Source organism: Komagataeibacter ossonobensis, from assembly GCF_057359305.1.
Genome location: NZ_JBXAYQ010000009.1, coordinates 1 through 57477, shown reverse-complemented (window position 1 = coordinate 57477; position 57477 = coordinate 1). Strand labels below are relative to the sequence as shown.

General features: G+C 61.0%; 52 protein-coding genes and 1 riboswitch (1 of these 53 only partly in view). Of the genes, 25 read left to right on the top strand and 27 right to left on the bottom strand.

The window, feature by feature from the left end; genetic code table 11:
• From AC1RQ9_RS07950 to AC1RQ9_RS07930, 5 genes are all read right to left on the bottom strand, one after another.
• Positions 1–530: the start of a GMC family oxidoreductase gene (locus AC1RQ9_RS07950; RefSeq protein ID WP_485986332.1), read on the bottom strand. Its footprint begins 1246 nt before the window's first position; the window shows 530 of its 1776 coding nt (coding positions 1–530); its start codon is at positions 528–530; the stop codon falls past the left edge of the window.
• 62 nt (positions 531–592) lie between these two features.
• A complete protein-coding gene (locus tag AC1RQ9_RS07945) occupies positions 593–1318 on the bottom strand; it encodes a gluconate 2-dehydrogenase subunit 3 family protein (protein WP_485986331.1) in 726 nt (241 codons plus the stop codon).
• A 211-nt stretch (positions 1319–1529) separates the two neighbouring features.
• Positions 1530–2717, bottom strand: coding sequence for an SMP-30/gluconolactonase/LRE family protein (locus AC1RQ9_RS07940; protein WP_485986329.1), 1188 nt, complete (start codon positions 2715–2717; stop codon positions 1530–1532).
• 96 nt (positions 2718–2813) lie between these two features.
• A complete protein-coding gene (locus tag AC1RQ9_RS07935; RefSeq protein WP_227672422.1) occupies positions 2814–4184 on the bottom strand; it encodes an MFS transporter in 1371 nt (456 codons plus the stop codon).
• Positions 4185–4350: 166 nt separating this feature from the next.
• The gene (locus AC1RQ9_RS07930) at positions 4351–5259 is read right to left on the bottom strand and encodes a LysR family transcriptional regulator (protein WP_485986328.1); all 909 of its coding nucleotides are present in this window, start codon (positions 5257–5259) and stop codon (positions 4351–4353) included.
• Between the two features lie 134 nt (positions 5260–5393).
• Between AC1RQ9_RS07930 and araD the strand changes: the two genes are divergently transcribed.
• From araD to AC1RQ9_RS07910, 4 genes are all read left to right on the top strand, one after another.
• Entirely contained in the window at positions 5394–7175 is a 1782-nt protein-coding gene (gene araD / locus AC1RQ9_RS07925; protein WP_193731688.1) for an L-arabinonate dehydratase, read from the top strand.
• A gap of 166 nt (positions 7176–7341) precedes the next feature.
• Positions 7342–8211 carry a DoxX family protein gene (locus AC1RQ9_RS07920; protein WP_485986326.1) on the top strand — a complete coding sequence of 290 codons (870 nt, stop codon included), beginning with the start codon at positions 7342–7344 and terminating at the stop codon, positions 8209–8211.
• A 291-nt stretch (positions 8212–8502) separates the two neighbouring features.
• Positions 8503–8982: a GlcG/HbpS family heme-binding protein gene (locus AC1RQ9_RS07915; RefSeq protein ID WP_232272556.1), complete on the top strand. Its 480-nt coding sequence runs from the start codon at positions 8503–8505 to the stop codon at positions 8980–8982.
• A gap of 56 nt (positions 8983–9038) precedes the next feature.
• On the top strand, positions 9039–9524 hold the full coding sequence (locus AC1RQ9_RS07910) for a GlcG/HbpS family heme-binding protein (RefSeq protein WP_193731690.1): 486 nt from the start codon (positions 9039–9041) through the stop codon (positions 9522–9524).
• A 242-nt stretch (positions 9525–9766) separates the two neighbouring features.
• Here AC1RQ9_RS07910 and AC1RQ9_RS07905 read toward each other — a convergent pair whose 3' ends face one another.
• Positions 9767–11140 (bottom strand): carbohydrate porin, encoded by a 1374-nt coding sequence (locus tag AC1RQ9_RS07905; protein WP_485986325.1) that lies wholly within the window; start codon positions 11138–11140, stop codon positions 9767–9769.
• A 409-nt stretch (positions 11141–11549) separates the two neighbouring features.
• Here AC1RQ9_RS07905 and AC1RQ9_RS07900 point away from each other — a divergent pair, with 409 nt between their 5' ends.
• Positions 11550–11723 (top strand): hypothetical protein, encoded by a 174-nt coding sequence (locus tag AC1RQ9_RS07900; RefSeq protein WP_485986324.1) that lies wholly within the window; start codon positions 11550–11552, stop codon positions 11721–11723.
• Between the two features lie 96 nt (positions 11724–11819).
• Here AC1RQ9_RS07900 and AC1RQ9_RS07895 read toward each other — a convergent pair whose 3' ends face one another.
• The 5 genes from AC1RQ9_RS07895 to AC1RQ9_RS07875 all read right to left on the bottom strand — a co-directional run bounded on the left by AC1RQ9_RS07895 (position 11820) and on the right by AC1RQ9_RS07875 (position 16315).
• On the bottom strand, positions 11820–12593 hold the full coding sequence (locus AC1RQ9_RS07895; RefSeq protein ID WP_485986323.1) for a glucosamine-6-phosphate deaminase: 774 nt from the start codon (positions 12591–12593) through the stop codon (positions 11820–11822).
• Complete coding sequence (locus AC1RQ9_RS07890; RefSeq protein ID WP_485986322.1) at positions 12590–13720, bottom strand: anhydro-N-acetylmuramic acid kinase; 1131 nt, start codon at positions 13718–13720, stop codon at positions 12590–12592. Before AC1RQ9_RS07890 ends, AC1RQ9_RS07895 begins: the two co-directional genes overlap by 4 nt.
• A 167-nt stretch (positions 13721–13887) precedes the next feature.
• A complete protein-coding gene (locus AC1RQ9_RS07885; protein ID WP_485986321.1) occupies positions 13888–14820 on the bottom strand; it encodes an N-acetylmuramic acid 6-phosphate etherase in 933 nt (310 codons plus the stop codon).
• A 96-nt stretch (positions 14821–14916) separates the two neighbouring features.
• Positions 14917–16101 (bottom strand): serine hydrolase domain-containing protein, encoded by a 1185-nt coding sequence (locus AC1RQ9_RS07880; protein WP_485986320.1) that lies wholly within the window; start codon positions 16099–16101, stop codon positions 14917–14919.
• Positions 16102–16159: 58 nt separating this feature from the next.
• Complete coding sequence (locus AC1RQ9_RS07875) at positions 16160–16315, bottom strand: hypothetical protein (protein ID WP_485986319.1); 156 nt, start codon at positions 16313–16315, stop codon at positions 16160–16162.
• Between the two features lie 51 nt (positions 16316–16366).
• Between AC1RQ9_RS07875 and AC1RQ9_RS07870 the strand changes: the two genes are divergently transcribed.
• Positions 16367–17830, top strand: coding sequence for a sodium:solute symporter (locus AC1RQ9_RS07870; protein WP_485986318.1), 1464 nt, complete (start codon positions 16367–16369; stop codon positions 17828–17830).
• 30 nt (positions 17831–17860) lie between these two features.
• Here the strand turns inward: AC1RQ9_RS07870 and AC1RQ9_RS07865 are convergent, their stop codons facing one another.
• Positions 17861–19606, bottom strand: coding sequence for an oleate hydratase (locus AC1RQ9_RS07865; RefSeq protein ID WP_485986317.1), 1746 nt, complete (start codon positions 19604–19606; stop codon positions 17861–17863).
• Between the two features lie 226 nt (positions 19607–19832).
• Between AC1RQ9_RS07865 and AC1RQ9_RS07860 the strand changes: the two genes are divergently transcribed.
• Positions 19833–21257, top strand: coding sequence for a DUF2252 domain-containing protein (locus tag AC1RQ9_RS07860; RefSeq protein ID WP_485986315.1), 1425 nt, complete (start codon positions 19833–19835; stop codon positions 21255–21257).
• A gap of 158 nt (positions 21258–21415) precedes the next feature.
• On the opposite strand, the gene AC1RQ9_RS07855 is transcribed toward AC1RQ9_RS07860, so the two are convergent.
• The gene (locus AC1RQ9_RS07855) at positions 21416–21613 is read right to left on the bottom strand and encodes a hypothetical protein (protein WP_485986314.1); all 198 of its coding nucleotides are present in this window, start codon (positions 21611–21613) and stop codon (positions 21416–21418) included.
• 302 nt (positions 21614–21915) lie between these two features.
• Positions 21916–22893, bottom strand: coding sequence for a ribonucleotide-diphosphate reductase subunit beta (locus AC1RQ9_RS07850; RefSeq protein WP_193731709.1), 978 nt, complete (start codon positions 22891–22893; stop codon positions 21916–21918).
• 360 nt (positions 22894–23253) lie between these two features.
• On the opposite strand from AC1RQ9_RS07850, the gene AC1RQ9_RS07845 reads away from it, so the two are divergent.
• Positions 23254–24306, top strand: a complete 1053-nt coding sequence (locus AC1RQ9_RS07845; RefSeq protein WP_485986312.1) for an NADP-dependent oxidoreductase — start codon at positions 23254–23256, stop codon at positions 24304–24306.
• 237 nt (positions 24307–24543) lie between these two features.
• Here the strand turns inward: AC1RQ9_RS07845 and AC1RQ9_RS07840 are convergent, their stop codons facing one another.
• Positions 24544–25905, bottom strand: a complete 1362-nt coding sequence (locus AC1RQ9_RS07840) for an alpha/beta hydrolase (RefSeq protein ID WP_485986311.1) — start codon at positions 25903–25905, stop codon at positions 24544–24546.
• A gap of 421 nt (positions 25906–26326) precedes the next feature.
• Between AC1RQ9_RS07840 and AC1RQ9_RS07835 the strand changes: the two genes are divergently transcribed.
• Entirely contained in the window at positions 26327–27223 is an 897-nt protein-coding gene (locus AC1RQ9_RS07835; RefSeq protein ID WP_485986310.1) for a fructose bisphosphate aldolase, read from the top strand.
• Here the strand turns inward: AC1RQ9_RS07835 and AC1RQ9_RS07830 are convergent.
• Positions 27206–27535, bottom strand: a complete 330-nt coding sequence (locus tag AC1RQ9_RS07830) for a hypothetical protein (RefSeq protein ID WP_485986309.1) — start codon at positions 27533–27535, stop codon at positions 27206–27208. The two genes, AC1RQ9_RS07835 and AC1RQ9_RS07830, sit on opposite strands and share 18 nt — an antisense overlap.
• Before the next feature lie 87 nt (positions 27536–27622).
• Here AC1RQ9_RS07830 and AC1RQ9_RS07825 point away from each other — a divergent pair, with 87 nt between their 5' ends.
• Complete coding sequence (locus tag AC1RQ9_RS07825) at positions 27623–28393, top strand: SDR family oxidoreductase (protein ID WP_485986308.1); 771 nt, start codon at positions 27623–27625, stop codon at positions 28391–28393.
• Between the two features lie 115 nt (positions 28394–28508).
• Here AC1RQ9_RS07825 and AC1RQ9_RS07820 read toward each other — a convergent pair whose 3' ends face one another.
• Positions 28509–29954, bottom strand: a complete 1446-nt coding sequence (locus AC1RQ9_RS07820) for a helix-turn-helix domain-containing protein (protein ID WP_193731713.1) — start codon at positions 29952–29954, stop codon at positions 28509–28511.
• A 266-nt stretch (positions 29955–30220) separates the two neighbouring features.
• On the opposite strand from AC1RQ9_RS07820, the gene AC1RQ9_RS07815 reads away from it, so the two are divergent.
• On the top strand, positions 30221–31147 hold the full coding sequence (locus AC1RQ9_RS07815; RefSeq protein WP_485986306.1) for an AMP-binding protein: 927 nt from the start codon (positions 30221–30223) through the stop codon (positions 31145–31147).
• A gap of 422 nt (positions 31148–31569) precedes the next feature.
• Here AC1RQ9_RS07815 and AC1RQ9_RS07810 read toward each other — a convergent pair whose 3' ends face one another.
• Positions 31570–31809: a hypothetical protein gene (locus AC1RQ9_RS07810; RefSeq protein WP_485986305.1), complete on the bottom strand. Its 240-nt coding sequence runs from the start codon at positions 31807–31809 to the stop codon at positions 31570–31572.
• Positions 31810–32347: 538 nt separating this feature from the next.
• Here AC1RQ9_RS07810 and AC1RQ9_RS07805 point away from each other — a divergent pair.
• The 6 genes from AC1RQ9_RS07805 to AC1RQ9_RS07780 all read left to right on the top strand — a co-directional run bounded on the left by AC1RQ9_RS07805 (position 32348) and on the right by AC1RQ9_RS07780 (position 39323).
• Positions 32348–32761, top strand: coding sequence for a hypothetical protein (locus AC1RQ9_RS07805; protein WP_485986304.1), 414 nt, complete (start codon positions 32348–32350; stop codon positions 32759–32761).
• A 76-nt stretch (positions 32762–32837) separates the two neighbouring features.
• Complete coding sequence (locus tag AC1RQ9_RS07800) at positions 32838–34232, top strand: neutral/alkaline non-lysosomal ceramidase N-terminal domain-containing protein (protein WP_485986303.1); 1395 nt, start codon at positions 32838–32840, stop codon at positions 34230–34232.
• Positions 34233–34289: 57 nt separating this feature from the next.
• A riboswitch (cobalamin riboswitch) is annotated at positions 34290–34507 on the top strand.
• 119 nt (positions 34508–34626) lie between these two features.
• Positions 34627–36726: a TonB-dependent receptor plug domain-containing protein gene (locus tag AC1RQ9_RS07795; protein ID WP_485986302.1), complete on the top strand. Its 2100-nt coding sequence runs from the start codon at positions 34627–34629 to the stop codon at positions 36724–36726.
• A 13-nt stretch (positions 36727–36739) separates the two neighbouring features.
• The gene (locus AC1RQ9_RS07790; RefSeq protein WP_485986363.1) at positions 36740–37564 is read left to right on the top strand and encodes an ABC transporter substrate-binding protein; all 825 of its coding nucleotides are present in this window, start codon (positions 36740–36742) and stop codon (positions 37562–37564) included.
• Between the two features lie 32 nt (positions 37565–37596).
• Positions 37597–38568, top strand: coding sequence for a FecCD family ABC transporter permease (locus AC1RQ9_RS07785; RefSeq protein WP_485986362.1), 972 nt, complete (start codon positions 37597–37599; stop codon positions 38566–38568).
• On the top strand, positions 38565–39323 hold the full coding sequence (locus AC1RQ9_RS07780; protein WP_485986301.1) for an ABC transporter ATP-binding protein: 759 nt from the start codon (positions 38565–38567) through the stop codon (positions 39321–39323). Before AC1RQ9_RS07785 ends, AC1RQ9_RS07780 begins: the two co-directional genes overlap by 4 nt.
• A gap of 297 nt (positions 39324–39620) precedes the next feature.
• Here the strand turns inward: AC1RQ9_RS07780 and AC1RQ9_RS07775 are convergent, their stop codons facing one another.
• The 6 genes from AC1RQ9_RS07775 to pxpB all read right to left on the bottom strand — a co-directional run bounded on the left by AC1RQ9_RS07775 (position 39621) and on the right by pxpB (position 45835).
• Positions 39621–40823 (bottom strand): pyridoxal phosphate-dependent aminotransferase, encoded by a 1203-nt coding sequence (locus AC1RQ9_RS07775; RefSeq protein ID WP_485986300.1) that lies wholly within the window; start codon positions 40821–40823, stop codon positions 39621–39623.
• 136 nt (positions 40824–40959) lie between these two features.
• On the bottom strand, positions 40960–42222 hold the full coding sequence (locus AC1RQ9_RS07770) for an MFS transporter (RefSeq protein ID WP_485986299.1): 1263 nt from the start codon (positions 42220–42222) through the stop codon (positions 40960–40962).
• Between the two features lie 65 nt (positions 42223–42287).
• Positions 42288–43211, bottom strand: a complete 924-nt coding sequence (locus AC1RQ9_RS07765; RefSeq protein ID WP_193731723.1) for a DMT family transporter — start codon at positions 43209–43211, stop codon at positions 42288–42290.
• A gap of 172 nt (positions 43212–43383) precedes the next feature.
• Entirely contained in the window at positions 43384–44151 is a 768-nt protein-coding gene (locus AC1RQ9_RS07760) for a LamB/YcsF family protein (protein WP_193731724.1), read from the bottom strand.
• Entirely contained in the window at positions 44148–45158 is a 1011-nt protein-coding gene (locus AC1RQ9_RS07755; protein ID WP_485986298.1) for a 5-oxoprolinase subunit C family protein, read from the bottom strand. Before AC1RQ9_RS07755 ends, AC1RQ9_RS07760 begins: the two co-directional genes overlap by 4 nt.
• Positions 45155–45835 (bottom strand): 5-oxoprolinase subunit PxpB, encoded by a 681-nt coding sequence (gene pxpB / locus AC1RQ9_RS07750; protein ID WP_193731751.1) that lies wholly within the window; start codon positions 45833–45835, stop codon positions 45155–45157. Before pxpB ends, AC1RQ9_RS07755 begins: the two co-directional genes overlap by 4 nt.
• A gap of 356 nt (positions 45836–46191) precedes the next feature.
• On the opposite strand from pxpB, the gene AC1RQ9_RS07745 reads away from it, so the two are divergent.
• The 5 genes from AC1RQ9_RS07745 (at position 46192) to AC1RQ9_RS07725 (ending at position 51010) form a co-directional block, all read left to right on the top strand.
• Positions 46192–46947: an SDR family oxidoreductase gene (locus AC1RQ9_RS07745; protein ID WP_485986297.1), complete on the top strand. Its 756-nt coding sequence runs from the start codon at positions 46192–46194 to the stop codon at positions 46945–46947.
• 5 nt (positions 46948–46952) lie between these two features.
• On the top strand, positions 46953–47393 hold the full coding sequence (locus tag AC1RQ9_RS07740) for an acetyl-CoA carboxylase biotin carboxyl carrier protein (RefSeq protein ID WP_485986296.1): 441 nt from the start codon (positions 46953–46955) through the stop codon (positions 47391–47393).
• Complete coding sequence (accC, locus tag AC1RQ9_RS07735) at positions 47390–48757, top strand: acetyl-CoA carboxylase biotin carboxylase subunit (RefSeq protein WP_485986295.1); 1368 nt, start codon at positions 47390–47392, stop codon at positions 48755–48757. The genes AC1RQ9_RS07740 and accC overlap by 4 nt, the downstream gene beginning before the upstream one ends.
• Positions 48754–49212: an acetyl-CoA carboxylase biotin carboxyl carrier protein gene (locus AC1RQ9_RS07730; RefSeq protein ID WP_485986294.1), complete on the top strand. Its 459-nt coding sequence runs from the start codon at positions 48754–48756 to the stop codon at positions 49210–49212. Before accC ends, AC1RQ9_RS07730 begins: the two co-directional genes overlap by 4 nt.
• A gap of 301 nt (positions 49213–49513) precedes the next feature.
• Entirely contained in the window at positions 49514–51010 is a 1497-nt protein-coding gene (locus tag AC1RQ9_RS07725) for an aspartate ammonia-lyase (RefSeq protein WP_485986292.1), read from the top strand.
• A gap of 5 nt (positions 51011–51015) precedes the next feature.
• On the opposite strand, the gene AC1RQ9_RS07720 is transcribed toward AC1RQ9_RS07725, so the two are convergent.
• Positions 51016–51954 carry a LysR substrate-binding domain-containing protein gene (locus AC1RQ9_RS07720; protein WP_193731731.1) on the bottom strand — a complete coding sequence of 313 codons (939 nt, stop codon included), beginning with the start codon at positions 51952–51954 and terminating at the stop codon, positions 51016–51018.
• Between the two features lie 380 nt (positions 51955–52334).
• On the opposite strand from AC1RQ9_RS07720, the gene AC1RQ9_RS07715 reads away from it, so the two are divergent.
• Genes AC1RQ9_RS07715 through AC1RQ9_RS07705 form a run of 3 tightly spaced genes read left to right on the top strand, consistent with a single transcriptional unit; the run spans position 52335 to position 55671 of the window.
• Positions 52335–54815: a TonB-dependent receptor plug domain-containing protein gene (locus AC1RQ9_RS07715; RefSeq protein ID WP_485986291.1), complete on the top strand. Its 2481-nt coding sequence runs from the start codon at positions 52335–52337 to the stop codon at positions 54813–54815.
• 42 nt (positions 54816–54857) lie between these two features.
• Positions 54858–55004: a hypothetical protein gene (locus tag AC1RQ9_RS07710; RefSeq protein WP_485986290.1), complete on the top strand. Its 147-nt coding sequence runs from the start codon at positions 54858–54860 to the stop codon at positions 55002–55004.
• Positions 55005–55023: 19 nt separating this feature from the next.
• Positions 55024–55671 (top strand): SOS response-associated peptidase, encoded by a 648-nt coding sequence (locus AC1RQ9_RS07705; protein WP_485986289.1) that lies wholly within the window; start codon positions 55024–55026, stop codon positions 55669–55671.
• 11 nt (positions 55672–55682) lie between these two features.
• Here the strand turns inward: AC1RQ9_RS07705 and AC1RQ9_RS07700 are convergent, their stop codons facing one another.
• Positions 55683–56441, bottom strand: a complete 759-nt coding sequence (locus AC1RQ9_RS07700; RefSeq protein ID WP_485986288.1) for a 3-oxoacyl-ACP reductase family protein — start codon at positions 56439–56441, stop codon at positions 55683–55685.
• 136 nt (positions 56442–56577) lie between these two features.
• Complete coding sequence (locus AC1RQ9_RS07695; RefSeq protein WP_485986287.1) at positions 56578–56883, bottom strand: plasmid stabilization protein; 306 nt, start codon at positions 56881–56883, stop codon at positions 56578–56580.
• Positions 56884–57477: the final 594 nt, after the last annotated feature.

Here is a 57477-nt window from a genome sequence, read left to right as displayed (position 1 = left end):
CCGCCGGGCTGGCGTTGCCCGTTGATGACGCCCGCAGTGCCCGATGTGCCCGCGATCTTTTCAAACCGGTCATAGAAGGGTTCAAGGTCGTTATAGGTCACGCCCCAGTCCTGCAGGATAAGGCCATCCACCAGCTGTCCCGCGCCATAGCGCTGCATGACATGGCTGTAGGGCTGGTGATCGAACGGCAGCCACCGCCAGCTTGCGCCCGCCCAGTGCGTGCCAGCCCCCCCTACATTGTTGCCCAGCGTCAGGTTGTGATATTTGCGCATGGGCAGCGCGGTCTGGCCGACCTTGTTGCGCACGGTATAGGTTTCGGTTACCGGGGCCTGCAGGATGTCCTTGCGCACGGACCCGCTGAGTTCATCCGGGTCGCGTGTGGTGGGAAAGCTGGTCGAGGTATCGCGCCATGCCCCACGTTCGATCGCGACCACCTTCAGACCCGCGCGGGTCAGTTCTTCCGCCATTGTGGAGCCGGACCAACCCAGCCCGACAATGACCACATCGGCCTTTGGCCTTTTGTAATTCATTCAGGTGCACCTTGGTTTTTATTATAATTGTGCGGTCCATTGCCATGCCGGGCATGGCGCGGTCAGGCGCGGCCCAGCAGGCTTACGGGGTGGACATCAATCTTCTTGCCCCGCTTTGATACGATCCAGTCGCGATAATCATAAATCGCGCCGGGAAACCCGACCAGTTTCCAGCCCACCATGTCGCGGTTGCCGCCATACATGGGATCAGCCAGGTAGCCTTCACGCACATTCTGCAACAGCAGTACGAAGAACTGCTCCGATTTCAGGGTCTCGAAGGCAATTGCGCCATTTTCGATACCATGAAGAAACGTGATTTTCTGTTCTTCCGACAGTTCCATAAACGACCTGTTGAACTTCGTATGTGCGGCCTGTTCCAGTTCAACCAGTCCCTTGCGGTAGATTTCCGCAGGCGTCATGATGCTTTGCGGTCCCTGCTGCGGCAGTCCCTCGACGACGGGGCCAAGTTTGTAATCCTTGGCCGCCGTGCCATAGGGACCTGCCAGCTGGTGGTCAAGGAAGGTCACGCAGCCAGCCTCGGTCGCCCCCATTCCCAGTTCATCAGCGGGGATCAGGACATCGAATATGGCGCCCACCAGCTTTGCCTCATCCGGTGTCAGGTACACCAGCCGGCTGGCGTCAACCACTGACAGCGGTGGGGGCGGCGTGGCCCGCCACGCACCCGTGCCGCCAACATAGGTCTTGGAATAGGCCGGTTTGTAAATGGAGGCCAGCGTGGAGGTCGCCATCAGCACCAGGCCGCCTTTTATTACGTCACGCCGCTTCATTATTGTTTTCTCCTGACAGGCATTGCCGCCATGGGCATGGGATGCGCGTGCAACGGGCCATTTCCCTGCGGTGCCGTGTTTCAGGTGCGCAGGCCAAGGCACACCAGAAAAGACCCGTCCGCACGGAACCTGTTCATTGGCGTTACTTTTCCCCTGGTGGCATAGCCATAGGTAAACGTATCTGGTTGTTAATAATTACATGGAAGGCAGATCACAAACTGCTCACCACGCCACCAAGCTTTTGCCCATCCAGCGTGTCGGGCAGTGCGAAGCCAAGACTGATGAAGGGCAGCTTCAGGGCATTGACGCCAGCATTGTTCGTGGGCAGCCGTTCCGTCTGGGCAACAGGCACCAGCATGTGCCGGTCGGCCGTGATGAACAGGGCGTCACCGTCAACCAGCCGTGGATCTTCAAATAACGTAAGCTGTTTCTTTTCCGGTGTCAGGACGACAATCCGTCCATGTTCGGCATCGGCATAGTACAGGTTGCCCAGCGTGTCGATTGCGGTGCCCATGATTGTTGGCAGATCGATGACTTTTTCAATCCGCCCCGCCCGCTGGCCGTCGGTCAGGCTGGCATCCAGCAGGATATCGGTCGGGATCCTGCGTAGCGGGCCGGACGGGGTGGAAAAATAGAACCATTTCCGGTCCGCCGTGATTTCCAGCATGTCCGAATGGACCAGCGGTCGCTTGCCGTTACTGTCGCGCAGGATATGCCCGTCACGCCCCCGCAGCGGCTTGTCCGGTGTTGCACGCAACAGTGGGTGTTCCGATAGCCTGCGCACGGTTTCCCCGCTGCGCATGTTATGAATGATGATCCCGCCCAGACCTGAATCGGTCACGAACATAAGGTCGCCCGCAATGCGCAGGTCATTCATGGCCGAACCCGGCGGCAGGATGTCATCACCCCAGCGCAGGACCTGCAGCACCCTGCCATCATGGGGATCAAGCTGTACCAGCTTCTGCCCGCCCGGCACGGACGTACCCTTTGTCGGGTCGATGCCCTGATCGACAACCCACAGCGTGTCGTCGCTGAAGATATGCAGGCCATTGACCATGACGAAGGCACTGGCCGCATCAGCGCCCGGTTTCCACGTATTCCAGCTTCCACCCGGAAACGGCTGGGGCGTGCCGTCGGACGCCACGCGAAACACACTGGGCGTATCCGCCATCAGGTCCCATCGTGGCGCGCCAAGAAACAGTGTCCCGTCACGAATTGCAGCCACTGCATTGCACAGATAGCGCGGGGAGGAGGCGATAACGGTCGCATGAATGGACGCCGCCACAGCCTGTGGCATGCGGGCGGTTTCAAATCCCGCCAGCGCCAGTCCACCGGCCAGACCACACAGGGCGGCACGCCGGGACAGACCGTGGCCCATTGCATCGGTAACGTGTGTCATGAAGATTTTCTCTTGCTTATTGTTTGTTATTACTTGTGTCTGTATTTATTGAATTTGTCGCTACACAATAAAGTGCAGGAAAGCGATGCAACCGGTTCACACCGGCAGGGAAAGCCGTCTGATCTTCCCGACCACGAACAGGTACAGCAAGATCGCCACAACGCAGTGGCCCGCCACAAACAGCAGCGCGCCGTTATAGGACTTTGTTATTGCAACGATATAGCCGATCACGATGGGGGTCACGATACCGGCGATATTGCCGATCCCGTTGAAAATGCCCGCAGCCAGGCCCGGCGTTTCCTTGGGTGCTATGTCGGATATGACCGCCCAGCCAATGGCGGCAAGCCCCTTGCCAAAGAATGCAAAGGACATGATCAGGACAATGACCCACGCGGACTGGACAAAATTGCACAGGCAGATCGTGGACGCGATAGCCATGCCCGCGACATAGGGCGTCTTGCGCGCGACGTTTTCCGACTGTCCCGTTCGCAGCAGCATGTCGGACAGCGCGCCCCCCGAAATCGCACCGGCCAGCCCACACAGCGCGGGCACGCTGGCCGCCAGCCCGGTCTGCGTCATGGACAGCCCGCGCGACTGATGCAGGTAAAGCGGGAACCACGTCAGGAAGAAATACAGGATGGCGGTAATGCAGTACTGCCCCCCGTACACGCCCACCAGTGTCCGGTCCGTCAGCATGAAACGTACCTGCCGCCATGTCAGCTTCCTGCGCACCTGCATGGCGCGGTCATCAATATCCACCAGCGCGCCACCCGCACGGATGAACGCCAGTTCGGCGGCATTGACGCCAGGGTGGCTGGCGGGCGGCCGCATGCGCATGAGCCAGATGGTGGCCAGCACCACCCCCGCGACACCCATGACGGCAAAGATGTATTCCCAGCCGAACTGCTGGGTAATCCACCCCATGAGCGGCGCAAAGAACGCGACGGCAACATACTGCGCCGAATTGAAAATGGATGTCGCAAGGCCGCGTTCCGCTGTCGGGAACCAGCTGGACACGATACGGCTGTTGGCGGGAAAGGTTGGTGCTTCCACCAGTCCCAGCCCGGCCCACAGCACGAACAGCACGGGAAAGGCGATGGTGTGCGGGACATGGCCCACGCCTGCGACCAGCAGCGTACACACCGACCACGCCAGCAGGCTTGCGCCATAGACGCGGATGGAACCAAAGCGGTCCAGCAGCCAGCCACCGGGCACCTGGTTCATGACATAGGCCCAGCCGAAGGCGGAAAAGATGTAGCCCATGGCCACCGGCGTCAGTCCCAGGTCATGCGATATGGACGACCCGGCAATGCCGAGTGTCGCGCGATCGCCATAGTTGATTGCCGTGATGATGAACAGGAACGCAAGGACACTGTAACGGATGGCGGTGCGGGGGGCTGCACGGGACGCGCCTGCGGCGATCGGTGCGTGTGTGGCGGTGGGGCCTGCGGTTGGCCCTCTTGTCATGGTCACCCTGTTTTCTCCCTCGATACGCGGACCGGTGCGGCGGGGGCGGGATTGCGCCCGGCCACCCTGCGGCCGCATCGGGTCCAGTGCGCAAGGGAACGCGTGAAGAAGGCGGGAAGTCCAAAACAAACTGCGCATGGATTGATGCACTGGCGGCATCACCCCGTCAGGGCAGGGATGGCGTCTGCGCTTCGCTGATCCGCGATACGATATCCATGACATTGCCCAGCACCGGACTGACGTCCTGCGCGCGGTGGACCATGAACAGTTCGGCCATGATGTTTTCGCCAAACCCCAGCGGACGGTAGATGACATTTTCGATACCAAGCCGCGACGCCGATTCCGGGATCAGGGCAATGCCCATCCCGGTCCTGACCATGGACAGCAGGGCATGGATCTGGGTCAGGTGATGGATCAGGTGGGGCCGGATATGCGCGCTGACCAGCAGGCGCTGCACAAGATCATGGAAATAGCCGCTGCCCAGGATCGAATACATGATCAGGTCCTGCCCCTCCATGTCCTCTGGCGTCAGCGCAGCCCGCGTGGCCAGCGGGTGATCGTGGGGCAGGGCGGCCACCATGGGTTCGGCCCGGACCCTGCATGCGCGGGTTTCCCTTGCCTCGAATGGCGGGCGGACGAAGGCAAGGTCGATCCGGTGGGAGGCAAGGGCGGCGACCTGATCGCGCGTGACCATTTCCTCCAGTGTCAGTTCAATATCGGGATAGGCCGCCCGCAGCCCATGGATCAGCCGGGGCAGGAAGTCATAGCTGCTGGACGGCGTAAACCCGATCGCGACCTGTCCCAGCGCGCCGCGCCGCGCCCGGCGGGCCAGCAGGACCGCATCCTGCGCGCTGCGCAGCAGGCGGCGGGCTTCGGGCAGGAAGATCGCGCCAGCCGGGGTCAGCCGGACGCTGCGGCTGTTGCGTTCCAGCAATTCAACACCAAGTGCGTGTTCCAGAAGCTGGACCTGTCGGCTCAGCGGTGGCTGGGTCATGTTCAGCCGTGCCGCCGCGCGGCCGAAATGCAGTTCCTCCGCTACCGTGACAAAACACCGGACCTGCGTGAGCTGAAGCATCAATATCAATCCTGTCTCAATCCATGCTGTATCTAATCTGGACACGCCAGAACTGTCTTGCCCTAACTGCAGTAACAAACACCCTTGTTATCAGGCCATTGTGACTGACCGGGGCGTGCAGGGAGAACAAAGGCATGACGCAAGAAGCCGGAAAACGGCCAGATGGCGGGAAGACTGCAGCGCAGGCAGAACGCAGGCTGCGCAGCGAGCGGTGGTTTGGCCCCGCCGACCTGCGCAGCTTCGGCCATCGTTCCCGTGCGATGCAGATGGGCTATGATCCGCAGGACTGGGAGGGAAAGCCCGTCATCGCCATCCTGAATACATGGTCCGACATCAATCCATGCCACATGCATTTCCGCCAGCGCGTGGAGGATGTAAAGCGGGGCGTACTGGAAGCCGGCGGATTTCCCATGGAACTGCCCGCCATTTCACTGTCCGAAAACTTCATGAAGCCCACCACCATGCTGTACCGCAACATGCTGGCGATGGAGGCGGAAGAACTGCTGCGGGCCTATCCCGCTGATGGCGCGGTGCTGATGGGCGGATGTGACAAGACCACGCCCGGCCTGCTGCTGGGGGCGACCAGCATGGATATCCCCGCGATCTATGTGCCCGCAGGCCCGATGCTGCGCGGGAACTGGCAGGGAAAGACGCTGGGTTCGGGGTCGGATTCATGGAAATACTGGGATGAACTGCGCGCGGGCAAGATCACACCCGCAGACTGGCAGGGGGTCGAGGCCGGCATTGCCCGCAGCGCGGGCACCTGCATGACCATGGGCACGGCCAGTACCATGACCGCCATTGCCGAGGCGATCGGCCTGTCCCTGCCGGGGGCCAGTTCCATCCCGGCGGTGGATTCCAACCATATCCGCATGGCCAAGAGTTCGGGGCGGCGGATTGTCGATATGGTGTGGGAAGATCTGAAACCGTCAAAAATCCAGACCCATGCCGCCTTTCGCAACGCCATTGCGGTGGCGATGGCCATGGGGTGCTCGACCAACGCCATCATACACGTGATCGCCATGGCGCGGCGCGCGGGTGTTGACATCGGGCTGGACGATTTCGACCGTGCCAGCCGTGAGGTCCCGGTGATCGCCAATGTCCGGCCAACGGGCACGACCTACCTTATGGAGGATTTCTACTACGCTGGCGGGATTGCCGCGCTGATGAACCGGATTTCCAGTTTCCTTGACCTGGACTGCCTGACGGTGACCGGCCGCAGCGTGGGGGAGAATATCCGCGATGCAAAGGTCTGGAATGATGATGTCATAAGGCCGCTGGACAAACCGATGTTCACGGGGGAGGCAGGTGGTGCGCTGACGGTCCTGCGTGGCAACCTTGCCCCCGATGGCTGCGTGATGAAGCCTGCGTGCTGTGACCCCAAATTCCATAAGCACCGGGGACCGGCGCTGGTGTTTGACGATTACCCCACCATGAAGAAAGCGCTGGATGACGAAACGCTGGACGTGACCCCCGATCATGTCCTTGTGCTGCGCAATGCAGGCCCGCTGGGTGGTCCGGGCATGCCGGAATGGGGAATGCTGCCCATGCCCAAACGCCTGGTGAAGGAAGGCTACCGCGATATGCTGCGCCTGTCCGATGCCCGGATGAGTGGCACCAGCTATGGCGCATGCATCCTGCATGTCGCGCCCGAAAGCTATGTCGGTGGACCGCTGGCGCTACTGAAAACGGGGGATATCATCGCGGTGGACGTGGCGGCGCGTTCAGTCAACATGGAGGTATCGGACACGGAACTGGCACGCCGCCGTGCGGCATGGACGCCGCCTGCGCCGCGTTACGGACGTGGATATGGCTGGATGGCCGCACATCACATGCGGCAGGCGAATGAAGGGTGTGACTTCGACTTCCTCCAGACCGATTTCGGCCCCCCGGTGCCAGAGCCGGTTATTTATTGATTGTCCCTGCGAACCCGATCCGCCGCTTCGATCGTTCAGCATGCATGACACCGGAAGGAAGCGATAAATACACATGACAGGCCGGGCGGGCACATGATCCCGCCCATGGCCCTAAAAGAGCTGCAATACGGTTCGACACCCGTCAAAGAAGAAAAACAAGATGTACATGAAGTCGAATACGCTCCCACCATCCTTCGCGGCAATGCGTCCGCGGCATGTGCCTTACTGGCTGTTGTGGCTGGCGCTGGCTGGCACGACCGCGGCCATGGTCTATTCGTCCTTTGTCGTACCGGTCATACCGGATCTGGCCTGCCTGTCCACCATCGGGCTTGACGGTCTTGCGCTGGTTATCACGGTTGCGGTGATGCCGCGGAATTTTGTCGTTGGTTTCCTTACATCACTCCTGCCATTCGTCATCAGCTGGAGGGTGGCGGCCATTCATGGGTCGGTGCCGGGCATGGCGTGCTCCACCGCCACGTTCATCATCTATCTTTTACTGTATGCGGACTGCATGATCCATGACTGGAGGGCATACAGCATTGGCGGGTGGAATAATCACCTGCAATGGCAGGTGGCAATACTGCGTATATATTTTGGTTTCGACATGGTTGGGCATTTTTCCGAAAAACTTTTCGCGGGCATACATGCATTCCACCACATGGAACAGGTTTTTGTCGGATTCGGGTTCCCGCCCGATGGGCAGGCGGTCATTATTGGTGGATTGTGTGAACTGTCAGTCGCGATTGGCGTGGGAATGGGTTTCATGACCCGTCTGGCCGGGATGGGCGGGGCGCTGTATTACCTGATCGCCAACCATTATGGCCGGCATTTCGGTGACGGGTTTACATGGAACAATCCCCCCGTAGGCGGCTGGGAATACCCGATGCTGATGATCGTGGCCTTTGCCAGTTTTTCGGTTGCGGGGGCGGGAAAGTTCTCGATTGATGGCTGGCTGATCGCCCGTGGGCTGATGCCTGGGTTCCTGCTGCCGTTATGTGTGTCCGGCCGCCCCGATCATGTGCGTCGTGATATCTGAATCGGACGGTAGCGCGTTTCAATACTTGTTTCGTCCACTTTTTTTCTATGGTCTCCTGGCGCCCTTTCATGGCGCCAGCTTGGATTATCTATCACATGCGCGCGAGTTATTAATTGTTATTTGTCTGCGCGCAAAAAACTGTAATAGAATGTTCTGTGCGATATGACATCGGTTCTATCGTATAATCTGAACTGAACGACGTCTTTATTTTCCCGATATGGATCGGTCTGGCCGAACATGAAGCGTCGTCAGGGGTTCAATAATAACATTGAGAATAAGGTAACCCTTGAAATGAAGCATCTGCTTAAAGTCCTTGCGGTGCTGGCGTCGTGCGCGACCCCCGCACTTGCGCAGCCGTCATCTTCCTCCACCGCGCCGCAGCTCAACATCACGACCGACGCGGCAATGGACATGGCCCATTATGCGGTTGGCCTGGCGGAAAACCGGCATCTCAAGCTTTGCATAGCGGTCGAGGACACGGATGGAAACCTGGTGGCCTTCATTCGCATGCAGGGTGCCTATGCCGGATGTGTGGAGGCCTCGATCGCGAAGGCAAAATCGGCGGCGCGGTTTGCCCGCAATACGATCGAGTTCTTTGACGCCGTGCGCACGCAGAACCTGCCCATCGGTTTTGTCCCCGGTATCCTGCCATCCGCAGGTGGTGCGGTTTTCAAGCAGGGTGATGTGGTCGTCGGCAGTATCGGCACCAGCGGCGACACCAATGAAAATGAACAGGCGCTGGTTGTCGATACGGCCAAGCATTTTCACTGAAACGGTCTTCAGCGTAAAAAAAACAGTATCCAGACAATCTTGCATCAGGATCTCCCATGAAAATCAGACATATCGGGCCGCTGGCCATTCTGGCGTGCTTTCCTGCCTTTGGCGTGGCACACGCGGATGACGCCAAGTTGCTGACCCGCCCGCAGCTCAGTAACGCCGGTGCGAAAAGCCTGCTGAATGCGGCCGAGGAGGAGGCGCGGCAGAAGGGCATGCAGGTCAGCATCGCAGTGGTGGATGCATCGGGCAGGCTGCTGGCCTTCACCCGCATGGATGATTCACAGACCGGAACGGACGAGACAGCCATCAAGAAAGCCCGCACGGCCGCGCTGTATCATTCACCAGGCAAGGTACTGGCCCAGCGTATCAGCCAGAACCAGGCGTTTCTGGCGACATTGCCCGGTATTACGGCCGTGCCCGGATCGTGTCCGGTCATGAGTGGCAAATACCTGATCGGGGCGGTTGGGGTCAGTGGCGCGACGGATGATCTGGATAATGCAGTCGCCACCGATACGGCAAACGGGTTCCATTCGTAGGAGATGGTCCGGGCCGGACAGTCCCGGCAATTCCAGACAGTAAAAAATACAGGCCATCCTCCGTTACAGGAATATGGCCTGTATTTTCTTGCATACTGTCTGAAAAGCCGGTTTTTGCGGCATCATGAAGACGTTTTTGGTGAAGATTTTTTTAAAAAACATTCAAAGAATGCCGCCTTTTTGAAAAAAGGCGGCACCCAAAAACTTTCATTTTTATTATCAAGATCTGTTTTGAAATTTCCCTAGAAGGTAAAGCCTGTTTTCATACCAATAACCGTGACCGTGCTGCGCTGGGTATAACCGCCGGGATTAACCCAGAACTGGACGTTTGGTTCGATATAGGCCCAAGGGGTAAACTGGATGGTGTAATCTGTTTCAACGGCAAATTCCGAATTCCGTCGTGGCCCCTTTTTACCTGCCTGATACCATTCCAATGTCGCAAGGCGCGAATTGACATGATTGGTGCCAACCGCAAGTGTCACAGCATCATGCCTGCGCCATGGCAGTCCGAAATAGCGCAGGCTGCCCGTTACCTGTGATGAGACGGGGCTTGTTTCCCTGTCAACCATGGTCAGCGTGACATAGGCGGTCAGACCCTGCACGACCACCGCATCCTGTCCGGGCTTTTCGGTAAAGGTACCCGTCAACTGCTGCTGGAACCACAGATACCCGCCATGGGAACTGCCGCGTTCCAGCATTGGTAACCCGCCGGTAACAGCAGGTTGCCCATTGGTCGCCAGTAAAACATCCGGTGCGCTGGCCGTATTGATCCACCCGCCAATGCGGTACACCCCCGGATAATGGTGCGATCCCATATGAAGGCGCAGCCCGGTTTCGAAAGGCAGCAGCGCGCCGGTTGCTCCATGGACGTAACCAAGAAAAAACTTGTTATCCAGGTTGCGCATGTTCTGTTCATAAGCGCCCGCCTGCAGGTACCACAGGGGACTGTTGTATTTAAGGTAACCACCCCAGGTGCTGACAGGCCAGTTCAGCCAGCGATTACCATCCATGTTGCCCGTTGTCGCGCCGCAGAAATAATTGATCATTGTCAGGCAGGGCACATTGTCAAAATCAGCACCGGTTGGCAGGCGGCCGATCTTGAAACTGAAGTGGTTGCCCAGTTTCTGGTTATACCACAATCCGGTCAGTCGGGTGGTCTGTCCACGTCCCCATACTTCCTGTGGCTGTTGCAGGGTATATAGGCCCGCCCGTGTAATCAGGTTGCTGCCCCAGCGGCTGGTAAAGGTGAAATTGAAGGTCGCCCCTTTCCATTTCACCAGTTTTTCCGCATCGATATCCATAATTGCCGCGATCTGGTTGGTTTCGGCCGCAGTGCGCCGGTCGCCGCCTGTCGCATTTCCGGCGGTTTCGTTTGTCCATGCCGCCGCCAAGTCTATCCCTATGTCACGCAGATAGGTTCTGTACCCACCCCAATCTCCTGTCATGGTTGAAGCCGGGTGCTGGGCGCTGTTACGCAGCGCATAACTGGCATCATTGCCCTGGCTTCCGTTTACAACGCTATTGGCGGGCGCGTCATGCGCGCCGATCACCACATACATGGAAAAACCGAAATACAATATCGCGAATTTTCCACGTCGATGCGTAAAATATTTCATTGTACGGCCACTGGTATATTATTGGTTTTATTTGTGTGGCGTTTAAACGGTTTTATGAGGGCGCGGTTTTTTATTTCATATATTAATTTATCGTGCGCTATGTGGCATAACTTTCCACTTGTATTTCCTTGGGAACATTATTTGCACAATTGCGTTCCTGTGATCAGGTCAGGCGGTTTTCGGGAAAAGTTTTCCTGCCATGAATCCATCCAAGCAACGGGTCACGGATCATGCAAGGTTTTTGGTGAAGCTTTTTTCAAAAAGCTTCATGACCTGGCGTTTCCTTGAAAAAACAGGGCACACAAGACTTCCATTATTTTTACTAAAAATTATTGCAAACTTTCTTTCAATGCATGCCAGTCATTTAACTTGTTATTTTATAATAACGATATAAGGCCGGATGCCCGGCATGTGTAAACATGCAACCCATGGCACCGCGCCAGATGCAGAAAAAATCGCGATGGTCCAGCCATTGGAATATGCAGGCCCAAACAACACGAATGACAGACTGTTTGAAAACAGAATTATTGTTGGAAAAGACAGAAGTTTTTGGGCGACCCTTTTTCAGGAAGGCAGCATGTAACGAAGCTTTCTGAAAAAAAACTTCACCACAAACGTCTTTATGATGCGCACGATATCGCAGCGACCTCCAATGACTGTTTCCGGCACGCGCAATGGTTCAGTGACGGGGCGGGAGGTAGTCCGCCATCCATCGGCATTCATCCGACAGGTCCATGGCTGCGTCTTCATCCAGTACGAATGTGCAATCAGGATGGAAATGAAGTGCCGAGGCACTGGTCATGGCCGAAATCGCCCCTTCAATAACGCGGGTGATGATCGCCGCCTTGCCGGGACCTGTCGCCAGCAGGACCGCGCGCCGGGTTTCCAGAATGGTCCCGACACCAACAGTCAGCGCATGCTGTGGCACATCATCCGGGCAGTCGCCAAACATTTCGGCATTCTGGACACGCGTGGCAGGGGCAAGCCTGACACGGCGCGTGCGCGATGCAAAGGAGGAAAGGGGTTCGTTAAAACCGATATGGCCGGTGTGACCTATCCCCAGCAATTGCAGGTCAATGCCGCCTGCGGCACGGATGGCGGTTTCGTATCGTGCGCATGCTGCCGTAACATCATCGGTATCACCGGGGGGCAGATGCGTCCGCGTGGGCGGAATATCCAGATGACGGAACAGGTGATGCTGCATATAGGCACGGTATGACTGCGCGGTCCGGGCAACCGGCCCGCAATATTCATCCAGGTTGAACGTCGTGCAGCCTGCAAGATTGACCGGCCTGTCGTGAATGCGGCGGACAAGGTGGTCATAGACCCGTTCCATCGTGCGCCCGGTTGCAAGGCCCAGTACGGCTGCAGGGTTGCGCGCGCAGCACATGTACAGCATGTCCGCCACATGGGCGCAGGCCGTGTCCTGATCCGGTGCGATGACAAGTTTCATGAAGACCTCCCGCCGGTTGCATGGATCCATGATGGCACAGGCATAAGGCCCGCACAGGTCAGACGGCCACCGGACAGGCCATCCGGCCCGCCCGTGATGGTGGATGCTGATAACGGCAGGCCGCGTACGCTGCGTGCGGCCAGAAAACCGAAACATTGCGCCTCCAGCGCATCCCCGTTCCAGCCAAGGTGGTCCACGCCCGCCACCGGGACGCCCAGCGCCGCCTGCAATCCCTGCATCAGGACAGGGTTATGCCGTCCTCCGCCACAGACATACCAGCGTGCGGGCCGGACGGGCAGGGGCATGCGTCGTACGGCTTCGATGGTAAAGGCGGCCAGTGTCGCCGCGCCATCGGCCGGGGTGCAGGCGGCCACCCGGTCAAGGGCCGTGGCAAAACTCTGCCGATCCAGCGATTTGGGGGCAGGGCGGGCAAAATAGGGATCGGCCAGCAACTGTTCCACAATGGCCCGGTTGACCGTGCCCGCGCGCGCCAGTGCGCCATCAACATCGCAGGCCGTGCCGGTATGGCGCATGGCCCAGTCATCCAGCAGGGCATTGCCCGGGCCGGTGTCACAGGCATGGATCGTATTATCGGCATCAATCAACGTGACATTCGCAACGCCACCGATATTCAGAACGGCAACCGGCCCCGACACATCATGCAACAGGGCTGCGTGGAACCACGGCACTAGTGGCGCGCCTTCGCCGCCTGCCGCCACGTCGGCGCTGCGGAAATCATGGATGACAGCCAGTCCGGTCGCGCGTGACAGAAGTTCCGCATCACCAATCTGCCATGTCTGGTGGCGTTGTGGCGCATGCAGGATGGTCTGGCCATGGAACCCGATCAGGTCGATATCCGGCACCCGGGCCTGCAACTGTCGCACTGCGTCAATGTGATGGCGGGTTATCGCGTGTTCGACCGCTTTCAGTTCGGGATCATCAGGGGACAGGGTGGGCGCATGGTCCAGAAGCCTGCGCGCGCGCTGGCGCAGGGCCGCCGTGTAAGGCAGGCTGATATCCGGGCCGAACCCCGCGATCCGTTCACCATCGGTATGGATGATGGCTGCGTCCACACCATCAAGTGACGTGCCACTCATAAGGCCGATGACCGTAAGCATAGGCTTCATGCCTGTTCCTCCCGCATGCAGCATTTTACCACGACATCATAAAGAACAGGGCGACGGGACAAAAACGTGACGTCCGGCACCTGTCCATTATGCCGCGTGTATCCGGGTGGTCCGGGGCTGCCTGTCAAAAAGGTGGCATCCGGAAACGTTTATTTCTGGACAATGTTTTACGGGGCGGCAGGGGGGCTGTCGTCCTGCCCGAGAACTGAACGCAGGTTGCCGCCATGCGCCGCAAGCTGTGCCTCGACCTGATCGGCGGGAATGCCCGAACAGATCATGACGGCCCGTTTGACATTGAACCCCGTTGCCTCCAGCGCCTGCAGCGCCTCCTGTTCGGTACTGCCGGTCAGGTTGCGGACCATGCGGCATGCCCTGTCCCGCAGCTTGGCATTGACGACCCGCATGTCCACCATCTGCCCGCGATAGGCATGGCCCATACGGATCATGAGCGTTGTGGAAATCAGGTTCAGGGTGGCTTTCTGTGCCGTGCCGGCCTTCAGTCGCGTGGAACCGGAAATGACTTCCGGCCCCGTTACCACCGCAATGCCCTGTTCCGCCACGTCCAGCAACCTGCCGCCGCGATTGCACGCAATGCCTATGGTCAGGCTGCCTGCCGCGCGCGCAGCCGCAATCGCGGCACAGGTATAGGGCGTGGACCCACTGGCCGCGATGCCCAGCACCACGTCATCGGGACCGGGAGTGTGGGCCAGTATGTCCGCGCGCGCCACGTCCTCGCGGTCCTCGGCCCCTTCCGCCGCCTGATACACGGCGTCATGCCCGCCTGCCAGCAGCAGCACAAGCCGCCCCGGTTCCCAGCCAAAGGTGGGCAGCAGTTCCACCCCATCCTGCATGCCGATCCGCCCGGACGTGCCCGCGCCGACATAGAACAGCCGTCCCCCCGCCAGAAGCCGGGGCAGGGCGCTGCCCACCGCGCGTTCCAGTTCCGCTGTCGCGGCGCGGACGGCGGCGATGGCGCTCATCTGTGATTCCACCAGTGCATCCAGCACGGAGGCGACAGGCCAGACATCCACATCCGCGTAGCGGGGGTCCTGTCCTTCTGTCGCGATGATTGGGGTGGGCGTGCTGCTGTTCGGGGTCATGTAACCTGACTTATCTGCAAATGAGGGAAAAAAGCTTCACCAAAGACTTTCATATGACTGAAGGATATGACCTGATCCGGCTTTTCAGGCAGCCCCTCAGCCCCGTGGCGGGATCAGCGCAAGGGCCGCCGCCGTTGCCACGTCATGACGCAGGTGCACGACATTGCCATGGCCATCGGGATGGAGGCGGCTGGTCAGGATCAGGACATAACTGTCGCTGCCGGGATCCAGCCACAGCGACGTGCCGGTAAAGCCGGTATGGCCAAAGGAGCCCACGGGAAACCTGTCCCCCCGGACAGAGGAATAATGCGTGGCGATATCCCACCCCAGTCCGCGCAGGTCGGTCCTGCCCTGTGGCTGTTGTGCGGTGGTCATCAACATGAGTGTGTCCGCTCGCAGCGGATAGGCGGATGGTCGGCTCGCGCGCCGGTCCAGCAGGGCCTGCGCGTACAGGCACATGTCATCAGCCGTGGAAAACAGGCCCGCATGTCCTGCAACCCCACCCATGCGCCGCGCCGAGGGGTCATTGACCTGCCCCCGCAGCATCTGGCCCCGTTCATCGGTCTGGGTGGGGGCGATGCGCGCGGACCACGTATCGGGTGGCAGGAATCGTGACTGCCGCATGCCCAGCGGTGTCAGGATAAAGCGCGTGGCATAGGTATCCAGCGTCATGCCGGACAGTTTTTCGACCAGGAAGCCCAGTGTGATGAAATTGATGTCGCTGTAAACGAACCCGCTGCCCGGTGGCTGTTCGGGTGCGGTTTCCATGGTCAGGCGGAAGGCGGCATCACGTCCCTGCCACGGGTGGGTCAGGTCTAGGTCGGGCGGCAGGCCGGAATAATGGGTCAGCAGGTGTCGGATGGTAATGGTGGCCTTTCCCGCGGCGGCAAACTGCGGCAGGTAGCGTGAAACCGGGTCATCCAGCCCGAACCGCCCCTGTTCCCACAACTGCATGACACAGGGCGCGGTAATGACCGGCTTGGTCAGGGATGCCATGTCGAACACCGTGTCCCATGTCATGGCTTCGGGCGCGGGTGTTACGGCACGCCTGCCATATACGGCCCGGTGCACGACCTGCTGGTCGTGGCCTATGGCGCAGACAACGCCGGGTGCTTCGCCCCGTTTCACGGCCTGTTGCAGCCTGCGATCCACATCGCGCATGTCCGGGGCCGGTGGCTGGCCCGCCTGCGCGTGGGGGGTGCAGGCGGCAAGGGTTGCGGCACCCGTCAGCATCAGGACATGGCGGCGCTTCAGCCGGGGGGCGGCTGGAAAAACATGCATGGTGCAAAAGGCCCGTTAAAAGACGGCATGCCGGATGCCTGATACGGGGACGATATCATTATCCCGCCTGCAATGACAACGATCCGGCCGCCGCGCCAACCGGGGACGGGGCAAAAGCCATGACATGACGGGGCCGCAGCATGCCTGACCGGTTTTCATGCACGATGGGAATGCGCAGGCTGTCCCGGTTCTCCGGGTCGTCCGGGGCTTTCATATGGCCTCGGTCTGGTCATATGGTCTTTCTTCGTTACGTGATGGAACCCGTATGTCCGCGATCGATCTTTCGGTTATCTGCATCTATTGCCTGAGCCTGCCCTTCATCGCGTTTGCCCTGTCGGGGCGGCAGGATTCCGTTTCCACCTATGTTGGTGGCCGGCATGACCTGCCGTGGTGGACCATCTGCCTGTCCCTTGTCGCGACGGAAACCTCCACCCTGACCATCATCAGCATACCCGGCATCGCCTATGGCGGCGGCATGGTGTTCGTTGGGCTGGGGGTGGGGTATGTCATCGGGCGTGCGCTGGTGGCGTGGCTGTTCCTGCCCCATTATTTTTCCGGGCACGTGGGCAGCGTGTACCAGTATCTGGGCCAGCGTTTCGGGCAGGCGATGGAGCGTACCGTATCCGTCACGTTCCTGATTACGCGCGTGCTGGCCGAAGGGATCAGGCTGTTCGCGGGCATGCTGCCGGTTGCCGCCATCGTGTCCGCCATGGAATTGCCGTTGCCGCAATGGCTGGTCATGGTGGTGATTGTCGGGCTGACGCTGGGTTACACGGTGCTGGGCGGCCTGCGGGCCGTGGTCTGGTCCGATGCGATACAGCTGGTTGTATATGTCGTGGGGGCGGCGGCCTGTGTCGCGTTGCTGTACCATCATGCAACCGACATGCAGATCCATATGCTGCGCCATTCCAACCGGTTTCACCTGTTTCATAAATCCCGCCTGTATTTCCTTGATCCCTATACGCCGTGTGCCGCCATGATCGGTGGGGCGATCATGGCCATGGCGTCACATGGGACGGACCAGCTTCTGGTGCAGCGTGTCCTTGCGGCGCGAAGCCTGGCGGATGCCCGAAAGGCGCTGGTGGGCAGCGGTGTCATGGTGGGCTGCCTGTTCGCGCTGCTGTCGCTGGTGGGCATGCTACTATGGGCACGGAATGACGAAAGGTCGCTGGCCGCCATGGGGCTGCCGACGTCGGATGCGCTGTTCCCGGATTTTATCGTGCATGGCCTGCCCCACGGGCTGGCGGGACTGCTGGTTGCGGGTCTGCTGAGTGCGACGATGGGCTCGCTTTCCGCCACCCTCAACGCCATGACCAGTGCGACCTTGCTGGATTTTGCCGCCCCCTGCCGGACCATGGCGCGATGGGTGCGTCTGTCGCCGCTGGGCTTCGCGCGGCTTGTGACTGCGCTGTGGGCTGTCGCGCTGGTGGTGGTGGCGCTGGGGTTTGCCCATAGCCATGGTCCGGCTGTGGTGTTCGGCCTGTCGGTGGCGTCATGCGCCTATGGTCCCATGCTGGGGGTATTCGTGTTTGCCCTGTTCAGCAGGCGGGCGGACAGGCGTGACGTGCTGCCTGCGTTCATCGCGACGCTGGCCGTGGTGTGTGGCGCGATGCTGTTCTGGCGGCCCTATGGGCATGCCATCGCCTTTACGTGGCTGGTGCCGTTGGGTGTCGCCATCATGATTGCCTGCGTGGGGCTTGCGCGCGGCATCCGGCAGGGACGGGCGTGACCTGACCCGTCCCTGCGGCGCCCGGCGCGATCAGATCAGCCCGTAGCGTTCCAGCAGGGTGTCCACTTCCGTCCCGCTTGTCAGGTGATGGATCAGGGTCGCGGCCGGTATTTTCTTTCCGTCGCGCATTTCCGCCGCTGCCTGTACCAGCATGCGCACGTCATACACACTGCCAAAGACTTCCGGCACGGCACGGTCGATATCCAGCAGCGTGTAGACTGCCTCCATTGCGGTACGGACGGAATATTCGGTCGTGAATACCGTATCGCGCGGGGTTTCGGCAAACTGGCCAAGGAAGGCGAGGTTGACGCTGCCATCGGGCACCACCTTCGGCCTGTCACCTACGGCGCGTGGCATGAACTGCGCGGTGATGAAGGGCATCATGCATGGGCGGGTGATGGCGCCCGTGGCCGCCATGTCGTCAATCTCCGTCTCGGGCACGCCCATGTGGTACAGCCATTCGCGGGTGATTTCCTCGCCCGTGCAGTCCTGCATGGGTTTCTTCACGTAATTGCCCGGCACGTCGCTGAACAGGCCATACAGCCAGGCCACCATCTGGCCCTTCGGCTGGCCCTTGAAATGGGGCTGGCGGCTGACGACCCAGCTCATGAGCCATGCGGAGTCCGCGATCGTGATCGGTCCCCCTGTCACGGTCCGGCCCGAAAAGGGATCGCGTCCCGTCACCCTGTGTACCAGGGCCGGGATGCGGGCATCCAGCGTTGTGACGGTGGCGGATTCCCAGCGTGATTTGGTGGTGTCGCCACAGAATACGTCCGGCTGGCCAAACGCCGGGTCCTGTGCCGCGATATTGCGCCACAACTGCCAGACATTGCCCTGCGCGATCGTGGCGTCAATCGGTGCGGGCGTATGGTGGTCGCCCCAGCGGGAGTTTTCGACCATGGAGCCATTGGTGACGAACACCAGATCCCGCGCGCCGACCGCGGTGCCGCCCGCCGTGCCGTTTTCAAGCCAGTCGATATGGGTCGCCACCTTCTTCACGCCCGCTGTATCGACGCGCACATTGGTCACCTGCACGCCGTGGCGGAATACCACGCCCTGATCCGCCAGCCACGTGGCCAGCGGCAGGCTGAGGGATTCCTGCTGGTTGAAGCGGGTGAACTTCAGCGTATGCAGGTCCTTCAGCCCAAGGATCTGGTGCACGAAACGGGCAAGGTAGCGCTTCATTTCGATCGCGCTGTGCCATGTCTCGAACGCGAACATGGACCGCCAGAACAGCCAGAAATTCGACTTCATGAAATCGGCGGACAGGACATCGCTGATCGTCCTGCCGTTCAGCTTTTCCTCATCCGTCAGGATCAGGGAAATGATTTCCCGCCGTGCCTTCCCGGTCAGCTTCAGGCTGTTACGGTCGGGCAGGGGCTGTCCGCGCCCGCACATGGCCCGCACCGGACTGGAGGACGGATCAATACGGTTGAGGCGATAGAACTCATCCAGCACCGAGGCGCCGGGCACCTCCAGTGACGGAATGGACCGGTACAGATCCCACAGGCACTGGAACTGTTCCTCCATTTCCCGGCCGCCACGGATCAGCCAGCCGGTTTCGGCGTTGCCCGCGCCATCCAGCGCCCCGCCATCGGCGTCAGATGCTTCCAGGATGGTAATTCGTGATGGCGTCATCCCCGCATCGCGGATCAGGAAGGCGGCTGCCGCCATGCCGCCAAGGCCACCCCCCACGATCCATGCCGATCGGGTGTCTATACCGGCCGGTTTTTCGGGGCGGACGAAAGCTTCGAAGTTACTGTGGGCATAGCGCATGGAATTTCTGCCTCTTCTGGGGCCGGCCGTGGCCCGGGCGGTTGGTCGGATTCAAAACCCTGCCGTGTATAGCAGGATTTTATGAAAATTACGTCGTTGATGTGTATCAATCACCCGGTGGGTGGCAGGGATGCGGGAATGGCCCGTGCACAGGCCGTCATGGCCGCCGCCGTGATGCAGGGCGTGTGCTGCTGACACAATATGTTAAAAATGGTATTGTCATGGCATGGATCATGAACACGCCGCCATCCGTACCATGCAATGGGACCACCGCAGTCTTGGCCGTGCGCAGCGTCACGCGCGCGGCGTAACCTTGCGCCGCAAGACGATGCGCGCCCACCATGCGCAATGGCATGCGCCGAAGGGGCGGCCCGACCCGGTTGAGCTGCTGGTCCGGCAGGGGGAAAGCCGGATACGCGACCTGCTGCCGGTGCGCTATGGGCGGATGATGGCCTCGCCTTTCGCGTTCCTGCGCGGGGCGGCGGCTGTCATGGCGTCCGATCTTGCGCATACGCCCGCCGCAGGTCCACGCGTGCAGGCCTGCGGGGATTGCCATCTGGCCAATTTCGGCAGCTATGCCTCACCCGAGGGTACACCGGTTTTCGACATCAACGACTTTGACGAAACGCTGCCCGCCCCGTTTGAATGGGATATCAAGCGCCTTGGCACATCGCTGGTGCTAGCCGGGCGCGAGGGCGGCCTGTCGGAAAAGAAGGCGCGTAATCTGGCGGTATCCATGGCACGGACCTATGCCGTGGAAATGAAGCGGCTGTCCTTGCTGTCCCCGCTGGAGATCTGGGGCAACCCCATTGACCTGTCCGCCGCCATTGCCGCGTTTTCGGACCGCCACGCGCGGGCGCGGGCTGAAATCCTGTTGCGGGAGCGCATGGACAGCGCACGCTGTCATTATGGCCTGATAGATGCGGGCGGCGGCCTGCCATCGCTGTGCGAACATCCGCCGCTGGTCATGCGCCTGCCCGCGCATGAAGACACGATCCGCCATGCCTTTGCCCGCTACGTCGCGACACAGCCAGCCGAACTGGCGATCCTGCTGGACCGCTACGTCCTGCGTGACGTGGTTTTCAAGGTGGTTGGCATTGGCAGTGTCGGCACCTTCTGCGCCATCGGCCTGTTCGCCACGGCGGATGGGGAGACGCTGCTGTTGCAGATCAAGGAAGCCCAGCAGTCGGTGCTGGCGCCCTTTGCCGGGGCATCGCTGTTTCATAACCAGGGCCAGCGCGTGGTGGTCGGCCAACGTATCATGCAGGCGGAAACAGACATATTCCTGGGTTGCACGCATACCCGGTCCCAGCCTGATGCGGACCCTGTGACACCAGACCTGTCCGGGGCGGGGCGGCAGTTTTACGTCCGTCGCCTGAAAGATGCCCGGCTGGCCGCCATCGGGGCGGCTGTAACGCCCGAAGGACTGGCCGATTACGCACAATTATACGGCAGGACGCTGGCCCGCGCGCATGCACGTTCGGGGGATGGCGCCTTCATCAGTGGCTATCTGGGCAAGGGGAGGGTGTTTTCCGATGCCATAGGCTGTTTTTCCGCCCGTTACGCGGACCAGACGAAAACCGACTGGGTACGGTTTACAAAGGCCATCAAGGCCGGGAAAATTCCGGTTTCGCATGATGGCAGCCCCTGATAATCATTCCTGAAACGGTAGAATACTGTTTTAAAACAGTATTCTATAAGAAATAAAAGTTTTTGAAAAAAGCTTTACCAAAAAATTCTTTATGATTGCAGCACATTTCCTGTTCTGGTGGTCAGGCTACAGGCTGGCATATGGTGCAGGGGCGCCTTTCACCATCCCATATCGCCCGGACCACCCCATCCCCCGCCCAAGCTGCCCCAGCCACCCTGCGGGCCGCCATTGCCGTTGTCATAGGCGGCACGCGCATTGCGATCTATGCGCGGGTCCCGGTCCGCGCAGGCGGTCAGTGACATGACAAGGGTGAGGGCGGCCAGCAGCGTGACCAGCGGGATCATGGTTGGTTTCATGGGGCTTCCGTTATCAGCATGCGCCATCATGTGTTGTATGTATAAATACAGACCGCATGCAATGACGCATCGGGCGATGCCAGCCATGAATTCCCACAGACGGCCATCCTGAACAGGCATGTCGCGGCAGGCCGGATGGCACTGTGCGCGGATATGTCGGGGTCGCTGGTCCATGGGACCACGATCCGCATATCAGGCGCCTTTTTCTGCCATGGCGGGAAAAGGCAGGAACGGGCGGGGACATGTGCCGGTCATGTCGTTCCCGCCCCGCAGGCCAGTGGCCCCGGCCCGTATCGGATGCCTCAGGCGAATGCCTCGTCCCATGTCCCCAGGGTGGCGCCCCGGCTGTATTCGGTCGCCCGGTTTTCGAAGAAGTTGGCGTGTTCGACCGCGTTCATCATCTCGTCAATCCACGGCAGGGGATTGCTGGGCACGTCATAGATCGGTTCCAGTTCCAGCCCGATCAGGCGACGGTTGGCGATGAAGCGGATATACTGCTTGACCTCGGCCGCCGTCAGGCCCTTGACCGGCCCCATGCGGAAGGCGAGGTCGATGAAGCGGTCCTCGTTGGTCACGATCTCGCGGCAGGCCAGATGAATGGCATCCGCCACCGCGGGCTTGTCGATCTGGTGGCCGAACTCCTGCATGTATGTCTTGAACAGGCGCGTGATGGATTCAACGTGCAGGCTCTCGTCACGCACGGACCACGTCACGACCTGCCCCATGCCCTTCATCAGGTTGTGGCGGGGGAAGTTGAGCAGCATGGCGAATGACGCGAAAAGCTGCAGCCCTTCGGTAAAGCCCGCGAACACGGCCATGGACAGGGCCGTGTTGTAGTGGTCATCCATGTTGAACCGCTGCAGGAACTCATGCTTTGCAGCCATTTCCTCGTATTCAAGGAAGGCGGCATATTCGGTTTCCGGCATGCCGATGGTGTCCAGCAGATGGCTGTATGCGGCCTGGTGGATGGATTCCATGTTCGTGAACGCCGACAGCATCATGCGCACTTCGGTCGGTTTGAAGCGGGGCATGTACAGGTCGATATAGGCGTTCTCGACCTCGGTATCCTGCTGGGTGAACAGGCGGAAAATCTGCGTGACCAGATATTTTTCCGTCTCGGACAGGTTGTTGTTCCAGTCCTTCACGTCATCGCCCAGGGGGATTTCCTCGGGCAGCCAGTGCAGGGACTGCTGGGTTTTCCATGCCTCGAACGCCCACGGATAGCGGAAGGGCTTGTAGACCGGGCTGGGGGAGAGGAGGTTGGGTGTGTCTGTGCTCATGATTGCCCCCTATAACCCAAAAATCGTCACCGCTATATCGGCTTTTGCAGATGCTGCGTGATGTTGTCGGAACCGGGAGCGGGGAAGGGGGAAACGCGCCTGAAATTGCTTGATTCTACGGCCGGATTTTCTGACGGAGGGCAGACGGTTTTCAGGTTTTCCGGTTATGTAATTATCGAACATAATTCCTATAGATCAGCTTTTTTCCCGCAGAACAGATACCTGCGCCAGGCATTGAAACCGTGAACCCCGACATGACATGGTATGAGAACAATAATCAGAACAGTGCGTTAACCGTCATTGCCGACCGGATTCCGCTTACCCGGCATCAAGAGGTCGGCCAGACCATGGAGCCATTTCATGAACAGTCCTGATACGCCGCAGAACCGCCGGATCGTGCTGGCATCCCGCCCGTCGGGCGCGCCGACCCCGGCCAATTTCCGTCTGGAACGGGTGCCGGTTCCCCCGGCGGGCACGGGGCAGGTGCTGCTCAGGACGCTGTGGCTGTCGCTGGACCCCTATATGCGGGGCCGCATGAGTGCCGCGCCATCCTATGCCCCGCCCGTCGCCGTGGGGGATGTGATGGTGGGCGGAACCGTGGCGCGGGTTGAACAGTCCGGCGTGGAAGGATACAGGCCGGGCGATATTGTCCTGTCCTATGGTGGGTGGCAGGATTATGCCGTTTCGGACGGGAGCGACCTTATGGTCCTGCCCGCTGGCATGTCCCACCTGTCACGCGCGCTGGGCGTTCTGGGCATGCCCGGTTTTACGGCCTGGTATGGCCTGCTGAAAATCGGCGCGCCCAAAGCGGGCGAAACCGTGGTGGTGGCGGCGGCCAGCGGACCTGTCGGGGCCGTGGTCGGGCAACTGGCCCGGCTGCATGGCGCAACCGTGGTGGGTGTTGCGGGTGGCCCGGAAAAATGCCGTCGCGTGCGTGAGGAACTGGGTTTTGACGCCTGCCTTGACCATCGCGACCCTGATTTCGCGGCTCAACTGGCCGCAGCATGCCCCAGGGGCATAGATGTCTATTTCGAAAGCGTGGGCGGCAAGGTGTTTGATGCCGTCCTGCCGCTGCTCAACACTTTCGCGCGTATCCCGGTCTGTGGCCTGATCGCCCACTATAACGACAGCGTGTATGATGGTGGTGCCAACACTGGCCCTAGGCCCGACCGGCTACCTGCCTTCATGGCGCAGATCCTGATCCGTCGCCTGCGGGTGCAGGGATTTATCATTATGGACCACTATGGCGAATTTTATTCCGAATTCCTGCACGACATGCAGCCACTTGTCGAAAGCGGGAAGATCCGTGTCTTTGAAGATATCGTGGACGGTCTGGAAAATGCCCCGGAAGCCTTCATCGGCATGCTGGAAGGGAAAAACAGGGGCAAACTGCTGGTGAAAGTCAGTTCATAAGCCGAAATGGGCATAATGCAGGGCCTGGCATTTCCGGTGGCGACGACACAGGGCCGTTTGAAAAAATAAAGGTTTTGGGGTGCCGTCTTTTTTCAGGAAGGCGGTGTTCCCTGAAGCTTTCTGAAAAAAGCTTCACCAGAAAACGTCCGATCGCAGGAATGCTTCCCGGATGATTTTTCACACTGTCCTTAACCCCACATGGCACGGAACGGGTCCGCCCGCCGGCAAGTATCCCGATCAGTCCCGCTGCGGGGTATAGCCCTGCCATAGCCACAACAGGGCTTCGGGCAGGGTCTGCGCGATTGTCGGACCATCCACATGCCCCGCGTTGCGGGACAGGACAAACTGGTAGTCATATCCTTTTGTTGCCAGGACACGCGCCATGTTTTCACTGGCCAGCACCCAGTCATGCATGCCATCGGGCATGGCGGGTGCGGGATAGAACAGGTCCCGGTCGCCCGCGGCAAACCAGAACCGGACCGGCTTGCGCGCGGCATTGGGCACCAGCGCCGCCCCCGGCTGGCTGCCCGTGGCGGCAGGATTGCCCGCCCAGGGGGAATGATACTGCCATGCCCCGCCCGGCATGGCCGGATCATGCGGCCATTGCTGGTTGGTCAGCGTTGGGGAATAGGCCAGCACGCGGCGGTACAGGTCGGGATGGAACCACGCCATGCCAAAGGCCGCCCCCCCGCTGGAACTGACCCCCATCGTGGCCCTGCCATCGGGATCATGGGTCAGGCTGACACCTGCCTGCCGCTGGGCCAGGGGCAGCACCTCGCGTTCAACCCATTCGGCATAGGTGCCCGATACCGTGTCATATTCCAGCCCGCGTTCGCTGCCCTGCGCATCCTGCCCGCCCGCGCCGATGCCAATGGCGATGATGGGCGGCAGGCGATGGCTGTTGATCAGCGCGTCCAGTGCCGCGAACAGGTCGCGGCCGGGATAGAAACCATCTGCCCCGCCGTCGCCAAAAACAAGGAATGGCGCCTTGGTGCCGGGTTTGTACTGCGCGGGCACATAGACATCCACCTGCCGTATCCACGGGCCGGAATGGCTGCTGGTCAGGCGCAGATCGGACGGGTCGCCGGGGGCGGAACGGGCCGTATAGATCGCGCCGTTGGGGCAGCCATCCGGGTCATCGCGCACAATGCCGGAATTGAACAGGACGCTCTGGCCGGAATTCATGGTGAAGGAAACCACGCGCCCATGCGGCGCGGTGCGGGCTGCCGCGAATTCCGCAGCGGCCATATGGGTTGGCCCCAGCACGAAATTGCCATTGGCCGCCAATGGCGGGACGGTACCATCCGGCAGGTCGCGCGCCGCGGGGTAATGGGTATCATGCGGGTCGCGCCGGGGTATCTGGCCATCAGGCGCAAGCCCGGACAGGTCGATAAAGAACGGGGCCTGCGGGTGCGTGGTATTGGCGGCAGGTGGGGTGGGCACATGCACCGACTGGCAGCCGGCCATGGCAAGCGACTGCTTCATGACAAGGCAGGCCGTGCAAGCCAGAAGGGAAATGGAAAACCGTGCCCTGAAGCCTGTTGCCAACCGTCCGTATCCCGTTTCGTGCTGAAAATCGTCCATGCCCCAGTCAAACACGGGTCATGATCCATATCCACCCCCGGTTTCAGGGTTGTGCGTGCGGTATTCCGGGGTCGTGGCTGGCGGGAAACAGAGGCCCGGTACCGGCCGTATTCCCCTGTCTGCAGCATGATGACCGACACCATCCGCCGCACGGCCTGATGTATGTCATTGCAGCGTGTGACGGGTGGTCCCATATCAGGGATGATGTTTTTTTATACGATGCAGGAGAACACTGTTGGCGCGCAGGCCAGTCATGTCCCGGTTGCCTGGTGCATGCGGGGATGTCAGCGTGGCCAGCGACCGGTTGAATGATTTTTGTATTTACGTCCATTCCCCTGCATTTTAACTTATTAATCAATGCATACCCGGGACATTCTGCCTGATGTCCGATCATCGCCTCGGTGGTATATAAATACTGAACATAGGATAAATAACCATGCCAGTTGACCAGATGCGTAAGAACATGTCGGAGAACGCGGGTTTCATCGCGGCCCTGGACCAGAGCGGGGGATCAACACCGGGTGCGCTGCGGCATTACGGCATACCGGACAGCACCTACAGCACCGATGCCCAGATGTTCGCCCTGATGCACGAAATGCGGGTCAGGGTCATCACCGCCCCGGCCTTTACGGGCAAGAGCATCCTTGCCGCCATCCTGTTCGAGCAGACCATGAACGGGCTGGTCAGGGACACGCCCGTCCCCACCTACCTGTGGAAGGAAAAAGGGGTCGTTCCCTTCCTGAAGGTGGACAAGGGGCTGGAGGCCGAGGCGGGCGGCGTGCAGATGATGAAGCCCATCCCCAACCTTGAAGCCCTGCTGGACCAGGCCATCAGCAAGGGTATTTACGGCACGAAGGCGCGTTCGGTCATCCGCCTGGCCGAGCGCGAGGGCGTTGCCGCCATCGTGAAGCAGCAGTTCACCCTGGCCGAGCAGATTGCGGCCCGTGGCCTCGTGCCCATCATGGAACCCGAAGTGCTGATCAAAAGCCCGGACAAGGCGGGGGCGGAAACCCTGCTGCATGATGAACTGCACCGTGGGCTGGACGCCCTGCCCGGTGACTATCAGGTGATGATCAAGGTCTCGATCCCTGAAAAGGCCGATCTTTACCTTGACCTGATCAGGCACCCGCGCGTGCAGCGTGTCGTGGCGCTGTCCGGTGGGTATCCGCGTGATGAAGCGTGCCAGCGGCTGGCGAAGAACCATGGCATGATCGCCAGCTTCTCGCGCGCGCTGCTCGAAGACCTGCGCTACACCATGACGGATGCGGAATTTGACGCAGCCCTTGCAAAGTCCATCGCGCAGATCTTCAGGGCTTCAACGCAGAAGGCCTGATAATCCCTTCATGTCCCCTGCCATAAGGTGGGAGGACAGGATACATGACAGGCGGCTTCCGGCATCACGGAAGCCGTTTTGCATTTGTCCCCGGTTTCTTCCGTGGATCAGAAGAAAATTTTTGGTGAAGCTTTGTACAAAAAGCTTCAGGTACGTGGCCTGCCTGAAGCAAGGCGACACCCGGAAACTTCTGTAATTTTTATCGACGTTTTTTAAGCGACCTTCAATTTCCCTGTTGCGGGACAGGCATGATGCCGGGTTCGTGACATCGTGCCGGTGGCGAAAGCGGCTAGGCTGCTTCCTGATCTTCATGGACGAAACGTTACCATTTTCCACGGCTTATGGCCGGAAGGGCGTTCTGCGTTCCCCTGAAACACCATGAAAATGAAGGAAAGCATCATGCAGGCTGATACCCTTTTTTCGCTTGCGGGCAGGCGCGCCCTTGTCACCGGGGGATCGCGTGGCATCGGGCTGACCCTTGCGCGGGGGCTGGGCCGATTTGGGGCGAAAATCGTGCTGAACGGTCGCAATCCCGAACGGCTGGAGACGGCGCGTGCCATGCTGGAAAACGAAGGGCTGGATGTTGCAACCTCTCCGTTTGACGTAACCGATCAGGATGCCGTTATCGCGGGAATTGAAAAAATCGAACACGAGCAGGGGCCGATCGACATCCTGATCAACAATGCGGGCATCCAGCGCCGCGCGCCGCTGGATCAGTTCAGCCGGGCGGACTGGGATGCGCTGATCGCCACCAACCTCAACGCGGTTTTCTTTGTTGGTCAGGCGGTTGCGCGCCACATGCTGCCGCGTGGACGGGGCAAGATCATCAATATCTGCTCGGTCCAGAGCGAACTGGCCCGGCCCGGTATCGCGCCCTATACCGCGACCAAGGGGGCGGTCAAAAACCTGACCAAGGGCATGGCGACGGACTGGGCGCGGCATGGGCTACAGATCAATGGCCTCGCACCCGGTTACTTCAGGACGGAAATGAACGAAAAACTGGTGGCTGACAGGGAATTTACCCAGTGGCTGTGCCAGCGCACGCCCGCCGGGCGGTGGGGCGATGTGGAGGAACTGGTGGGTGCTGCGGTCTTTCTGTCGTCTGATGCATCCAGTTTTGTAAACGGGCATATCCTTATGGTTGATGGCGGTATGACTGCGTCCGTGTAGCGATGAAGCAGGTCGTCTGGAACTGATTGAGAAATAGAAACAAAAGTTTCCGGGTGCTGTCTTTTCTTCAAAAAGGCGGCGTTCTTTGAGGCTTTTTCATAATTTTAAGCGGCTGCTACAATGCCGTGCGATAGGGGGCGATGCCGCGCCCCTCATTATCAATATCGACACGGTGCCCGACCATTGGCAGCGCGCGGTGATGGCAGTTTTCGCGCGTGCAGGCCCGGCACCCCGGCCCGATGGGAATGATCATGCGCGGGTCATTCAGGTCCAGCCCGGCGGAATAGACCAGGTGCCGCGCATCCGCTATCGAACAGCCCAGAACCACAGCCGTAAGGCGCGGGCGGTCAAGGTAGGATATGCTGCTGCGCCCCACTGTCCGCGCTATGTTGAGGTAAAGCGCGCCATCGGTCGTCTGTGACAGCTGGACCTGCACCTGCTGGGGCGTGCTGAAGGCGCGGAAAATATTCCATAACGGGCAGGGACCGCCAAAACGGGACTGGGTGAAACGGTTCGCACTGAAGCTTTTGAGGATATTGCCCGCGATATCCGTCTTGAGGAAGTAGAAGGGAACGCCCTCGCTCCCGGGTCGCTGCATGGTGCTCAGCCGTTGGCAGGCCTGTTCGAAACTGACCCCGAAATGGCGCTGTAACTGTTCCAGGTCATGACGTACGTCACGGGCTGTTGCCCGGAAACGGTCATAGGGCAGAAGCAGTGCGCCCGCGAAATAATTGGTCAGATAGACGCGCGCCAGTCCCCGTGCCTCACTTTCACGCAGGCGGGAACGGCGGATCGTGCGGGCAAACACCCCTTGGTGTTCAAGCTGCCCCAGCGCCTGCGCCATCCAGAACGTGCTGCTTTCCGATGGGATGATGCGTGACAGGAACAGGGTGCGGTGCCGCCGGTCCATGCGCCACATCAGGCCCTTCTGCCCCAGGGCAAGGTCGATTTCGGTGCGGATGCCATGCTGGTCCAGAAGGTAGCGGGTCAGCTGTTCGCCCGGATTGCCCTCATCCAGCCGCATCCGCTCGGCCTGCCGTTCGGCCGTGCGGTCCACTTCATCAAAATAGTTGCGCTGGGCCTGTACCCAGTCATTGACGGCTTCGTAGGGTTCCACCCGGTCTGGCGCATCCCGCGCCCCGCCCTGTTGCGGCCGGTCGGGGCCGATCAGGGGGGCGGCTGTATGTTCCTGCCGCAAAAGATAGGCACGATAGAGCCGGATGAACTGCGCGCACAGATCGGGTGCGACGCGCATGGCGGCCTGAATGCTGTCCAGCCTTACGGCATCGGTATCGAATACCGGGTCGGCCATTATTTCACGTAATGTCTGTATGCCGCGCGTTTCTTCAGTATCGCTGAAATAATCCACGCCAACGGAAAAAACCTTGCACAGCGCATCAAGCAGGGTCAGCGGCAGGGGGCGGGTGTCGTGTTCGATCTGGTTCAGGTAACTGGCGGATATATCCAGCTTCCGGGCCAGTGCGCTCTGTGTCATGCCGATACGGGTGCGCTGGTGGCGGATGCGCGATCCGGTAAAGGTCTTGGTGGCGGGTTTTTTCATCTTTGCAATCTTTGCAATCCGCTTCGTGGTGTTCACTCTTTTAAACGGCAAAACGTCTTCCGTTTGCAACCGGGATTTGTCACAGTCCCCATCAACAAAAACAAGAGCCGTAAAGACGAACGCCAGGGTTGGGCAAGAATAAACATAATAACTGCCGTTTCAGGCACCCGATACCCCGGACCGATTCACGTGCAACACCGCCGTTGATTGACTGCAGCCCCCTGCATGGCGCTTCGCGCTGGCACTGAACGCCAAGGAACACGACCATGACCCATATGATGCATGATGACGTTTCCATTCTGTCGACCCCTGCCATGGGGCGGGCATTTCCGCAAATGGCGGCCCATGCGGTCCTTCAGGACATGCCGCTGTCGCCTGTACATGGACAGCGCATGCTGAACATTTCCGCCCTGTGTGTGGACCGCCATTTGGGGGACCATGCGGACGGACCGGCCATATCCCGGCAGGGAGCCGACGCGCAACCCGTATCCTATCGTGACCTGCATGAACGCGTTTGCCGCCTTGCCAATGCCCTGACGGACCAGGGGGTACAGCGTGGCGACAGGGTGGCGATCCATCTGCCCCTGATGGTGGAAAGCGTGGTGGCCGTTCTGGCATGCATCCGCATCGGTGCGGTGCATGTCGTGCTGCCACCCGCGCTGGGTGCGCCAGCGCTGAGCGAACGGCTGGCTGATTGCGGTGCGGTTGCCGTGCTGACAGCGGATGGAACCGGCGACAATACCGGCAGCCGCCCCCTGAAGGCCACGCTGGACAAAGCATTGAACGGGGCTGGATCCCGTAGCCAGGTCAGGCTGGTGCTGGTCGTCACGGCAGGGAATGCGGAAATCATGATGAAGCCGGGACGTGACCATCGCCATGATGCCGTCGTGGACTGGTACGAACCTGATTACCCGCCCGACACCATGTATGAAGATGACCCGCTGTTCCTGCTCTATCCCGCGGGCAGGACAGGCCGATGCCACGGCGTGACGTATACAGCAGGGGAGTATGGCCGTCTGACGTCCTATACAATGGGCATGCTGTCACCATCGGGCGACGCGGACATTCCCGGCATCCTGCTTGCAATGGCATGGAATACGGGACAGACCGCCCTGATCGTGGGGGTGCTGGCAAAAGGGGAGACCCTTACAATTCATGGGCATGCCCGTAAGGCTGCGACATTGGATACCTGATGGTGCCGGCAGGGCAGGGAAGCCTGTCCTGTCGGAAACGCAATATCTGCCAATAAAAGAATGGGAATGACCATGATGGAAAGGCTGCTTTAGAACAAATAAATGATAAAATAATAAAAGTTTTGGGGCTGTCATAGGTAAGGAGATTAAGTGAGGTCTCCGACCGTGATGTTAGCCCATTGAGCGAGGGTTTGCAGGCGTTTGCTGAGTGAGCGGTGATTGAAACGCCACTCACACTCGGCAGGGAAGAGATGGAAATCCTGCCGGAGAATTCCATTGGGCGCTGGCAGCGCAGGATTTCATCAAGGCACAGTTCAAGCGTATCCTGTGCCCTGATGCAGTATTCATTTGCAGTAACCACAGGTAAAGCCCGCCATAATACCGGGTGTGGGCATGTTTTCGATCAGGCAGCGTTTTTTATGTCAATGCGCGTTTTTATAAAGGGTCCTTGAAAAACCGGTCTGTATGGCATCATGCGGATCATGATAACGTTCTTGATGAAGGTTTTCCTGTTTGCCCCCATGGGTTTCAGCGATGCATCGCATGGCGCGCCGTAAAAAAACCGGTTGGGAAAATGCCAGGATGATACCGGGAAATGAAACGGTTATATGACGTCCTGCAGGAACGACACGCCTTGCAGGCGTCTTGGTGCTGAAAGCCATGACGGATTACATGGACAGTCCTGCCGGACCCGCAGCGGCCATTCACATGCGGTATGTTGTGGCCCAGCAGAAAATACGGTGTCCTGTCCTGCATTCCCTCTGGCCCATGCAGCGGATCCGGCGGCAGGATCTCCCGATGCGGACAGGAAATGGGGAATGGCCATTTTCCGCCATATGGGCTGACTACGTGCAGGCCTGCGGCCAACGACCATGGTGGCGCTGGCGATCAGGCAGGCCGGAAATAGGGATTGCCCTGAACTGACAGGTCAGGATGTTAGGAAATATTTCCCATAATCATGCCGAGTATTCGTTCTTTTTTTGCCGGCGATTGCGTCGTGATCTGTAAATGTCTGGATGCAGATTCCTACATTCCTGAATATACAACGAATATATGGAATATTTCCCGGTATGGTTACGGTATCGTAATTAATGTTATCCGGCTGCTGGCCTGTCTGATACTGTTTATTACATCATGCAATCTTACATTCCTGATCATGCGGCATAATATATTAAAGGTCGAATTAAAGGATATCATATTATGAAGCGTTCAATTCTTTTCGCACTGGCACTTGGCGCCTCCCTCCCGCTGGCAGCACATGCGCAGTCCGGTGACTGGAACCAGGGCGGTGAACAGGGCGAACATGGTGGTCGTGGTGGTCACGGTCATCATGGTGGTCGCCATGGCGGCGGCGAAGGCAACCGTGGCGGCCAGGGTGGCGATTTCCAGGGTGGTGGCGACCAGAACGGCGGCCAGGGTAATGAACGTGGCGGCGAAGGTCGTGGCGACCGGAACGGCGGCTTTGGTGGACAGGGTAACCGCGGTGGCGACAACCAGAATGGTGGCTGGGGCGAGCACGGCGGCGGCCGCGGTGGCGACAACCAGAATGGTGGCCGGGGTGAGCATGGCGGTGACCGCAACGGTGGCTGGAACCAGAACAACGGCTCCAACTGATCCACTTGCTACCCGAAAGGCCCGGCATATTGCCGGGCCTTTTTTTGTTACAGATGGGCACACTGATATCGTGCCCATGAAACGCAATGAAAAAGGGGACCAGGTCGTGCCATCAAGACGGGATTTCATGGCGGCCATGGGCCTTGGCGCCCTTGTGGCGCTGGGCGCGGGACCGGTACGTGCCGCCACGACCGGAAAGCCGGCGTTTCGTGCGGGCAGCGGGCGGGCCGATATCGTTTTTCCGCCCGGGCAGTTTCCCATTGATGGCTTTACCGGACAGCACGACCCGCTGGCCGTGCGCATCGTGTTGCTGGAAGACGGGACAATCCGGCTCGCCATTGTCGTGGTGGACCTGACATCCATTTTCGGTGATCTGATCACCGCGATCAAGGCCATCGTGACGGATGTTGCGGGTATTGCCGCCCCCAACATCATTGTCAGCGCCAGCCACACCTTTTCCGCGCCGCACATATTCGCGGCAGCGCAGACGCCGCCGGGCACGGATATACAGGCCAATGCCGCCGCATGGCAGGCGGTCATCCAGTCGGCACGGCAGGCCACGACGCGCGCCCATGCATCCATGCAGCCTGCACGTGTGGGTGCGGACGTGGGGACAAGCCGGGTCAGCGTGAACCGTGACGTGCAAACCCCATATGGCTGGTGGCTGGGCGCGGATGACGCGGGTGATACGGACCCGACCGTAAGCGTGCTGCGCATTGACCGGCTGGATGGCAGGCCGCTGGCGGTCATGATGAATTTTGCCGTGCAGTCCTCGGTCATGGATGGATCGGTCACCAGCACGGGCGGCAGGCTCATGACGGCGGACCTTGCCGGTGCGGCCATGCGATATGTCGAGGCACGGTACGGTCCCGACACGGCCGCCCTGTTCATGGTCGGGGCGGCGGGCGATCAGGCACCCTATCTTCAGGCGAACCGCCCCGTCGTCAATGCGGGCGGCAGGGCGGGCCGGATGGATATTCACGATGCCGGGTTCGCGATTGTTGACCTTCTGGGCGCACGCCTTGGCGCACAGGTCGTGGATGTGGCGGGGAAGATCCGGGCTACCGATATGCCGACACTCGACATCCGGCGTGAAAGCATACAGGTGGCGTCACAGGCGTTCTCGCCACGCACGGGCCGCGCCACGGGGCCGGTCACCACTTTTTCCTATACTGCCGGGCCACCGGTTTCGCTGCCTGTCGTGCTGGTCCGTATCGGTGACCTGGCGCTGGTGGGCGTGCAACCGGAACTGGCCGCAGCCCTTGGTGCCCGGATCCGCGCGCATTCGCCCTTTGCGCATACCATGGTGGCGACGATGGTTGATGGCGGGGCCAAATACATGCCCGATGTGCGCAGCTACGACCGCCATACCTACGAAGCGCGCAGTTCCCCCTTTGCCAGGGGGGCGGGGGAAGATGCCTGTGCCCGGATCGCGGCATTGCTGCAGCAGGCCCGGGCCGCCGCCCGCTAACGGCTGCCAGCGGACGTCGGGCGCGGGACCGTCCGGGTTGACACGGCCGCCCCGCACGATCAGAACCATGCCGACGGTTCCCCCTGCGGGGGGATGAAAAGGGAACGGGGTGCGGATTGCGATCCAATGCCCCGGCTGTCCCCGCAACTGTAAGCGGTCTGTCCTTGCATTACCGGATATCATGGTCCGGGCCACTGGAAACTGCGGTTTTCCGGGAAGGCTGTGCAGGATGTCACGCCGTGAGCCAGGAGACCTGCCGTCATGATGGTTGCGACCGGGAACTGTCGGGCGGGGTGTCCCGGCGGTGTGGCGTTACGGGTTTCCCTACGGATTGGAAACCGTGTGGCGGCACGCTCTCGTGGCAACGATGATGTGACCGCGAGACCTTAGTCCGATGACCCTTTTCCGTAATCTGCTGATTGCTTCCACCACATTGATGACAATGGGGGCGGCGGTAGCGCATGCTGATACCCCTGCCGGGCAGGACACAGCACAAAGGCAGCCTGCCAAGCAGTATGGGGTCAGGAACCAGAAAGCGAAAGCCGTTGTTTCACCCGGCGATACAGGCCTGCCTGAACTGATCAGCGTCAGTGCCGCCCGCCGGCCCACGGCGGCCGATGATATCGGCACCAGCATGACCATCATTACCGAACAGCAGATCCAGACCCAGCAGCGGCGCGGCCTGAGCGATATCCTTGCGCGCCAGCCGGGCCTGAACGTGGTGCAGACGGGTGGGGCGGGCGGCACGTCATCCATTTTCATGCGGGGCAATAACGCCAACGAGGTCAAGGTCCGCCTTGACGGGATGGACATAAACGACGGCAGTTCCTCGACCGGCATGTTTGATGCCGGGACATTCGTGACCGACGGCATGGGACGGATCGAAATCCTGCGCGGCCCGCAGAGCGGCCTGTACGGCGCGGACGCCATGGCAGGGGTCATCGACATCACCACGGCACAGGGGCAGGGACGCTTCAGGCCGTTCGTCCGGATCGAAGGCGGTGGCTACGGCACGTTCAACCAGACATTCGGTGCGCGGGGCAGCAAAGGGCGTTTTCATTACAATGTTGAATTCTCCCACTACCGCATGGACGGGTTCCATAACATTCCGTCCTATATCGAACGCCATTATGGCGCGGACCAGCAGCAGCGCCATGAAGGCAACCGCAATGACAACCGTGGCGTCAATATCCGGCTGGGTTATGATGTCACCCGCAATTTCGACCTGGGGCTTACGGCGCGGCTGATACAGGACAACAATCATTCCTATTCGGTGTATGACCTGCAAAGCGAAAATCTGTACGGTGACAGGGGTGTGCGCGAACAGACCACCCAGAACGCGGCCATCGTGCGCGGCACGGCGCATCTGGTGTCCTTCCACGGCCTGTTCGATCAGGTGCTTGGCCTTGGTTACATGACCAACCGTAATCGCTGGACGGAAACGGGCACAAGCTATGGCAGCCCGCTCAATCCCGACCCTGACTATTACCGTTCCAGCCGGCTGAAGGTGGACTGGCACGGCACGTTCAATTTCCGGCAGTATGGTCAGTTGCTGGTCGGGGCCGAACATTTCCATGACATGTTCAACACCAGCCATACAGCCGCCGATATCTGGGACAGTGGGTACAATACCACTGCCAGCATGGATACGACCGCGGGTTACGGGCAGTATCAGGGCAACTGGCGCCATATCCTGTACGGCGCGGCCAATATCCGTTATGACGCCAATTCGCGTTATGGCAACCACGTGACATGGCGCGTGGCGCCCGCGATCCATGTGCCGGGCACGGGGACCATCATCAAGGCCAGCGCCGGTTCGGGCTTCCATGGCCCGTCGCTGTACCAGCTGTTCGCAAGCCAGGTGGGCACAGGGTATTCCGAAAAGGGCAACCCGGACCTGAAGGCCGAACAGCTGATCGGCTATGACGCGGGCGTGGAGCAGAAACTGCTGCATGACCACCTGAATTTTGGCGCGACATGGTATGACAACAGGGTCAGGAACCTGATCCAGTCCTCGCTTTCGATTGATTCGTCATATGACTACAATTATTCCTACGCCAATGTGGCGAAGGCGCGGATGTATGGCGTGGAAGCCTTCGTGAACTGGAAGGCGCTGCGCAGTCTGGAATTCAATCTCAGCTACACCTGGACCCATGCGCGCGATGCGACGAACCACAACGAACTGCAGCAGCGTCCGCAGCATAAATTCAATTTCAACACGACATGGACCCCCATCCGCGACCTGACCTTTTCAGGCAATATCCTCTATACCAGCGGCTGGCGCGACCTGCCGGTCATCGGCAGCGAGACATGCAGCACCTGTGCCAAGGGGCATGGGTATTTCACCATCGACGTGGCCGCCAATTACAGGATCAACCGCTATGTGTCCGTCTATGCCCGCGCCGATAACCTGCTGGACCGCCAGTTCGAGGAGCCGATCGGCTACCTGCAGCCCGGTCGCGCCGGTTATGGCGGTTTCATGCTGAATTACTGACATGAAGCGGGTAATGGCGGGCATTGTCGCGGGCCTTCTTGCCTGTGCCCCGATGGCCCGGGCACAGCCCCTGCCGCGCGTGGTGTCGCTGAATGTCTGCACCGACCAGTTATTGCTGCTGCTGGCCGGACCGGGGCAGATCGTGGGCGTCACGCCGCTTGCGCGCGACTGCTGGAATGCCGTGCTGTGTGAACAGGCGCGGCATGTGCCGATCCTGCGTCCCACGGCGGAAAATGTCGTGGCGTCCCACCCTGATGTCGTGCTGGGCGAAAGCTATACGGCGGCCGTCGCCATTCAGGCGGCGCGCGAGCGGGGCGCGCGGGTTGTCGTCCTGCCCCCGGCACAGGCGCTGGCGGATATTCCCGGTCAGATCATGGCGGTGGCGAACGCCATTGGCGCGGGCGTGCGGGGACACGCGCTGGCTGCGGATTTCGCCAGCCGCCTTGCCGCCCTGTCCACCGTGCCCGATCCCACCGGCCCGACGGCCGCGATCTATGCCGCCAATGGTTTCGTCAGCCGCGCGGGGTCATTGCCCGATGATGTCCTGAGCCATGCGGGCCTGCGCAATCATGCAACCGTCATGGACCGGCAGGGGACGGCCCGCTTTTCCATGGAAGTCCTGATCGCGCGCCCGCCCGACCTGCTGGTGCTGGACCGTTCGGGGCAGGGCACGTCGCTTGCCCAGTCCATGCTGGACCATCCGGCGCTGAAACGGGCCTTTGCCGGGCCGCACCATCTGGATCTGCCCGCACGGCTGTGGTTGTGTGGCCTGCCGCAGACACTGGACAGTGTCGCCATGCTACGTGCCGCCCGCGATAGACTGGGGACCATCCGGTGAAACCTGCCCCTAATGCCCTGTTACTGAACATCATGCTGCTGGCCGGAGTGGTGGGGCTGTCCTGCGCGTCGCTCATGTGGGGGGAAACCCGCGTCATGTTCGCACACGCGTTGGCGGACCTGCTGGCGGGGCGGGAGAGCGCAGGCGCGATCATTGTCGGGCAGCTGCGCCTGCCGCGCACGCTTCTTGCCGTCATGGTAGGGGGGACGCTGGGCCTGTCGGGGGCAGTGTTGCAGGGGTACCTGCGCAACCCGCTGGCTGATCCCGGCATTCTGGGGGTATCGGGCGGGGCGGCACTTGGGGCGGTCAGCGTGTTCTATACCGGCCTCATGCAGGTTTCCATTGCGGCCCTGCCGCTGGGTGGGCTGACGGGGGCGCTGTGTGCCGTGGCCGTGCTGATGGGGCTGGTGGGGCGCGGCGGCACGCTGGTGCTGCTGCTGGCGGGTGCGGCGCTAAGCAGCTTTGCCGCGGCCCTGACGGCGCTGGTGCTGAACCTTGTACCCAGCCCGTATGCATCATTCGAGATCATGCATTGGCTCATGGGGTCGCTGACGGACCGGACCTTTACCCATGTCTGGATCTGTCTGCCGGGTGTGGTGTGCGGCACGCTGCTCATGCTGTCGGCAGGGCGCGCGCTGGATGCGCTGACATTGGGCGAGGACGTGGCCGAAAGCCTTGGCTTCCGCCTGCACGGGATACGGGGCATCCAGACACGGATCGTGCTGGGGGCGGCAGTGGCCGTGGGGTCTTGCGTGGCGGTGTCGGGCGCGATCGGTTTTGTGGGGCTGGTAGTGCCGCACCTGCTGCGGCCGCTTACGGGGTACCAGCCATCGCGGCTGCTTGTGCCGTCCTTTCTGGGGGGAAGCATGCTGTTGCTGGCGGCGGATATGGTGGTGCGTGCGGTTACGGTCGGGCCTGAACTGCAGCTTGGCGTATTGACGGCGCTGGTTGGCGCGCCGGTTTTCCTTGCCCGCGTCATCATGCTGAAAAGAACAATGCCATGACCCTTCTGCGGGCATGCGGCGTCTCGCTCAGGCGCGGGGACCGAATGGTTGTTTCCGCCGCGTCGCTTACGCTGGCGCGGGGGCGGGTGATCGGCCTGATCGGGCCGAACGGGGCGGGGAAAAGCACGTTCATGCGCATGCTGGCGGGGCTGCAGCCCCCTGATTGCGGGCATGTCACGCTGCTGGGCGATGACATGAGCCGGATCAGCCCGACATTACGCGCCCGGCAGCTTGCCTTCGTGCCACAGGATGGCGGGACGCCACCCCCCATGCCCGTGTGCGCGCTGGTGGCACTGGGCCGTCTGCCGCATGGGCAGGTCAATGCACATGCCGCCCATCACCCGGCGGTGGCGTATGCCCTGGGCGCCACCGGCCTGCTGGACCTGTGCGCGCGCCCGGCCAGCCACCTGTCCGGCGGGGAACGGGCGCGCATGAACCTGGCCCGCGCACTGGCCACCGATGCGCCGGTCATACTGGCCGATGAACCGATCGCGGCACTCGACCCGGCGCATGCCCTGTCTATGATGCAGCTTTTCCGCCAGCAGGCGGGGCAGGGGAAGGGCATTGTCGTCGTACTGCACGACCTGGTGCTGGCAACCCGGTTCTGTGATGAACTGGTACTGATGGACAAGGGCGCCGTCATCCGTTATGGCCCGGCCACGCAGGTGCTGGATGATGACCTCATGCGCACGGTTTACGGGGTCACGGCCCGGCGGGTGGACGGGGCCGTCCTGCCATGGGCACTGTGCCGCTGATCGTGCATGATTTCCCAGTGGCCATTACCCGCGCGCGATCCTGTGCGCCTTTGCCTTATTCCCGCGCAACGCAACCGTACGACCATAAAAAAAGCCGGGGCACCATTCCGATGCCCCGGCTTTTTCTGGATATGGCTCCCGCCCTTATAGACTGTTTGAAAAGTCAGTTCATGACAGTGCTTTAAAATCAATGGAAGTTTTCGGTAAAGCGATTTGCGGAAAGCTTCAAAAGGAACGCCGCCTTTTTTCAAAAAAGGCGGCGCCCAAAAACTTTTATTTTTATAAATAAAAGGTTTTTTACTTCAGCCCATCCACAAAGGCCGCGATACGGCGGCAGCCTTCGCGCAGGGTATCCGTGCTGGTGGCATAGGAAATACGGAAAAACGGACTCATGCCATAGGCCGCGCCCTGCACGGACGCCACCTGCTGTTCTTCCAGCAGCGCCATGACAAAATCGGCGTCTGTCGCGATCAGGCGGCCACCGGCCGAAGTCTTGCCCATGCACCCGCTGATATCGGGATAGACATAGAACGCACCCTGCGGCGTATGGCACTGCACGCCGGGAATGGCGTTGAGCAGGGAGACCACCAGGTCACGCCGCGCCTGATATTCCGTCGCACGGTCCTTCAGGAAATCCTGCGGGCCGTTCAGCGCGGCCACGGCGGCGGCCTGCGCCAGCGTGTTGATGCCGCTGGTGGACTGGCCCTGCATGTTGTTCATGGCCGCAATCAGTTCGCGGGGGCCGCCACAGTAGCCGACGCGCCAGCCGGTCATGGCATAGGCCTTGGACACGCCGTTGACGGTCAGGACACGGTCCTTCAGCCGTGGTTCGACCTCGGCGATCGTGCAGAAGGCGAAGCCGTCATAGATCAGGTGTTCGTAGATGTCATCGGTCATGATCCAGACCTGCGGATGTTTCAGCAGGACGGCGGCGATGGCTTCCATGTCCGCGCGCGGGCAGCATGCACCGGTGGGATTGCCGGGGAAGTTCAGGACCAGCCACTTGGTCTTTGGCGTGATCGCGGCTTCGAGTGCCGCGGCCGACAGGCGGAAGCCCCCTTCGGCGGGGCAGGCCACGGACACGATGGAAGCCCCGGCAAGGCGGGCGATATCGGCATAGCTGATCCAGCTTGGTGTGGGCAGCACCACCTCGTCACCGGGGTTGATGGTGGCCATCATGGCGTCATAGATGATCTGCTTGGCGCCGTTGGCCACCAGGATTTCATCCAGTGCGTAATCAAGGTGATTTTCACGCTGGAACTTGCCCTGCACCGCCTTTTTCAGCGCGGGCTTGCCATCCTGCGGCGGGTATTTGGTGTCACCCGCGCGTGCTGCGGCAATCGCGGCGTCCACGACATGTTCGGGGGTGGGGAAGTCGGGTTCACCTGATGACAGGCTGACGATCTTCATCCCTTCCGCCTTCAGCATCGATGCCTTGTCGGTCATCGCGGCGGAAGCCGAAATCCCAATTCCATTCAGTCGATCCGCAAACCCAGGCATCAGACGTTCTCTCCACTTCTACTCATGTAACAGGACACAATGCTCACACCGCATCGTAAATCGTTTCGACGCGGCTTAGATACCGACGAAAATCATCTGGCCCCATACAACAATACTATGAAGGCCGGATTGCGCCTTACCCCGCCTGTCCATCCATGCGGATCGGGTTGCGCACCATGGCCAGCGACAGCCCGGCCGCAATGACCAGCGCGGCGGCGCACATATACCACGCCATGTCAAAACTGCCGGTCCATGCCACGATATACCCGGTCAGGATGGGCGACAGCAGCCCCAGCGAATTGCTGCATGTCAGCGTCACGCCGGTCACGGCGCCCATTTTCTGGCCATCTTCCACCATGTCGGTCAGCAGCGCGGTATTGGCGCCATTGGCCGCCATAAGGCAGGCCAGCGCACCCGACAGGACCAGCAGGATGGGCATCATGGTATGGAACTGCGGCAGCAGCCCGATCGTGGCGGCACCGATCAGGCAGGTGGCGACAACAAAACGGCGGGAGGGCGGATGAATGCCATTGCGGAAGACCACATGTTCCAGCACCCGCCCGATAACGACCGCGCCAATGGCCGCGGCCAGATAGCACAGGGCCGTGCTGTTGCCGGTGCCGGTGGTGTTGATGTGCAGTTCATGGATCAGGTACAGTGGCATCCACGACATGACCAGGAAATTCAGGTAATTCTGCGTACACTGCACCACCAGTATCCCCAGGAAGGACGACGAGCGGAACAGGTTCCTGATTTCCCGCACGGTGATGGGCCTGCGCGGGGCGGCATCGGCCTTCCGTGCGGGATTGCGGTACACCAGCCACCACACCAGCGCCCATGCAATGCCCACCGCGCCCAGCGCCATGAACTCGCACCGCCACCCGAAAAAGGTAATCAGGTACGCCCCCGCGATCGTGCCACCGGCCAGCCCAAGCTGCATGCCCGTCAGCAGCACGGTCATGACCGACCCGCGTTCGCGTGGCTGCGCCCAGTTGCGCACCACGGTGGCCCCCACGCCAAAGGTCGGTGCCTCGCCCACCCCCAGCAGCACGCGCGTCAGCAGGAACTGCGTGATGTTCTGCGCCATGCCGCCCAGCAGCATGGCGAAAGACCATATGCCCACGGCAAAACTGCCAATGGCGCGCGCGCCCACCATGTCCAGCACGATGGTCGATGGCAGGTTGAGCAGGAAATACGACCACAGGAAACTGGATGAAACCCAGCCCATCTGCACCGGTGTAAGGGAAAACTCCCTGCCCATCGAAGGCAGGGCAATCGACAGCGCGGCACGGTCGCCATAGCTGATGGCGTACATCAGGAACACAAGAAAGAAAAACACATAGCGGGCCGGAATGGCACGCCCGCTTCGTGCGTCGGTGGTCGTTTCACCTGTTGTCACGCTGTAGGACTCCTGGTGTGCCGTGAATTACGATTGGGTGGGGGCCGCCATGCGCGGACCGTGCCTCATGGTGGGGTGCCGGTGGCCGCGTCCATCGTGCCCTCTGCCACGGCTTTCTGCTTTGCAGGGCGGTCATGGCGCAGCATCCACACGCCGGAGCCGATGATCAGCAGCCCGCCAATCACCATGGCGACGCCGGGTATTTCACCGAACCCGAACCACCCGATCAGCGCCGCCCACAACAGCCCGGAATAGGCAAAGGGGCCAATGGCGGACACCTGCGCCGAGGCAAAGGCCTCGGTCTGCAGGACCTGCGCGATCCCGGCAAAGGCACCGACGGCGACAAGGCATGCGGCCTCGGTCATGCCGGGAGTGGTCCAGATGAAGGGCAGGGGCAGCGCGGTCATGAGCGTCATCAGGATCGCCTGCCACAATGCGATAGTGGTGCTGGATTCCGTGGCCGAAAGCTGGCGGATCTGCATGGTGGTCAGCGCCCCCACCGCGCCCTGCGCCAGGGCGACGAAATAGGCCCAGCCGGGCACCGCGCCGCCCGCGCCATGCAGCAGCCCCTTGCCAAGGGCGACCACGATCACGCCCGAAAAACCCAGACAGACCGCGATCCAGCGCTGCAGCGACGGCCGTTCATGCAGCAGCGGAATGGACAGCAGCACCAGGAACAGCGGCTGCGTGTAGGACAGCACCTGCTGTTCAGCCAGCGGCAGGCGCGTCACGGTAATCACCACCATGATCATGCTGATCAGGCCAACGACCGAACGCAGGACATGACCGCCAAAATGGCGTGTTTTCAGGACAATGCCCGTGCGCGATGCGATCAGCAGCACGAAGGGCAGGGAAAACAGGTTGCGGAAGAAAATGATTTCCAGCGCGGGCAGCGACGACCCGGTCAGTTTCTGCAGGGCATTGAGGGCGGCGGTAAAAAATGTTGCCGATGCCAGAAGAAGGGCACCACGTTTCAGGTCATGCTTCATTTTGTCCGTACCTCAACTGCACGACATGGACGGGAGCGCGCTTCATGAAAGATCAGTCTGGCCGGTCATCCCCGCCTGTTTTCACGTTACGACACCGTAACGCATGGGGCGCATCCCGGGTCATAGGAGTTCGTTGCGGCGCAATAAGAAATTCTTATGGGTAGGGGACGGATCAGTCCCCAAGCTGGCAGGCAGGCGTCAGCACGCCGCCACTGGCCTCGATTTCCGCACGGATGGCGCGCGCCAGTTCCAGTGACCCCGGCGTGTCGCTGTGCACCAGAATGGACCGGGCCTTTACCGGCAGGCGCTTGCCGTCAATGGTCGTGACCGACCCGTCCTGCAGGAACTGCCTTACACGTGCGCGCACGCCCGCCAGGTCGTGAATGACCGCCCCTGGCTGCCCACGCGGCACCAACGTGCCCGCCGTGGTATAGGCCCGATCGGCCAGGAACAGCGTCCGTGCCCGCAGCCCGGCTTTTTCCGCCGCGCGCTCGGTCGCCTGACCGGGCATGCAGAATACACTCAGGTTCCGGTCAAGGGCGGCAATGGCCCGCGTCAGGCGCAGGGCAAGGGCTTCATCCGCATTGGCCATGTTGCCGAACGCCGCATGGTAGCTGACATGGGTGACACGGTGGCCATGGCGGGCGGCAATGCCCTGCAACGCGCCGATCTGGTAGCACATCATGGATTCCATGTCCGCGTCCGACACGGCCATGTTGCGCCGCCCGAAGCCCATAAGGTCCGGCAGGCCGGGATGGGCACCGATGCCAACGCCCTTTTCCTTCGCCATCTGCACGGTGCGATCCATGATGGCGTAGTCACCGGCATGGAACCCGCAGGCGATATTGGCCGAAGACACGGTATCCATCAGTCCGTCATCATCGGCAATGCGCCACCGCCCGAAGCCTTCGCCCATGTCGGAATTGAGGTCGATCTTCATGCCTTGTCTCCAGACTTGATGCCAGCGCGACAGCGCGCGGATGTGCGGTAACGGGCGACCATCATGCGCAGGTCGTCCAGATAGGCATCGACCGGCCGCATGGCGGCGACCCCTTCGGCAAAGCTGCATTCATGAAAGCGGATGCGCGTGCCGATCCGCGCCTGCGCCAGCCGCCACAGATCGGCTTCGATCACAGTGGCGATGCGGGGATAGCCGCCTACGGTATTGGCATCGGCCAACTGCACGATTGGCTCGCCCGCCGGTGGCACCTGCACGATACCGGCAATGACACCGTAGGAGCGCAGTTCAACCCGGTGGTGCAGTTCCAGCGGCGCGCCCGACAGGCGGTAGCCCACGCGGTTGCTCTGCGGTGTGATGCGCCATGGAGTGTCCCACAGGCGCTGCCGGGATTCAGGGGTGAACAGTTCGTAATCGGTCGCCGGCATTGCGCGCAGGCTGATGACCTTCGCATCATCCTCGCGGGCCACGGCATCCAGCACCGTTGCGGGGGGCAGGGCGCCGTAACCCGACACATCCAGCGTGGCCCCCGTGGTCTTCAGCGTATCGCCTGCTTCCAGCGGACGACCGTCCAGACCACCAAAGCCGCCACGCAGCTGCGTGCTGCGCGATCCCAGCACCACGGGCACCTCGATCCCGCCCGCGATGCAGATATAGCCGCGCGCGCCCGACCTGGGTGGCCCCACGCGCAGCACCTGTCCCGCCGATACGGTTTCAACCATCCATGGCAGCATGGTGCGGCCATCGATTTCGATTGCGGCGTCAATGCCTGTCACCGCAAGGCTGGCCGGTGCGTCAAAGCGCAGCACGAAGGGATAGGTCTGCAGTTCGATACAGGCATCATCCACCGGGTTGCCCAGCAGGATATTGCCCACCCGCAGCGCAAGGGCGTCCATCACGCCCGATGTGCCCACGCCAAGGTTGCGGTAACCTGGGCGGCCCAGATCCTGCACCGTGTTCAGGGCGGATGTTTCAAGGATGGTAATCACAGCGCAATGCTTTCGGGATAAAAGCGGATACGGTCACCAATGGCGAACAGGGCGGGCGGCTGCCTGTCGGGATCGAACAGGTTTATGTCGGTATAGCCGATGGAATTCCACCCGTTCGGCCCGGTCAGCGCGGAAATGCCCGCCTGCATGCCGCCAATGGTGACGGTCCCGGCCAGCATGTTCAGTGATGGCACGGTCTTGCGCGGGGTGGCGATGCGCGGGTCCAGCCCGTGCAGGTAGCCAAAGCCCGGCGCGCTGCCTATGGCGCAGACGGTGTATTCACTGCCGTGGTGAATGGCGATGACCTCTTCGGGCGGCAGGCCCGCATGGGCGGCGACAGCGGCCAGGTCATTGCCCAGTTCACCGCCATAGCGCACGCCGATTTCAAACAGGCGGCCTTCGATATGCCGTTCGGGCAGGGTGTCCCATGCATGGCGCAGCCAGTCGGCCACGGCCTGCGGGCTGCCGGGGGGTGCCGCGAAGATCAGCATGAGGTTGGTCACGCCCGGAATGAGTTCGCACACATCGGGCCGTGCCTGTGCCGCGTCCATCAGTGCCCAGATCCGGCGCTGGTGGGCCATGGTGAAATCACCCGGCGCCTCGAACAGCATGGCGCGGGTGCCGATCATGCTGATGGTGGGTGCTGCACGGGTGTCGCGCGCCACGTCGTTCTTCATATCCGTGTTCAAAATACACAGTCCCTGGAACAGTGCTGGTCATATCCCGGAAAATGACAGGATCCGGTATCGGGCCTGAACCATGATAATACAGGTTTCGCGGCATCTGGTGCCGACGTGCAAATTATGGCCGTTTGCGTAACGATGAACAGTGCAATTCTGGTTGTATGGCTATTGGATAATCTTATGGATCAGGGTGATAGCCGGGCCATCGTATATTGTTATGGCGTGAGAACGAAGTGCTCTTGGCGCTGGCGGCACGGGGTCGGTAGCATGTAGTGAATAGCTGAGCATCCGGGATCCGTTGTGGGGCCGGGTGGGATTAGTTTCTCTGTTCAGGATCGGGTTTTCTTACCATGAGCAACCAGCCGTACCGTACCGCCCTCGTCACCGGCGCATCCTCCGGCATTGGCGCGGAAATCGTCCGCCGCCTGTCAAAAGAAGGGATCGAGGTGCATGCCCTGGCGCGTGACGCGGCGCGACTGGAACAGCTGTCACAGGAAACCGGCTGCGTCGTGCATGCCGTCAGCGTATCCGACCAGGCGGGGATCGAGGCGCTGGTCAAGGGGCTGGAAATCGACATCCTGGTCAACAATGCCGGACAGTCGCGCACGGGCAACATCACCAACACCACGCCGGAAGATATCGACGCGCTGGTTGACGTGAACCTGCGTGCGGTGCTGCAGCTGACCCGGCTGGTGGTCGCGGGCATGATCGAACGTGACCGCGGGCATATCGTCAACATCACCTCCATTGCCGGGCATTATGCCTTTGCGGGCGGCAACACGGTCTATCATGCCACCAAGGCCGGCGTGCATTCGCTGTCGCAGCAGCTGCGCTGTGACCTGTTTGGCCACCGCATCCGCGTGACCGAGGTCTCGCCCGCGCGGTGCGAAACCGAAGTGTTCGGTCGCCTGATCGGCAACATGGAAGAAGCGAAGAAGCGCTTTTTCGATGAATATGAGTCCCTGCTGCCCGAAGACATCGCCAACTCCGTCGCCTTTGCCGTCATGGCGCCGCAGCGCATGAATGTCAGCTTCATGGAAGTGCTGCCGACCATGCAGGTGGTGGGCGGCCTGAACTTCGCCAAGAAGACGTCCGGCGCGGCGTAAGGCTGGTGGATCTCACGCATGTCAGGCGGCTGATCGACCTTATGGCCCATGCCCCGGTGACGGAGCTTGAGGTTGAGGAAGGTGGCTGCCGTATCCGCATCGCCCGTGGTGGTGGCACGCAGCCTGCCGCAACCCCAGCACCTGCAATCGCCGCCGTGGACACGGGCAGTGCGCCTGTGGCCACGGCCCCCGCGCCGGCAGCGCCCGTGGCGGACGCCGTCATCACGGCCCCGTCCTATGGTGTGTTCCATCTCTCGCCATCGCCCGGTGCGGCGCCCTACGTCACGGTGGGGCAGGATGTGCAGGCCGGGCAGGAAGTGGGACTGGTCGAGGCCATGAAGGTGTTCAACGCTGTCCGCACCACGCAGGCTGGCAGGATCGCCGCCGTGCTGGTGGAAGACGGCACCGAAGTGGAGGCGGGGACCCCCCTGTTCCGGCTGGCATGAGTGAGACCCCACGTTTCAACCGGGTGCTGATCGCCAATCGTGGCGAAATCGCGCTGCGTATCCAGCGCGCCTGCCGCCAGCTTGGGCTGGAGACGGTGGCCGTGTATTCCGAAGCCGATGCCGACAGCCGTCATGTGCACGAGGCCGATATCGCCCTGTGCATCGGCCCGGCCGCCGCCGCGCGCAGCTATCTGGATGCTGACGGGCTGCTGCTGGCCGCCCGCCTGACCGGGGCGCAGGCCATCCATCCCGGTTACGGCTTCCTGTCGGAAAATGCCGATTTCGCCGATGCGGTGGAGGCAGCGGGCCTGACCTTCATCGGGCCGACGGGTGCGTCGATCCGCATGATGGGCGACAAGATTACCGCCAAGCGCGCCATGCGCGACGCGGGCGTGCCGTGCGTGCCGGGATCGGACGGGCCGCTGCCCGCGGACATGGACGCGGTGAAGGCCATTGCGTCGCAGGTGGGCTTCCCGGTCATTGTCAAGGCATCGGGCGGTGGTGGCGGGCGCGGCATGCGCGTGGTCGAGCGCGAGGCCGACCTGGCGCAGGCCGTCACGCTGACCGCCAAGGAAGCGCAGCAGGCATTTGGCAACCCGACGCTGTACCTTGAACGCTTCATGCAGAAGCCGCGTCATATCGAAATACAGGTGCTGTGTGACACGCACGGCACGGCACTGTGGCTGGGGGCACGCGACTGCTCATTGCAGCGTCGCCACCAGAAGGTGCTGGAGGAGGCGTCCGCCCCCGGCATCGCACCCGAAACGATTGCCGAAATTGGCGAACGCTGCGCCGAAGCCTGCCGCCGTATCGGCTACCGTGGCGCGGGCACGTTCGAATTCCTGTATGAAGACGGCGTGTTCGCCTTCATCGAAATGAATACCCGCGTGCAGGTCGAACATCCGATTACGGAAGAAACGACAGGCATCGATATCGTGGCCGGGCAGTTGCGCGTGGCCCAGGGCGAAGCGCTGGATATCGCGCAGTCGGACATTCCGCTGCTGGGGCATTCCATCGAATGCCGCCTGAATGCGGAAGATCCGTTCACCTTCATGCCCTCGCCGGGTACCATCACGCGCTGGGACCTGCCCGGGGGGCCGGGTATCCGGGTCGATACGCATGTTGTCGCGGGCTATACGGTGCAGCCCTATTATGATTCGCTGATCGGCAAGATCATAAGCCATGGCGCAACCCGTGCCGAAGCCATTGCGCGGATGCAGGTGGCGCTGGCGGAAATGAAGGTGGAAGGGGTGTCAACCAATATCGCCCTGCACCGTGACCTGCTGGCGGACCCGGATTTCCGGCGTGGCGGGGTGGACATCCACTATCTTGAACGCTGGCTTGCACAGAGGACGGCCCCATGAACAACCGGTCCGAACAGTTGGCGCCCCACTTTGACCGCCTGCCCGAACCCGAACAGATCGCGCAGATGGCGACATGGCTGGCGCAGGCGGGGCTGGACAGTCTGGAACTGACGAATGAGGCGGCGGGACTGAAGCTGCGCATCCGCGTGGGACAGGCAGGCACGGCCCCGCCCTCGGTGCAGGCCGCGGCCGCGCAGGAGGATGCCGGGGCAGGGCATGTTGCGGTAAAAACGCCCTATTTCGGTCACCTGTGCCTGACCCATCCGTCGCGCGATACGCCCTTTGCCCCGGTGGGGACAGGGGTTGCGCAGGGGGATGTGGTTGCCCTCCTGACACTGGACAGCCTGCAGGTGCCGGTTATCGCGCCGGTGGCAGGCACGGTGGTGGATGTTGTGGGACAGCCCGGCGCGCTGGTCGGATATGGCGCGACCGTCATGCACATCCAGCCCGACTGATACACACCGGCCGAATACTGTACGCCATACGGGCAACAGTATTCGGCGCGGTCGGGCGTGCTGTTTTATTGACGTGACATGTGGGCAGCATGCACGGGACTTCGTGGATGGTGCCGTTATTGCGGGCGCTGGTCCGGTTCGGGTCAGTAAAGATCCCACAATCATAAGAACGTTTTTGGTAAAGCTTTTTTCAAAAAGCTTCGAAGAATGCAGCCTTTTTGAAAAAAGACGGCACTCGGAAACTTTTATTGTTTCATCAACAGATTGTTTCAAGGCAATCTTTTAACCTGCATAGGCTGAAATGATGAATATGCCCCCTTCGGCACCAGACGCCGCGACCTGTACCCCCGCAGGCCAGGCCAGGCCCGTGAAGCCGGGGACTGCAGTGCCCGGTCAGCGCACGGAGCGCGACCTGTTGGGCGAGGTCACCATTCCCCCCGGTGCCCTGTGGGGCGTGCATACAAAGCGCGCGCTGGATAACTTTCCCATAAGCGGCACGACGGTTGGCACGTTCGGGGAACTGGTGCAGGGACTGGTGACGGTCAAGCAGGCGGCGGCCCGGGCCAATCTTGCGCTGGGTTACCTGGATCGCACGCGCGCCGACGCCATTGAGGGCGCATGCCGGTGGATACTGGAAAATCCCGCCTGTCATGACCAGTTTGTCGTGGACGCCATGCAGGGCGGGGCTGGCACATCGACAAACATGAACGCCAATGAGGTCATTGCCAATGTGGCCCTTGGGCTGCTGGGGGAAAAGCCGGGCACATATGCGGTGCTGCACCCCAATGACCATGTCAACATGGCGCAGTCCACCAATGACGTTTATCCGACAGCACTCCGTCTGGGCCTGTTGCTGGCGGTTGACCCGCTGGTGCGCGCCCTTGAGGGGCTGCACGGGGCGCTGGGTGAAAAGGCGGAAGCGTTTGGCGCGATCCTGAAGGTCGGCCGCACGCAGCTGCGCGATGCCATACCCATGACCGTGGGGCAGGAATTCGGGGCGTTCCGCACGGCCATCGCCACGGAAATCAGCAGTATGAAAACCCATGCCGCAGCGTTCGAGCAGGTCAATCTGGGTGGTACGGCCATCGGGACGGGACTGAATACCGATCCGCGTTATGCATCGACCGTCATGACGGAACTGCGCCACCTGACCGGACGGCCCATGGCCAGTGCGCCAGATTTGATCGAGGCGACATCGGATGTGGGCGCCTTTGTCCTGTTTTCCGGCGTGCTGAAACGCCTGGCGCTGAAACTGTCAAAGATGTCCAGCGACCTGCGCCTGCTGTCCAGCGGGCCGCGCACGGGACTGGGTGAAATCGTGCTGCCGGCGGTGCAGGCGGGATCGTCCATCATGCCGGGCAAGGTCAATCCCGTCATACCCGAAGCCGTCAATCAGGTGGCCTATCTGGTCGCGGGCCATGACATGACCATTACCATGTGTGCCGATGGCGGGCAGTTGCAGCTGAATGCGTTTGAACCGATGATTGGCTACTGCCTGTTTACATCCATCAGGACATTGCGCGCCGCCATCGAAACCCTGACCACGCGCTGCATCAACGGTATTACCGTTGACCGGGCGCGGTGCCAGTACCTGTCGGACATCAATATCGGCATCATCACGGCGCTGGTGCCGGTGCTGGGTTACGATACGTGTTCAACCATTGCCAAGCGCGCGCTGGCGGAAAACCGCAGGGTGACGGACCTGATCGTGGAAGACGGCCTGCTTTCCCCCGAACGGCTTGCGGCCCTGCTGCGCCCCGATGCGCTGACCCGCCCCAATGTGGGGCGGGCGGGCTGAACCCGTCAGCCGAAAGGCTGGGCACCGGGCCAGTTATGCGAGGCGGCCATGGCCTGGGCCAGTTCAATGAGCAGTTCGCGCACCGCGACGGACGCTTCCGTTTCGGGAATGATTTCAGGAACGCATAGTGACACGTCTTCCTGAATGACCGGGTTGCGCAGCGGGTAAATGCGCGAACGTCCCGGCACGACAATACGGCTGGCGACGGACCACGGCAGGATGGTGCTGCCAATGCCTTCCTCTATCGCGCCCTGCAAGGTAATCAGTGCCTCGATTTCCGCAACGATGCGCGGTTCAAGCTGTTTGCGCATGAAGGCCATGTCCACGCTCTTGCGGACAAAGTTGTGCCTGGGCGGCAGGAGCAGGGGCGTGTCGGCTATGTCCACCAGTTGCACCGCCCCGGTTTCATCCTGCGGGAATTCCAGCCCGTGGGGGGCGAGCAGGAAGAATTCCTCCTTCATCAGCGGGGTGAAGATAACCCCCTTGATCGGTCCCGCGCCATGGATGACCGCCATGTCCAGCCGCCCGGTCATGATCAGTTCGCTGTAGATGTCATCAAAGCTTTCGGTCAGGTGCAGCGTGATGTTGGGCAGGCACGCGCGCACGCGCTGCAGCAGCTTGACCGACAGCGTGGACCCCGCGCTGTAGGGTGACAGCCCGACCGATACCTTGCCCACCAGCGGCCCGGCCCCCTGGGTTATTTCAACCATGGCCCGGTCGAACTGTTTGGTCAGGGTCTGCGCGTGCCGGTACAGTTCCGATCCTGCCGTGGTGGGTGTGACGCCGCTTTTGCTTCTGATGACAAGTTTCTGCTTGAAGGCGTTTTCAAGCGTGGCCAGCTGCTGGCTCAACGCGGGCTGTGCAATATTCAGCAGGTCAGCCGCACGGGAAATGCTGCCAAGGTCGATGATTTTAATAAAAGCCTGCAGTCGCCGTATATCCAACTGGAACTCCATAAATATTATAGGCTTGGGCTTTATTCCATTGATAATAGGGATATTTCTGGAATTGTCAATATATTGTCATGTGCGTACGGAACGTTTCGGCAAATGAACGCTTTGTGCGCGCAGGGGGGGGCATGACGGCTTGATCCGTTTCCGAAACAGGATTCCTGATACTTGCGATGTATAGTGTCCAAAATGCGACGGGTCCAAAAAACTGAAGCATTTTCAGTTATATAATTCATTAAACCCCAATAAGAACCGCAGCCGTCCCTGAACATATCAATAATCCATATGACGCCACATCGTAACGAATGCGCATCATAACCTTGCACATATTCGTTACCAAACGTCCGGTTCGCGTTTTCAGGGGGGGAAGGCAGATGTCAGGCCTATCAAAGCGGAAGTTATATCTGGTGGCTGGGGTCGCGTTCGGTACGTTCGTACCGGTTGTGGGTGAAGCCGCGACGGCAGCCGTTTCATCCCCTGAAAAACATTACAGGGTTGCCCCCACCAAAAAGACGACGGTCGTAAAGCACGCCACGCCCACGGCGCTGCGCGCGTCCGACCAGCCGGAAGTGATCCATGTGGGTGGCCACCAGACCAACTCCATCTTCTCACCGGGGGCAGCGCGCCACAGCACCACGCAGGTGACGGTCGTGACCGGTGCGGAACTGCTCAAGACCGGCCAGACCAATGTGCTTTCCGCGCTGGCGCAGGCCAACCCCGCCATTACCACAGCCGCCCTGCCCGGTGGTGGCGCAAGCTCCTTTGTCCAGACCATGCAGCTGCGCGGGCAGTCGCCTGATGACACGCTGATCCTGGTGAACGGCCATCGCCGCCATATCGGTGCCAACTTCAATTCCAACGCGGGCACCAACTGGGGCAGTGAACCGGCCGATATCTCGCTTATCCCCATTACGGCGATCGACCATATCGAAGTCATTACCGAAGGCGCGTCCGCGCTGTACGGTCAGGACGCCATTGCCGGCGCGGTCAATATCGTGCTGAAGCGTGACACGCATGGCGGCACCGTCAATTTCAAGAACAGCGGCTATTACGCGGGCGACGGGCAGGCGCTGGATGGTTCGGCCAGCTATGCCATGGCGCTGGGCAACAAGGGCGGCTACCTTGACCTTGCGGCACAGGTCACCCACCAGCTGCCCACGACGCGCGGCGGTGATTTCTATGGCACCCTGTTTGCCGATCCCACGCGCAATGCAACGGCGGACCGTAACGTGCAGCGTGGCCTGGGCCTGCCCAAGTCCACGCTTGAAACGCTGAGCGAAAACATGTCCGTTCCCTTCGCGCACGGGTTCAGCTTCTACAGCACGTCCACCTTCTCGCACCGTCGCGCCAACGTGCCTGAAACATACCGTGCCAATTCAGGGGCGGATGAATGGATCAACCCGTCGCTCTACCCCAATGGTGACCAGCCCTACATCACCATGGACCAGTATGATTTCGAGACGGATAACGGCATCCGCGCGCGCAAATTCGGTTTCGCGTGGGATGCATACGTAACCTATGGCCGTGACCAGCAGAAATACGGCACCAAGGATTCAGAAAACGCCACGATGTCGGGTGGATCCTACGTCTATGACCCGACCCAGACATCGTTTTATGACGGTGAGTCGATTTCGTCCGAACTGACAACCGGCCTGCGGGGGTCGCGTTCGTTCCACACCGGCCTGCTGCCCAAGGACATCAACCTGAAATTCGGCGCGGAATACCGTCACGATACCTTCCAGATGACGCAGGGTGAAACCGCGTCATGGGGCGGGCAGGGGGCAACCGATCACCCCGGTAACGTACCCATGGCGGTCACGAACCAGAACCGTGACGTGTATGAAGGTTTCATCAACCTTGATTTCTACATCACCAAGAAGTGGGAATGGACGATGGGCGGCCGGGTTGACAGCTACAACAACCTGGCCACTGTCGAGACCGGGTCCATCGGCACGCGCTACAACTTCAACAAGCGCTGGGCCATCCGCGCCAACATCAATTCCGGCTACCGCCCGCCCACGCTGGGTGAAATGTCCTATTTCTATTCAGCGCCCTATCCCGGTTACACCGTGGACCAGGTGCCCGCGAACAGTGCCATCGCCAAATACCTGGGCGCTGGCAACATGAAGGGCGAGTATTCGCGCAGCTATACCATCGGGCTGGATGCGACGCCGGTTGATGATTTCCACATCACGGGCAACCTGTACTACATCGCGATCAATGACCGTCTGGGCAGCACGCAGTCCTATACCGTCGACCCGAATGACAGCAAGCTGCAGAGCCTGCTGGCGGCGGCGAATATTTCCAGCGCAACGTCGCTGTCATACTATGCCAACCTGTACAACACCCAGACATTCGGCGGTGACCTGAGCGCGGATTACACGCTGCATACGCACCGCTTTGGCAAGTTCCGCTTCGCCATGGGCATCAACTTCTCCGATAACGAGATCCGTTCCGCCCGCAACAACCTGGTGAACGAATACACCAAGGAAATGGTCCTGCATTCCGCGCCCAAGAACCGCGAGCAGATCAGCGTGAACTGGCAGTACAAGAAATGGTCGGTATTCCTGCAGGAAATGCGTTATGGCTCCATCACCTACATGGCGGCCCCGACCGGTCCCGGTTCCGTGCCGTTTGAACAGAACCCGGCCTTCATCACCAACCTGGAAGTGGACTACAAGCCCATTCCGCGGTGGACCATCGGTGTCGGCGCCAACAACCTTGGCAACAAGTACCCGACCCGCATTTCCAGCGCGATCGCCAATTCGCAGCAGGGACTGGCGAAATATGCATCCTATTCCCCCTATGGGTTCAATGGCGGGATGTATTACGTCAAGACGTCCCTCGATTTCTGATACGGCCTGACATACAGGCAACGTCATGACCGGACATGGCTGATGGTAACGGCTTCCTTTCCCGAACGGTCGGAAAGGGGGGCCGTTGACCTGTTCCGGCAGGGCGGTATCGGGGCGCCAGCCCACCATGCCTCACGTTCCCCCCATACCCCGACGCATATCCATGCGGTCCCGCGGGCGTTATGGTGAAAAATGGGGAGGAGCGGAAATGTGCAACCTTTATGCCATGACAGCCGGGCAGCAGGCGGTCCGTGCGGCAGCGCGGGTCATGACGGACCGTACCGGCAACCTGGCGCCTCTGCCCGATATCTGGCCCAATACCCTGGCGCCAATCGTGCGCAACACGTCTGGCGGCCGCGAACTGGTCATGGCGCGCTGGGGTATGCCCACGCCGCCGAATTACCTGAAGGGGCGCCGTGTTGACCGGGGCGTGACCAATATCCGCAATCCGGCATCAGCATGGTGGAAACGCTGGGAAGGGGTCGCGTATCGCTGCCTCGTACCGCTTACGGCCTTTTCTGAGCCGGAACGCCAGCCCGATGGAACCAGCAGGCCGGTCTGGTTCGCCCGTACCGACGGGGTGAAGCTGGCTTTCTTTGCCGGGATCTGGTGCCAGTGGACATCGGTGCGCAGGCTGGCGGATGGCGAGACGACGGATGACCTGTTCGGATTCCTGACCACTGCCGCCAATCAGGAAGTGGGATCAATCCACCCCAGGGCCATGCCCGTCATCCTGACCACGCCGGATGAACTGGATACATGGATGAATGCGCCCGCACCCGAGGCCCTGCGCCTGCAGCGCCCGCTGAACGATGGTGTCCTGACGGTCGTGCCTGCGCCCCTGTCGCACGGATAGGGGCCGGGCGGTCAGTTCATGTACCACCCGCCATTGAGGTTGATTGTCTGCCCCGTGACATAGCCGTTGCGCAGCATCGCGACCGTCAGGTCCGCGACCTCGTCCGCCGTGCCAAACCGGCCCATCGGGATCATGTCGGGACGTATGGCGGGATTGTTGGCAATCATGTCACTTTCGATCAGCGCGGGTGCGATCGCGTTGACTGTAATGCCTTCACGCGCCAGCAGGTTGGCGTAGGAATGTGTCAGTCCCAGCATGCCCGCCTTGGATGCCGCATAATGCGGGCCGATCACGCCGCCGGTCTGTGCCGCGATGGATGACATGTTGATGATCCGGCCCCACCGCCCCTGCCGCATCGGGGGCAGGACGGCCTGTGTCATGAGGAAGGCGGATGTCAGGTTGGTGCGCAGCAGGTCGTTCCAGTCCTGCAGTTCAATCCGGTCCAGCGGCACCAGACGGGAAATCCCGGCGTTATTGACCAGAACTGTCACGGTGCCGAGGGTATCGCGTGCCTTGCGCACAAGGGCTGCGACATCATCCGCGTCGCCCACATCGGCACGGATGGCGACCGCACGGGACCCCATGGCCTCGATCGCGGCGCAGACTTCGCGGGCGGCGGCTTCATCAGAATGGTAATTGACGGCGACATGCACCCCCGCCCGCCCAAGGGCAAGGGCCACCGCGCGACCGATCCCGCGTGATCCGCCGGTTACGATCGCGACACGGCTGGAAAGGGTATTGTCGATCAGCGTGCGGGTATCTGGTGTCATGGCGTTCCGGTCTCCAGGCGTGTGCAGGGCAGGGAGCCATTATACGGCCTGTCCGGGCCTTGTCGAAAACCGTGCCATGCCATGGCCGGCACCCGGACCCGCCATGCCGGGTGTCGGCATGCGGCACGGGTACGGTCTACTTTCCCGCGTTTTTCCGGCGGGTTTCAGCCGCCTTTTTTGCCGAGGCCGAACGTTCTTCCGCCGTGCGGTGCGCCGACGCCGCCCCGCCGGCCTTTCCGCCCCTGCGCGCGGGTTCGTGTGTTGTGGCGTGGCCCCGGCCTGAACCGCTTTTTTTGCCGCCGCCTGTCTCCTTGTTGACGGTGGCCCAGGCGCGGCGTTCGGCCTCGTCCGCGCTGACGCCATGGGCTTCGTAGCTTTCCCCGATATGTTCGGCCTGTCGTTTCTGCTTGTCCGTGTAGGCGGATTTGTCACCACGCGGCATGATTCATGCTCCTGTTCCAGGTGGCTGGCGGGGCGTTCCGTCCCCCATGCGGCCAAAGGCCCTTCGGTGTGACAATGCCGGACCATGGGAAAAGTTTGCCTGCCCCGCGCATCATATCGGCCCGCGCCGGGCATGCCGTGGACCCGGACGCGGCGGTCTGTCCATCGGGCATCATGTATAAAAGTGCGCCGTGATGCGCGCGGGGCAGGCATCGGGCACCGGCGTGTCAGGCAGGGCCGACGGGGGTTTTCGTATTTCTGTTACATTTTGCAAAGTGGCTATCCGACATTGCAAATGCTCTTCTATCGCTATTGTGGGGCAAGAGGTGTACAGACTCCCTTCATCCAGATGGAAGACCCACATGACGACCGTTCGCCGGAATAGAGCCATTCCAACAAAGATGGATCAGTCCGTCCGCATGCGCCCTGCCACCAGCCAGGGAGGCCGTTTCAATCATGAAGGGGAGGCAGATCAAGGAATTTCATCATAATGACCGATACCTGCAAGGTCCTGATGATCTTCCCGCTCTTCAACGCCAATTCATTCTGGAACTATCAGGAAGCCTGTGATCTGGCCGGTGCGCGCTATCCGGCA

Coding starts and splice junctions, on each gene's coding strand:
- AC1RQ9_RS07920 (WP_485986326.1), top strand. CDS start 7,342: ATGAAGTCGAATACGCTCCCACCATCCTTCGCGGCAATGCGTCCGCGG.
- AC1RQ9_RS07930 (WP_485986328.1), bottom strand. CDS start 5,259: ATGCTTCAGCTCACGCAGGTCCGGTGTTTTGTCACGGTAGCGGAGGAA.
- AC1RQ9_RS07705 (WP_485986289.1), top strand. CDS start 55,024: ATGTGCAACCTTTATGCCATGACAGCCGGGCAGCAGGCGGTCCGTGCG.
- AC1RQ9_RS07790 (WP_485986363.1), top strand. CDS start 36,740: ATGGCGGGCATTGTCGCGGGCCTTCTTGCCTGTGCCCCGATGGCCCGG.
- AC1RQ9_RS07855 (WP_485986314.1), bottom strand. CDS start 21,613: ATGAAACCAACCATGATCCCGCTGGTCACGCTGCTGGCCGCCCTCACC.
- AC1RQ9_RS07745 (WP_485986297.1), top strand. CDS start 46,192: ATGAGCAACCAGCCGTACCGTACCGCCCTCGTCACCGGCGCATCCTCC.
- AC1RQ9_RS07835 (WP_485986310.1), top strand. CDS start 26,327: ATGCCAGTTGACCAGATGCGTAAGAACATGTCGGAGAACGCGGGTTTC.
- araD (WP_193731688.1), top strand. CDS start 5,394: ATGACGCAAGAAGCCGGAAAACGGCCAGATGGCGGGAAGACTGCAGCG.
- accC (WP_485986295.1), top strand. CDS start 47,390: ATGAGTGAGACCCCACGTTTCAACCGGGTGCTGATCGCCAATCGTGGC.
- AC1RQ9_RS07880 (WP_485986320.1), bottom strand. CDS start 16,101: ATGCATGTTTTTCCAGCCGCCCCCCGGCTGAAGCGCCGCCATGTCCTG.
- AC1RQ9_RS07875 (WP_485986319.1), bottom strand. CDS start 16,315: ATGAAAGCCCCGGACGACCCGGAGAACCGGGACAGCCTGCGCATTCCC.
- AC1RQ9_RS07915 (WP_232272556.1), top strand. CDS start 8,503: ATGAAGCATCTGCTTAAAGTCCTTGCGGTGCTGGCGTCGTGCGCGACC.
- AC1RQ9_RS07760 (WP_193731724.1), bottom strand. CDS start 44,151: ATGAAGATCGACCTCAATTCCGACATGGGCGAAGGCTTCGGGCGGTGG.
- AC1RQ9_RS07905 (WP_485986325.1), bottom strand. CDS start 11,140: ATGAAATATTTTACGCATCGACGTGGAAAATTCGCGATATTGTATTTC.
- AC1RQ9_RS07870 (WP_485986318.1), top strand. CDS start 16,367: ATGTCCGCGATCGATCTTTCGGTTATCTGCATCTATTGCCTGAGCCTG.
- AC1RQ9_RS07725 (WP_485986292.1), top strand. CDS start 49,514: ATGATGAATATGCCCCCTTCGGCACCAGACGCCGCGACCTGTACCCCC.
- pxpB (WP_193731751.1), bottom strand. CDS start 45,835: ATGAAGAACGACGTGGCGCGCGACACCCGTGCAGCACCCACCATCAGC.
- AC1RQ9_RS07715 (WP_485986291.1), top strand. CDS start 52,335: ATGTCAGGCCTATCAAAGCGGAAGTTATATCTGGTGGCTGGGGTCGCG.
- AC1RQ9_RS07900 (WP_485986324.1), top strand. CDS start 11,550: ATGTGTAAACATGCAACCCATGGCACCGCGCCAGATGCAGAAAAAATC.
- AC1RQ9_RS07785 (WP_485986362.1), top strand. CDS start 37,597: ATGCTGCTGGCCGGAGTGGTGGGGCTGTCCTGCGCGTCGCTCATGTGG.
- AC1RQ9_RS07695 (WP_485986287.1), bottom strand. CDS start 56,883: ATGCCGCGTGGTGACAAATCCGCCTACACGGACAAGCAGAAACGACAG.
- AC1RQ9_RS07885 (WP_485986321.1), bottom strand. CDS start 14,820: ATGACCCCGAACAGCAGCACGCCCACCCCAATCATCGCGACAGAAGGA.
- AC1RQ9_RS07850 (WP_193731709.1), bottom strand. CDS start 22,893: ATGAGCACAGACACACCCAACCTCCTCTCCCCCAGCCCGGTCTACAAG.
- AC1RQ9_RS07945 (WP_485986331.1), bottom strand. CDS start 1,318: ATGAAGCGGCGTGACGTAATAAAAGGCGGCCTGGTGCTGATGGCGACC.
- AC1RQ9_RS07910 (WP_193731690.1), top strand. CDS start 9,039: ATGAAAATCAGACATATCGGGCCGCTGGCCATTCTGGCGTGCTTTCCT.
- AC1RQ9_RS07795 (WP_485986302.1), top strand. CDS start 34,627: ATGACCCTTTTCCGTAATCTGCTGATTGCTTCCACCACATTGATGACA.
- AC1RQ9_RS07815 (WP_485986306.1), top strand. CDS start 30,221: ATGACCCATATGATGCATGATGACGTTTCCATTCTGTCGACCCCTGCC.
- AC1RQ9_RS07730 (WP_485986294.1), top strand. CDS start 48,754: ATGAACAACCGGTCCGAACAGTTGGCGCCCCACTTTGACCGCCTGCCC.
- AC1RQ9_RS07825 (WP_485986308.1), top strand. CDS start 27,623: ATGCAGGCTGATACCCTTTTTTCGCTTGCGGGCAGGCGCGCCCTTGTC.
- AC1RQ9_RS07865 (WP_485986317.1), bottom strand. CDS start 19,606: ATGCGCTATGCCCACAGTAACTTCGAAGCTTTCGTCCGCCCCGAAAAA.
- AC1RQ9_RS07805 (WP_485986304.1), top strand. CDS start 32,348: ATGAAGCGTTCAATTCTTTTCGCACTGGCACTTGGCGCCTCCCTCCCG.
- AC1RQ9_RS07710 (WP_485986290.1), top strand. CDS start 54,858: ATGGTAACGGCTTCCTTTCCCGAACGGTCGGAAAGGGGGGCCGTTGAC.
- AC1RQ9_RS07810 (WP_485986305.1), bottom strand. CDS start 31,809: ATGGCTTTCAGCACCAAGACGCCTGCAAGGCGTGTCGTTCCTGCAGGA.
- AC1RQ9_RS07700 (WP_485986288.1), bottom strand. CDS start 56,441: ATGACACCAGATACCCGCACGCTGATCGACAATACCCTTTCCAGCCGT.
- AC1RQ9_RS07765 (WP_193731723.1), bottom strand. CDS start 43,211: ATGAAGCATGACCTGAAACGTGGTGCCCTTCTTCTGGCATCGGCAACA.
- AC1RQ9_RS07845 (WP_485986312.1), top strand. CDS start 23,254: ATGAACAGTCCTGATACGCCGCAGAACCGCCGGATCGTGCTGGCATCC.
- AC1RQ9_RS07780 (WP_485986301.1), top strand. CDS start 38,565: ATGACCCTTCTGCGGGCATGCGGCGTCTCGCTCAGGCGCGGGGACCGA.
- AC1RQ9_RS07775 (WP_485986300.1), bottom strand. CDS start 40,823: ATGCCTGGGTTTGCGGATCGACTGAATGGAATTGGGATTTCGGCTTCC.
- AC1RQ9_RS07940 (WP_485986329.1), bottom strand. CDS start 2,717: ATGACACACGTTACCGATGCAATGGGCCACGGTCTGTCCCGGCGTGCC.
- AC1RQ9_RS07830 (WP_485986309.1), bottom strand. CDS start 27,535: ATGAAGATCAGGAAGCAGCCTAGCCGCTTTCGCCACCGGCACGATGTC.
- AC1RQ9_RS07820 (WP_193731713.1), bottom strand. CDS start 29,954: ATGAAAAAACCCGCCACCAAGACCTTTACCGGATCGCGCATCCGCCAC.
- AC1RQ9_RS07935 (WP_227672422.1), bottom strand. CDS start 4,184: ATGACAAGAGGGCCAACCGCAGGCCCCACCGCCACACACGCACCGATC.
- AC1RQ9_RS07895 (WP_485986323.1), bottom strand. CDS start 12,593: ATGAAACTTGTCATCGCACCGGATCAGGACACGGCCTGCGCCCATGTG.
- AC1RQ9_RS07890 (WP_485986322.1), bottom strand. CDS start 13,720: ATGAAGCCTATGCTTACGGTCATCGGCCTTATGAGTGGCACGTCACTT.
- AC1RQ9_RS07800 (WP_485986303.1), top strand. CDS start 32,838: ATGAAACGCAATGAAAAAGGGGACCAGGTCGTGCCATCAAGACGGGAT.
- AC1RQ9_RS07860 (WP_485986315.1), top strand. CDS start 19,833: ATGGATCATGAACACGCCGCCATCCGTACCATGCAATGGGACCACCGC.